This window comes from Microbacterium sp. K41, assembly GCF_004794395.1.
In the GTDB taxonomy this organism is placed as follows: domain Bacteria; phylum Actinomycetota; class Actinomycetes; order Actinomycetales; family Microbacteriaceae; genus Microbacterium; species Microbacterium sufflavum.
This window is the reverse complement of the sequence record NZ_SSDO01000301.1, coordinates 1-48,931: the sequence shown is the minus strand read 5'-3', so window position 1 is coordinate 48,931 and position 48,931 is coordinate 1. Positions and strand designations below refer to the sequence as shown.

Here is a 48,931-nt window from a genome sequence, read left to right as displayed (position 1 = left end):
GAATCCGGGTCGGACGGGACCGGGTCACCGCCGGGCTCCGTCCCCGTGGCGGTAGCGGTATTCGCGACCTCGCCCGCCGCCTCATCCTCGGCCGTGACCGTGTAGGTCGCCGCCGAGCAGCTCGCGACGGCCCCGGGCGCCAGGTTTGTGACATCGCAGGTGACGGTCCCCGCCTTCGGGTCACTCACGGTGATGTCGGTCAGGGTCACGTTGCCGGTGTTGGTCACCGTGAACGTGTAGTCGATCGTGTCGCCCGCATCCGTGATGCCGTTCGCGTTCACGTCCACCGGAGCACCCGCGGTCTTCTCGAACGACAGCGCCGGCGCGGCCGGGACGGCCGGGGTGGTGGTGCTGTCGTCGTCGGTGGGTGCCGGGTCGCCCGCGGGGTCTGTCGCCGAGGCGGTCGCGGTGTTCGCGACCTCGCCGGCGGCCTCGTCGTCCGTGGTGACGGTGTACGCCGGGGCGGTGCAGGTGGCGACCGCGCCCGGTGCCAGGGTCGTCACATCGCAGGTCACCGTGCCGACCTTCGGATCAGCGACCGCGACATCGGTCAGGGTCACGTTGCCGGTGTTGGTCACGGTGAAGGTGTAGTCGATCGTGTCCCCGGCGTTGGTGAGGCCGTCCCCGTTCACGTCGACCGGCGTGCCCGCCACCTTGTCCAGCTCGAGCGCCGGGGTCTGGTCGGTGGGGGTGGTCGTCGTGTCGGGCTCAGACGGAACCGGGTCCTCTCCGGGTGGGGTGCCCGTGGCCGTGGCCGAGTTGTCGACGGAGCCGTTGTCCACGTCGGCCTGCGTGATCACATACGGTGCCGCCGTGCAGTTCGCGACTCCACCGGGGGCGAGCGTGGTGACATCACACGTCACGGCGCCGACCTTCGGGTCGTTCACCGTCACATCGGCGAGCGGGACGTTGCCGGTATTGGTCACTGTGAACGTGTACGCGATCGTGTCGCCCACATCGGTCACCCCGTTGCCATTCACATCCACCGGGGCACCCGCGGTCTTCTCGATCGTCGAACTCGGAGCCGACGCCTCCGACGGCGTCGTCGTCGAATCCGGGTCGGACGGAACAGGGTCACCGTTCGGAGCCGTCCCCGACGCCGTCGCCGTGTTCGCCACCTCACCCGCAGCCTCATCCGCCGCCGTCACCGTATACGGCGCCGACGCACACGAAGCGACCTCACCCGGCGCGAGCGTCGTCACATCACACGTCACCGCACCCACCTTCGGGTCATCCACAGCGACATCCGTCACCGTCACGTTGCCGGTGTTCGTCACCGTGAACGTGTACCCGATCGTGTCACCCTCATCCGTGATGCCGTTCGCATTCACATCCACCGGCGTCCCCGCCGTCTTCTCAAACGACAGCGCCGGCGCCGGCGTGACGACCGGAGTGGTCGTGCTGTCGGGGTCGGAGGCGACCGAGTCGCCGTCCGGGTCCGTGCCCGCGGCGGTCGCGGTGTTCGCGACCTCGCCCGCGGTCTCATCGGCAGCGGTGATCACGTACGGCGCCGCGGTGCAGTTCGCGACCGCACCGGGGGCCAGGGTGGTCACATCACACGTCACCGCGCCGACCTTCGGGTCGTCCACCGTGATCTCCGACACCGCCACATTGCCGGTGTTGGTCACCATGAACGTGTACGCGATCGTGTCACCGGCGTTCGTGATGCCGTTGCCGTCGACGTCCACCGGGGCGCCCGCGACCTTGTCGATCGTGAGAGCCGCGGCCGAGGCGACGACCGGGGTCGTGGTGCTGTCGTCGGCGGTGGGGGCGGGGTCGCCGCCGGGGTCGGTGGCCGCGGCGGTCGCGGTGTTCGCCACCTCGCCCGCGGTCTCGTCCGCTGCGGTGATCGTGTAGGGCGCTGCCGTGCAGGTGGCCACGGCCCCGGGAGCGAGAGTCGTGACATCACACGTGACGGTGCCCACCTTCGGGTCGTCGACGGCTACGTCGGTCAGTGTGACGGTGCCGGTGTTCGTGACGGTGAACGTGTACGCGATGGTGTCGCCCTCGTCGGTCAGGCCGTCCGCATTCACGTCGACCGGTGTGCCCGCGGTCTTGTCCAGCACGAGCGACGCGGTCTGGTCGGTCGGGGTGCTCGTGGTGTCGGGGTCGGAGGTGATCGCGGGTTCTCCGGGCGGGGTACCCGTGGCGGTGGCGGAGTTGTCGACCGAGCCGTTGTCGACGTCGGCCTGCGTGATCGTGTACGTCGCGGCGGTGCAGCTCGCGACCGCACCGGGAGCGAGGGTGGTCGCATCACAGGTGACCGCGCCGGCCTTCGGGTCGTCCACCGCGACATCGGCGAGCGGCACGTTGCCGGTGTTGGTCACGGTGAAGGTGTAGGCGATCGTGTCGCCGGCGTCGGTCACCCCGTTGCCGTTGACGTCGACCGGAGCACCCGCTGCCTTGTCGATCGTGAGACTCGGTGCCGAGGCGACGACCGGCGTCGTCGTCGTGTCGGTGTTCGACGGGACGGCGTCACCGCCCGGGTCCGTGCCTGCGGCCGAGGCGCTGTTCGCCACCTCACCCGCCGTCTCGTCCGCGGCGGTGATCGTGTACGGTGCCGCGGTGCAGCTCGCCACCGCTCCGGGAGCCAGCGTGGTGACGTCACACGTGACGGCGCCGACGAGGGCATCCGTGACCGCGATGCCCGCCACCGTGACGTTGCCGGTGTTGGTGACGGTGAAGGTGTACGCGATGGTGTCGCCCTCGTCCGTGATGCCGTTGGCGTTCACATCCACGGGGGTGCCTGCGGTCTTGTCGAACGACAGCGCCGGCGCCTGGTCGGTGGGGGTGGTCGTGGTGTCGGGGGTGGTCACGACCGGGCCTCCCGTCGGGTCCGTGCCGTTCGCGGTGGCGGAGTTGTCCACCGAGCCGTTGTCCATGTCGGCCTGGGTGATCACGTACGGGGCGGCCGTGCAGGTCGCGACTCCCGTCGGCCCGAGCGCCGTGACATCACAGGTCACCGTGCCGACCTTGGGGTCGTTCACGGCGATGTCCGACACGGTGACGTTGCCGGTGTTGGTCACCGTGAACGTGTACGCGATGGTGTCGCCGACGTCCGTCGAGCCGTTCCCGTTGACGTCCACGGGCGTTCCCGCGGTCTTGTCGATCTCGAGGGCCGGTGCGGGTGCGACCACCGGAGTGGTGGTGCTGTCGTCGTTCGACGGGACGGTGGTGCCGCCGGGATCGGTGCCGGTGGCACTCGCGGTGTTCGCGACCTCGCCCGCGTCCTGGTCCGCGGCAGTGATCGTGTAAGCGGGCGCGGTGCAGCTCGCGACCTCACCGGGAGCCAGGGTGGTCACGTCGCAGGTCACCGCGCCGATCTTCGGGTCGGTGACGGTGATGCCACTCATCGTGACGTTGCCCGTGTTGGCGACGCTGAACGTGTAGGCGATGGTGTCGCCCGCGTCGGTGATGCCGTTCGCATTCACATCCACCGGGGCGGCGGCCGTCTTGTCGAACAGCAGTGCCGGGGCCTGGTCGGTGGGTGTCGAGGTGGTCGACTCGTTCGAGGCGATGGGGTCGCCGCTGGGGTCTGTGCCCGCCGCGGTGGCGCTGTTGTCGACGGCGCCGGCATCGGTCTCCGCCTGGGTGATGACGTAGGGCGGCGCGGTACAGGTGGCCACGGCGTCGGGCGCCAGGGTCGTGGCGTCGCACGTGATCGCGCCGAGCTTCGGGTCGGTGACGGCGATGTTCGCGATGGTGGTGTTACCGGTGTTCGTGACGGTGAAGGTGTAGGCGATGGTGTCGCCGGTGTCGGTGGTCCCGTTGCCGTTGACGTCGACCGGGGTGCCCGCGGACTTCACGAGATCGAGGGTGGACAGGGCCTGCACGGTGTCGGTCGTGCTGATCGGCGTCGGCTCCTGGGCGGAGCTGGCGCTGGCGGTGTTGGCGTACGAGTCGATCGTCTCCGGCGCGGGGGTGTCCACGGTCACCTGGTAGGTGACCACGAGCGATTCACCCGGAGGGATCGTGAACGGATCCGTCGGTCCGACGAGCGACCCGGCGACGGGATCGCCGCCGACGAGGTCGGGGTTGGTCCCGCCCGGCGCATTGTCGCGCACAGTGGTGCCCTGCGTGGCGACGGTGGACCCGGGCACATAGGTGACGCCCGCGGGGAGCACGTCGTCGACGGTGACGCCCGTCTGCGGGATCGTCCCGGCGTTGGTCAGCGTGAGCGAGTAGGTCAGCGTCTGTCCGCCGTCGACGATCCCGTCGGCGTCGTCGTTCGACTTCGCGATCTGCATCGCCGGGGGAAGCACCTCGATCGGTGCGGAGAACGAGTTCGCCGTCTCGCCCACGATGTTCGCGGAGAGAGCCCCCGGCTCGATCGTGTTGGTCTGGGCGCCGGGTGTGACGCCGATCACCGGCACGGTGATGGTGCAGCTTCCCGGCACGATCGCCCCGTTCGGCCCGGTGGCCGCGGGGATCGAAGCACCGCTCAGGCTGACGGTCGTCCGGCCGGGAGGCGCCGTGAGTGTTGCGGCGGTACACGTCGTCGTCGCCGTGCCCGTCGGTGCGATGCGGATGTTGGAGGGCAGGTTGTCGGTCAGCGCCGCCCCGGTGATGCCGGTGGTGGGGGCGAGGTTGGTGTTGTTGATCGTGATCGTCAGGGTGGTCGTCTCGCCCTGAGCGATCGGCGACTTGGCGAAGGACTTGGAACCCGAGAGCGGCGGCAGGCAGGAGAACGCGGGGGTGTGGCCGTCGGGAGCGTTCTGCAGGGCCGTCTGATTGGCGGTGTAGGTCCAGGTGGCCGGAGCCCCGGTGGTCACGAGCCGGTCCAGCGTGCCCGTGGGCGTGGAGTATCCGGCGATGTAGACCTCGTTGCTGATCGGCGAGGCCACGGGCACGCGCATGTTCGAGCCGCCCGCGGTGAACGTCCGCAGCAGCGCCCCGGTCGACGCGTCGTACACGAAGGTGTGTCCGGCCTCGCCACTGGCCACGAGGTAGTTGGTGTTGGGGACGAACGTGAGTCCGTGGATCTGCTCGGTGGTCGTGATGGTGCGCACGAGGGCCGATGGCGCGGTCCTGTTGCGGATCGGGATCGACAGGACGGTCTCGCTGGCGGCGGCGATGTACGTGGCGTTGACGGCGACCGTGTGCGCCGGAGCCGCTCCCGCGATGACGCGGGACGTCGTCGTGGAGGTGCTGCTCATGTCGATCACGGAGATCCCGCCGTTGGTGCCGTCGTCCTTGGCGACGAACAGCTCGTTTCCGTAGGCATCGACCCATCCCGGACGAGAACCGGCGGCGCCGACCGTGATCACGCGGGACACGGTGTTGGTCGCGGTGTCGATCACGCTGACGGTGTTGGACCCGATGTTCGAGATGAACACCTGCGAGCCGTCGGCGGAGCTCCACGCGCCGACCGACGCGGAGAACGACGGGTGGTTGATCGTCGTGACCGCGAGGGTCGCGGTGTCGATCACCTGCACGGACCCGTTGCCGTTCGCCACGTAGACCCGCGATCCGTCCGGGAGCGACGTCACACCGTAGGGGGTGCCGCCGACGGGGATGTTCCGGATGTTCGTGTCGGTGCCGGTGTAGATCATCGAGACAGAGCCGGAGCCCGTGTTGACGAAGTACCCGACGCCCTCCGTACTCGTACAGGAGAACTGGAACTGGGCTTCGGCCGGCTTGGGCGGCGCGACGACCGTCACGAGGAGGCTGGCGAGCAGCGCGAGCAGGGCGATGATCGCCCATCGGCGTCTCGTCTCGTTCGGTCCTGCAGTCGGCGCGATGAAATTGTGGTGTTCTGAGGCGAACATCCGACCCTCCGGCAACCCCCGCCAGATGGAATCAGCAATCGCCGGAGCACGGGGCTCCAGCACTCAGCAGGCTAGCCCCGCCGGAAATGCGACGATAGGTGACTTTAGGAATTCACCGTGATGACTTTAGGTATTCGCTGATAGCCGAAGGTCACTGCCGAACGGCGGAGACGAGCGCGTGCGGGGCCAGGTTCACCCGCTCCGCTCCGGTGTCCGTCACGATCACGATGTCCTCGATCCGGGCGCCCCACCGAGCGGGGAAGTAGATGCCCGGCTCGATGCTGAACGCCATCCCCGGCCGCAGCACGAGGCCGTTGCCGGGAGCGATGTAGGGCTCCTCGTGCACCGAGACACCGATCCCGTGGCCCGTGCGGTGCAGGAACGCCTCGCCCAGTCCGGCCTCGGCGAGCACCGTGCGCGCGGCGGCATCGACCTCGGCGGCCGTCGCCCCGGGACGCACGGCATCGACCGCGGCCTGCTGCGCCCGCACGAGCACGGCGATGCGTTCGGCCTCCTCCGCGCCGGGGTCGCCGACGACGTAGGTGCGTGTGCTGTCGGAGTTGTAGCCGCTGGGCACCGCACCGCCGATGTCGACCACGACGATGTCGCCCTCCTCGATCACCCGGTCGGAGACCTCATGATGCGGGTCGGCCCCGTTCGGACCGGATCCGACGATCACGAACTCGACCGTGCGGTGGCCCTCCTCGACGATCGCGGCGGCGATGTCGCCCGCCACCTCGCGTTCCGTCCGTCCGGCGCGCAGCCACTCGGGCACGCGGCGGTGCACGGCATCGATGGCGGCACCCGCACGCCGGAGCTCCGCGATCTCCGCGTCGTCCTTGATCATCCGCCCCTCGCGCAGCACCGGGGTCGCGAGCTCCACCCGCACCCCCAGGCGTTCCGCGATCGGCACCACGTGGAGCGCGGGCAGCGCGTCGGAGACCCCGGCCCGCTGGACCTCCCCCGCCGCCGCGAGCACCAGGGCATACGGATCCTCCCCGTCCACCCAGTCGGCGATGGTCAGACCGAGTTCGCCGGCCGCGGTGCTGCGGATCTTCGCCAGCTCCATGCGCGGCACCACGATGGTCGCGCGCGCGTCCGGGGTGAGCACCAGCGCCGTGAGCCGTTCGATCGTGTCCCCCTCGACCCCGAGCAGGTACTGGAGGTCGGGCCCCGGTCCGACGACCACGGCGTCGAGTCCGGCGTCCGCGGCGAGCGCGGCTGCACGGGTGAGTCTGGAGGCGTAGACGGAGGCGGGGAACGGGGGAGTGCTCACGGTTCCACGGTAGTGCCGGGGTGCCGTCGCTGTCTCGGCTTCGGAGCGCTTCAGCTGATGGCCTGGCGCAGCCGGTCCGCGAGGAACTCCCGGTCCTTCGGCGTCAGGTCGATCACAGCGTACGCCGTGGGCCACACGGTGCCGTCGTCGAGGTTCGAGATCGGCTCGAACCCGAACGTCCCGTAGCGCACCTTGAACTTGCTCGCGGGCTGGAAGAAGCACAGCACCTTCCCGTCTAGACCCCACGCGGGCATGCCGTAGTACGTGCGCGGCACCAGGTCGGGGGCGACTTCGGAGACCAGGTCGTGCAGCTTCCGCGCCAGCGTCCTGTCGTGCTCGTCGAGCTTGTCGATGGCCTCCGTGATGTCGGCTTCGCCGGCCGCCCTCAGCTCCTCGGGCGACTTCTTGGCACGCGACCGTCGGGTGCGGGCCTCCTTCGCGGCGGCCTGCATGGCCTCGCGCTCCTCGGCGGTGAAGTTCTTCTCGTTGTCGGCGGCCATGGTTTCCGTCCTCTCGGTGTGGCTGATCTCCACAGAATAGGAACCATCCGAGCGCCGTCGCTTCTCGATTCGTGATCGATGTGCGTCGGCCGACACGTGGTCGGAGCGTGGCGCGCCCGGCGGATAGGGTGTGAGCCATGGACCTGCGCGTCGCCGCATACGGGGTCGTCACCGATGAGGGTGGCCGGCTCCTCCTGGCGCGCTGGATCGAGGGGCGTCGCACGGCGTGGACCATGCCGGGCGGCGGGCTCGAGCCGGGCGAGGCCCCGGAGGACGCGGTCCGCCGGGAGTTGCGCGAGGAGACCGGGTACACCGTGCGGGTCGGCGCGCTGCTCGGTATCCATTCGCGGGTGATCCCGGCAGGGCGGCGGGTGCACAAGGCGGCGGAACCACTCCACACACTGCGCATCGTCTACCGCGCCGAGGTCACCGGCGGACGGCTGCGCTTCGAGACCGAGGGCTCGACCGACAGGGCCGAGTGGTTTCCGCTCGCGGCCGTCGCGGGGCTGCAGCGGGTCAAGCTGGTCGACATCGCCATCCGGATGGCGGGACTCGCCTGAGCGCTGGCGGTCAGCGCTCCTCGGGAATGGAGATGTCGGCGACGGTGGCGCCGTAGGCGGCGATCAGGTCGTCGGCGTCCACGAACAGGCTGTAACCGTGCGCACCCGCTCCCATGGCGATCCGCTGCCCGACGATGGACTCGTCGGCGTACACGGGCCAATCGGTCGTGCTGCCGATCGGGACGATCGTGCCCCGCTCATACCCCGTGGCCGCGAGGGCGAGCTCGGGTTCGGGCAGTCGCAGCTTGTTGACGCCGACCACGGCGCGCAGCTTGGGCCACGAGATCGACCGACCGCCGGGGACCAGGGCGAACAGATAGGTGTCGTCGGAGCGCTTCACCACGAGGGTCTTCACGATGCCGGACGGCGGGATGCCCAGGATCTCCGCGGCCTCGTGCAGGCTGCGCGCCTGCGGCCGCTCGCGGATCTCGATGTCGAGTCCGCGGGCGGCCGCAGCATCCCGCACCCGCGCGTGCGGGTCGGGGGTGGTCACGCGTCGGGAGCCGACAGCGGGTCGTCGGCGACCCAGAGCTCGTCGTCGGCGCGGAGGGCCTGCCAGGCGGCGTAGAGCACTCCGACGGCCGCAGCCGCACCCAGCACGATCGCGATGACCGAGCCGAGGCCGGGGCCCTTCTTCGGAGCGACGGCCTTGCGGGCCTTGTATTCGATGCCCTGACGCTTCGCGTTGGCGACGTCCCACGCGGTGAGCGCGGTGCCGACGACGCCGCCGACGATCGGCACGACCTTGTCGTCGACGACGTGCCTGCCGACCTTCACGCCGCGGTCGACCACGGGGGCGACACGACGGTTGTAGGTGTCCTGGACGGCGGGGACTAGCTGTTCCCGATTGAAGTTGCCGAGCTGACGGCCGGCCTCTCGGGCGACGTCGGCGGCGTGGCCGACGAGCACCTGCTGGTCCTCCCACAGCTGGTTGGCGTCCTTCTGAAGACGACGAAGCTGCTTCTTCCGCTTGCGGCTGAGGCTCACGATGCTCTCCTGTCCATTGGAGTACGGGTTCCCCATCTTGCCACGACACCCTGGATGGGGGGAGGGAATCGCCCGCCCCTTGCATCATCCGCCGAGGGGATGTACAGACCCGGGCCACTCATCGGAAGCTCTGCGAGAATGAGGGCATGGTTCATGCTTCCCACGTCGCAACTCTGCACACCAACCACGGTGACATCGTCATCAACCTCTTCGGCGACCACGCTCCCAAGACGGTCAAGAACTTCGTCGGCCTGGCCGACGGCACCCAGGAGTGGACGCACCCCGCCACCGGCAAGCCGGGCGAGGGTCCTCTCTACAAGGACGTCATCTTCCACCGCATCATCCCCAACTTCATGATCCAGGGCGGCGACCCGCTCGGTCAGGGTGTGGGCGGCCCCGGCTACAACTTCGATGACGAGATCAACGGGGAGCTCGACTTCAACGAGCCCTACATCCTCGCGATGGCCAACGCCGGCCTGCGCCGCAACGCCATCACCGGCAAGGTCGAGGGCACGAACGGCTCGCAGTTCTTCATCACGACCGACCCGACCCCGTGGCTGCAGGGCAAGCACACCATCTTCGGCGCCGTCGCCGACGACGCCTCGAAGAAGGTCGTCGACGCCATCGCCGCCGTGCCCACCGCGGCCGGCGACCGCCCGGTCGAGCCGGTCGTGCTGCAGTCGATCGACATCGTCGCCGCCTGACGGAAGCCACGGCCGATCCGGATGTCGACGCCCGAGTTCACGAGCAATCGCGACAACTTCTGCTACCGGCATCCGGATCGGCAGAGCTTCGTGCTCTGCCAGCGGTGTCTGCGCACCATCTGCCCCGAGTGCCAGACCCAGGCCGCCGTCGGCGTGATCTGCCCGGAGTGCATGGCGGCCGAGCGCAAGAACCGCACTCCCGCCCAGAAGAAGGCCGCCCGACGCTGGGGGAACCGCGGCGGTGCGCTGGCGATGACCCGCGGCGGCAAGCCCGTCGTCACCTACGTGCTGCTGGCGATCACGTCGTTCATCGGCCTCGTGCAGCTCATCCCCGGGCTCAACCAGCCGATCACACAGGCGCTGGGCTTCTACGCACCGTTCCTCTACCCCAACCTGTTCGCGGTGCCGTTCGAGCCGTGGCGACTGCTGACGGTGCTGTTCGTGCACGGCGGCTTCGTGCACCTCGCGCTCAACATGCTGGCGCTGTGGATGCTCGGCCAGAGCCTCGAACCCATGCTGGGGCGGGCGCGCTACCTGGCGCTGTACCTGATCAGCGGACTCGGTGGATCGGTCATGGTTGCGATCCTCGCGCCGGGCTCATGGACGGTCGGAGCCTCCGGCGCCATCTTCGGTCTCCTCGCGTCGCTGCTGATCATCGGCCGCCACATCGGGGCGAACGTGACCGGGATCCTCGTCATCCTCGCGATCAACTTCGCCTTCGGGTTCTTCGCCGGGGGGATCTCCTGGCAGGCGCATCTGGGCGGGGCGATCGTGGGCGCGATCGTGGCCTTCATCTATACGCGCACGAAACGCCGTGAGCAGCGCGTGTGGCAGATCGTCTTCCTCTCGGCCCTGGTGGTTCTCCTGCTCGTGATCGTGGCGTTCGTTCCGCCGCTGCTCCTTTTGGCCTGATCCCGAGTTGTTAACAGAGTTGTTAACGCCTGTGAATAACATCGGTGTAATTCTCCCCATGCTGTGGAGAGAACTGTGGATAACTTCGCCGACGCCGTGAGCGACGGCGCCGAGGGGCCGGCACTCTCCGAGTACCGGCCCCTCCGTGCTCCCGCGGCTCAGCGCCCGGGTCGGATCGTCACGTTCCCCGCCGCGAGGGAGACGTCGATCGTGTGTCGCGCGTTCGACCCCTGATCGACGGTGGCATCGAGCGAGCCGGCGCTCACGTCCTGGGTGAGGCTGTACTCCACGTCGGGCAGCGTGAGGTCGACCGATCCCGCGCTCGCATCGACCGATGTGCGCGCGGGCGCCGAGCTCGTGAGCTCCACCGTGAGATCGCCCGCCGAGATGCCCAGGTCGGCCTCGGTCACGGAGTCCAGCACGATGTCGGCGCGCCCGGCGTTCATCTGCACGTCGAGCGTCTCCGCCGCGCCCTCGACATCGAGCGACCCCGCGTTCACGTCGAGCTCGAGGTCACCGAAGTCACCCGTCACATCCAGGCTGCCCGCGTTGAGCGTGAGGTTCGCATCCAGACCGGCGTCGCGCAGGCTCTCGGGCAACGTCAGCACCGCGACCTCCTCGTCGCCGAACCAGTTTCCGAACCACCAGCCGAACACACCCCGCGGGCTCTTCACGACGAGTTCGTCGCCCTCCCGCTCGAACGTCCAGGCCTGCCCGCGGCCGTTCGTGACCGCCAGTTCGGCGTCGTCCACGTCACCGAACTCCACCCGCACACTGCTCGCGTCGGCATCGAGGTCGACGCCGTCGATCCCGTCCACGCCGACGGTCTGGACCGAGTCGGGTCGGCTCGATGACATCACGGAGCCCGCGGCTGCGGCCGCCGCCGTGCCTCCGGCGCCGAGCAGGGCGAGGCCGCCCACCACCGCGGTGATCACGAGGATCGCCGTGGCGCCCGAGGAACGTCCGGGCTCGGTACCGGAGCCGCCCGACACCATCGGTGCGGGCTCGGCCGGGGCGTGAGGTGCCGTCGCAGGGGGAGGGGTGAGCGGCGTGTGGCCGCCCTGGGGGCCCTGATCTTCGGTGGTCATCGTGCCATTCCTGTCTGTCCGGTCGGCGGCGTGGGGCCGCCCGTGTTCTCGATGTGCGCCAGGGCCGCCAGCACGCGACGGTTTCCCGACTCGTCCTGCTCGAACCCCAGCTTCTGGAAGATGGAGGTGATGTGCTTCTCGACACTCGCCTCGGAGACGAACAGCAGTCCGGCGATCGCCTGGTTCGACTTGCCCTCCGCGATCAGTGCCAGCACGGTGCGTTCACGTTCCGTGAGGCGCAGCATCCGGTCGTCGCGGTTGCGTCGCGTGAGCAGCTGCGCCACGACCTCCGGGTCGAGCACGGTCGCTCCGTCCGCGATCCGCTGCACGGACTCGATGAACTCCGCGACGTCGGCGACCCGGTCCTTCAGCAGGTAACCCAGGGGCCCGCCCTGCGCCGCGATCAGGTCAGACGCGTAGCGCTCCTCCACGTACTGCGACAGCACGAGGATCGGAAGGGACGGATGCGTCGCCCGCAGCGCCAGCGCCGCACGGATCCCCTCGTCGGTGAACGTCGGAGGAAGCCGCACGTCCAGGATGCAGAGCTCCGGGTCGGCGGATGCCACGGCCTCCGCCACACCGTCGGTGTCGGTGAGCGCGGCCACCACCTGGTGACCCGCGTCTTCCAGCAGACGCACGAGCCCCTCCCGCAGCAGGACCGAGTCCTCGCAGATCAAGATGCGCATGGCACGTTCACCTCCAGGCTGGTCGGACCACCGAGCGGGCTGTCCAGGCGGAACGTTCCGCCGGCGGCGAGGATCCGGTTCGCGATGCCGTCGAGGCCGCCGCCGGGGAGCACCTGCGCGCCGCCCATGCCGTTGTCCTCCACGCGGGCCCACAGCACGTTGCCCTCGCGCAGTCGCACGGTGACCCGGGCCTCGCTCGCGCGGGAGTGCTTGGCGGCGTTGGTGAGGGATTCCGCGATCGAGAAGTACACCGCGGCCTCGGCCTCACGACTGCACCGCCCGTCCATCCGCACGTCGAGGTGCACGGGGATGTGCGAACGGCCGGCGAGTGCGGACAGCGCCGCGTCCAGCCCGCGGTCGTCGAGGACCGAGGCGTGGATCCCCCGCGCGAGCTGCCGCAGCTCGGTGATCGCCGCCTTCGTCGAGGTGTGCGCCTCCGAGATGAGGTCCTTGGCCGCGTCGGGATCGGTGTCGATCTTCTGCTGGGCCAGGCCCAGGGTCATGCCGACCGAGACGAGACGCGGCTGCACGCCGTCGTGGAGATCCCGCTCGATGCGGGTGCGCTCCACGTCGGCCGCACGCACGGCTCCCTCCCGCTGCGCCGTCGAGGCACGCACCCGCTCCGTGAGCTCGGTCTCCCGACTGCGGGCGACGATCGCCAGGGACAGGGTGCGGTGCAGGAACGCGAGTCCGATGATGCCGGCCGCCGATGCGGCGACGCCCAAGATCCCGATGAGCGGAGCCCAGGCGACGGGGATCCCGGCACCGCCGAAGGGGCCCATGATGCTGTCGGCAGAGGTCAGGGGGGCGAAGGAGATGATGATCGACCACACGAGGCTCCAGGCCAGGCGGAGCACGACCCAGCCCAGCACTGCCGAGATGGCGAAGTTCGCGACGGCACGCCACATGCGTCCGTCGACGGCCTGTCGCCCGAGGGCGCGGAGCCAGCCGGCGAAGCCGGGACGATCGCGCGGCTGCAGTCGCAGGGGCGCGAGCGGGGTGCGGTAGAGACCGGCGACGCGCGCGACCTCGAACCAGCCGAGGCCGTAGAGCGCGTAGACGAGACCGACGAGCAGGACGATGCCGATGCCGGCGACGAACACGAGGCCGATCCCCGTCCCGAGCAGTGCGCCGAGGGTGGCGAAGATCCCGCCACCGAGGACGCCGATGCCCGCCAGATGCAGGACCGTGAGGAAGAGGCGCAGCGGTGGCTTCGCCGGAGCGGCGGCCGGAGGCGCAGGCTGAGTGGTCATGTTTCCACGGTACGGGGGAGGGTGGCACGCGGGCACCGAGGCAGCCGGACACTCCGGTTCGGGTTTTCCCTACCCGGGACCGCCCTCGCCACTGTCCTCGTCTGCTTCACTGGTGGCATGACAGCCCACGAGGGAGAACCGCACGGCACCGGAGTGGGTCAACGCCTCAACTGGCTGCGCGCCGGTGTCCTCGGAGCGAACGACGGGATCGTGTCGGTGGCATCGCTGGTCGTGGGCGTCGCCGGTGCCACCACGGATAACGCCGCGCTCCTCACCGCGGGCGTCGCCGGTCTGGTGGGTGGGGCGATCTCCATGGCTCTGGGCGAGTACGTCTCCGTGAGCAGCCAGCGCGACAGCGAGCGCGCGCTCATCGCCAAGGAGAAGGAAGAGCTGCGCACGATGCCGGAGGCGGAGCTCGCCGAGCTCACCTCCCTGTACCGCGACCGGGGGCTCACGGAGGACACCGCGCGCCGTGTGGCCGAGGAGCTCACCGCGCACGACGCTCTGTCGGCACACCTCGAGGTGGAGCTCGGCATCGATCAGGACGACCTGGTCAACCCGTGGCACGCGGCGCTATCCTCCGCGATCGCGTTCACGCTCGGCGCGCTGCTCCCCTTGCTGGCGATCCTGCTGCCCCCGCCCGACTGGCGAGTCCCGGTGACCTTCGTCGCGGTGTTGATCGCCCTGGCCGCGACGGGCACGATCTCGGCGAGGATCGGAGGATCCGCGCCGGGCCGAGCGGCACTGCGGCTCGTGATCGGCGGAGCGCTCGCGCTGCTCGCGACGTGGCTGATCGGCACGCTCCTCGGAACGACCGGGGTGGTCTGAGCCGCCGCGCCGTGCACACGACGAAGGGCGGGTGCCGCAGCACCCGCCCTTCGTCGTGACTCGCGTCAGTTCGACATGAAGCCGACGAGCAGGCCGCCCGTCACCTTCACGGCGAGGTTGTAGATGCCGGCGATCACGGCGCCGAGCACCGTGAAGACGATCAGGTTCAGGATCGCCACGACCGCGGCGAAGGCCATCACCTGCGGCAGGCCGACGACCTCGGACAGCACGAACGCGTTGTCCGTGATGCCCTGGAGGAACTCATCTGCGGTCGACATGATGCCCGTCGCCTGGAGCACCAGGAAGATGAGGAAGAAGGAGACCATCGTGACGACGGCGAGAGCCACGGCTCCCAGGAAGGAGAGCTTCACCGCTGACCAGAAGTCGACGTACACCAGGCGGAGGCGAACCTGCTTGCCACTGGTCTTGCGGGTCGACTTCTTCGCCAGCTTGTCGGCCACTGTGCTCATGCGTCTGTATCCTCGGGTGTCTCTGTCGTCTGGGGGGCCTCGGTGTCGACATCCGCTTCGGCCTCGTCTTCTGCGAGACCGCGCTCACCGTTACGGGCGATGGCGAGGATGCGGTCGGCCTCCGTCGTGCGGGCGAACACCACTCCCATGGTGTCTCGACCCTTCGCGGGGACCTCGGCCACGGCAGAGCGTACCACCTTGCCGCTGGACAGAACCACCAAGACCTCGTCGTCCTCCGCGACGATCAGACCACCCGCGAGAGTGCCCCGATCGTCGTTCAGTTTCGCGACCTTGATGCCCGTTCCGCCACGGCCCTGGACCCGGTATTCCTCGACCGCCGTGCGCTTCGCGTACCCGCCGTCGGTGACCACGAAGACGAACTTCCCGGCGGCCGCGACCGAGGCGGACAGCAGGCAGTCGCCGTCGATCTTGAACTTCATGCCGCGCACACCGGCGGTCGCGCGGCCCATGGGGCGCAGTGCCTCGTCGGTCGCCTCGAACCGCACCGACATGCCACGGCGGCTGATGAGGAGGATGTCGTCCTCGGCGTTGACGAGCAGCGCGCTGACGAGCTCGTCCTCCTCGTTGAGCCGGATCGCGATCACGCCGCCCTGACGGTTCGTGTCGTACGCGTCGAGTCGGGTCTTCTTCACCAGACCGTCGCGGGTCGCGAGGACGAGGTAGTCGGCGACCTCATAGTCGCGGATGTCGAGCACCTGGGCGATGCTCTCGTCGGGCTGCAGGGCGAGCAGGTTGGCGACGTGGGTGCCCTTCGCGTCGCGACCGGCCTCTGGCACCTCATACGTCTTGGCGCGGTAGACGCGGCCCTTGTCCGTGAAGAACAGCAGCCAGTGGTGCGTGGTGGTGACGAAGAAGTGCTCCACGATGTCGTCGGCGCGGAGCTGGGCGCCCTTGACGCCCTTGCCACCGCGGTGCTGCGAGCGGTAGTTGTCGCTGCGCGTGCGCTTGATGTAGCCCTCGCGCGTGACGGTGACGACCATCTCCTCTTCGGCGATGAGGTCTTCCATCGAGACGTCGCCGTCGAACCCGTGCAGGATGTGCGTGCGACGCTCGTCGCCGAAGCGGTCGACGATCGCGGTGAGCTCCTCGCGGATGATCGTGCGCTGCCGGCCCTCGTCGGCGAGGATCGCCTTGTACTCGGTGATCTGCGCCTCGAGCTCGGTGGCCTGGTCGATGATCTTCTGGCGCTCGAGGGCCGCGAGGCGACGCAGCTGCATCTGCAGGATCGCATCGGCCTGGATCTCGTCGATGTCGAGGAGCTTCTGCAGGCCCTCGTTCGCGTCGGCCGTGGTCTGCGATCGGCGGATGAGCGCGATCACCTCGTCGAGGGCATCGAGCGCCTTCAGGTAGCCGCGCAGGATGTGCATGCGCTTCTCGGCCTCGTTGAGGCGGAACTGGGTGCGCCGCACGATCACGTCGATCTGGTGCGCGATCCAGTTGGTGACGAAGCCGTCGATCGCGAGCGTGCGCGGAACACCGTCGACGATCGCGAGCATGTTCGCGCCGAAGTTCTCCTGCAGCTGCGTGTGCTTGTACAGGTTGTTGAGCACGACCTTCGCGACCGCGTCACGCTTGAGCACCACGACGAGGCGCTGACCGGTGCGGTCGGAGGACTCGTCACGGATGTCCGCGATGCCGGTGATCTTCCCGTCGCGCGCAAGGTCGCCGATCTTCACCGCGACGTTGTCGGGGTTCACCTGATACGGCAGCTCGGTGATCACGAGGCACGTGCGGCCCTGGATCTCCTCGACGTTCACGACCGCGCGCATCGTGATCGAGCCGCGACCCGTGCGATAGGCCTCGTGGATGCCCTTCGTGCCGAGGATCTGCGCGCCGGTGGGGAAGTCCGGCCCGGGGATCCGCTGGATCAGACCGTCGAGCAGCTCCTCGCGGGAGATGTCCGGGTTGTCGAGGGCCCACAGCGCCGCGTCCGACACCTCGCGCAGGTTGTGCGGCGGGATGTTCGTGGCCATGCCGACCGCGATGCCGACCGAACCGTTGACGAGCAGGTTCGGGAACCGGGCCGGCAGGACCGTCGGTTCCTGCGTCTGTCCGTCGTAGTTGTCGGTGAAGTCGACGGTCTCCTCTTCGATGTCGCGCACCATCTCGAGCGCGAGCGGAGCCATCTTCGTCTCGGTGTATCGCGGCGCCGCCGCGCCCATGTTGCCGGGGGAGCCGAAGTTCCCCTGGCCGAGCGCGAGCGGGTACCGCAGCGACCACGGCTGCACCAGGCGCACCAGAGCGTCGTAGATCGCGGAGTCACCGTGCGGGTGGTACTGCCCCATGACCTCGCCGACCACGCGGGCACACTTCGAGAACGACTTGTCCGGGCGGAATCCGCCGTCGTACATGCCGTAGATCACGCGGCGGTGCACGGGCTTGAGGCCGTCGCGCACGTCGGGGAGCGCGCGCCCGACGATCACGGCCATGGCGTAGTCGAGGTAGCTGCGCTGCATCTCCGACTGCAGGTCGACCTGGTCGATCTTGCCGTGGTCGTGGCCCTCGTTGATGTCGGGACGTTCTTCGTCAGTCATGTGTTCTCTTCAATTTCCGGTCGTTGAGCGAGCGAGGAGGCGAGCTCGCGCTCAGATGTCGAGGAAGCGGACGTCCTTGGCGTTGCGCTGGATGAAGCTGCGTCGCGACTCGACGTCCTCACCCATCAGCACGCTGAAGATCTCGTCGGCGGCCGCGGCGTCTTCGATGGTCACCTGACGCAGGGTGCGCGTGGTGTGGTCCATCGTGGTCTCCCACAGCTCCTTGGCGTTCATCTCGCCGAGACCCTTGTACCGCTGGATGCCGGCGTCCTTCGGGATGCGCTTGCCGTTGTCGAGCCCGTACTTCAGGAGGGCGTCGCGCTCGGCGTCGCTGAACACGTACTCGTGCGGGGCGTTCGACCACTTGAGGCGGTAGAGCGGCGGCATCGCGAGGTACACGAAGCCCGCCTCGATGAGCCCGCGCATGTAGCGGAACAGCAGCGTGAGCAGCAGCGTGGTGATGTGCTGACCGTCGACGTCGGCGTCGGCCATGAGCACGATCTTGTGGTACCGCGCCTTCTCGATGTCGAACTCCTCGCCGATGCCCGTGCCGAAGGCCTGGATCATCGCCTGGACTTCCTTGTTGCCGAGCGCCTTGTCGAGGCGCGCACGCTCGACGTTGAGGATCTTGCCGCGCAGCGCGAGGATCGCCTGCGTGTGCGGATCGCGGCCCTGCACGGCCGAGCCGCCGGCCGAGTCACCCTCCACGAGGAAGATCTCGCTGATCGACGGGTCCTTGCTCGTGCAGTCCTTGAGCTTGTCGGGCATGGCCGCAGACTCGAACACGCTCTTGCGGCGCGCGGTCTCGCGAGCCTTGCGGGCGGCGAGTCGGGCGGTCGCAGCGTCGATGGCCTTGCGGATCACGTTCTTCGCCTGGTTCGGGTTGCGCTCGAACCAGTCGCCGAGCTGGTCGCCGACGACCTTCTGCACGAAGGCCTTCGCCTCCGTGTTGCCGAGCTTGGTCTTGGTCTGGCCCTCGAACTGCGGCTCTCCGAGCTTGATGGAGATCACGGCCGTGAGGCCCTCGCGCACGTCGTCGCCGGAGAGGTTGTCGTCCTTCTCCTTGAGCAGGTTGTTGGCGCGGGCGTAGCGGTTGACCAGCGTGGTCAGTGCCGCGCGGAACCCCTCCTCGTGCGTGCCGCCCTCGTGGGTGTTGATCGTGTTCGCGTAGGTGAAGACGTTCTCGGTGTACGACGTGGTCCACTGCATCGCAACCTCGAGCGAGATCTTGCGCGCGGTGTCCTCCGACTCGAACGCGATGATCTCGTCGTTCACGACCTCGGCCTTGCGCACCTTGTTGAGGTACTCGACATAGTCGACGAGACCGCGCTCGTAGAAGAACACGTCGGACGGCTGCTTGGTGACGGCCTGCCCGTCCTCCTCCGTCTCGTACGCGGAGTCCGGGCGCTCGTCGGACAGCTCGATCCGCAGTCCCTTGTTGAGGAACGCCATCTGCTGGAAGCGCGTACGGAGCGTGTCGTAGTCGAACTCGACCGTCTCCTGGAAGATCTCCGCGTCCGGCCAGAAGGTGATGCTGGTGCCGGTCTCGTCGGTCGCGGCACCCTTCTCCAGCTTCTGCTGGGGGACACCGCCGTTCGCGAAGCTGTGGTTCCAGACGAAGCCCTTCTGCTTCACCTCGACGTCGAAGCGCGTGGAGAGCGCGTTCACCACCGACGAGCCGACGCCGTGCAGACCGCCGGAGACCGCGTACGCGCCGCCGCCGAACTTGCCACCGGCGTGGAGGATCGTGAGCACGACCTCGACCGTGGACTTCGACGGGTCGGACGAGTGCGGGTCCACGGGGATGCCGCGGCCGTTGTCGACGACGCGGACGCCCCCGTCGGCCAACAGGGTCACCAGGATCGTGTCGGCGTAGCCGGCGAGGGCCTCGTCGACCGAGTTGTCGACGATCTCGTAGACCAGGTGGTGCAGACCGCGCGGTCCCGTCGATCCGATGTACATGCCGGGGCGCTTGCGGACGGCCTCGAGGCCTTCGAGGATCTGGATCGAGTCGGCGCCGTACTCTCCCGGCTGCTGCTTCGGGCGGTTGGCGGACGACTCGGTGGTTCCCTCGGGTGCGGGGGTTCCCCCGGTGTTCGATTCCGTCTCGTCAGCAGGGGATTCAGGCGTCATCAGAGGGCATTCTCCAGATCGATAGCTCGAACTCCCATTCTAGCCGGGTTTCGAGTCGATATGCCGCTCAACGGCCGCGTGTGGCCCTCTGAGCGTGTCAGACCCCTTGCATGGTGCCCTACCCGTAGGTATCGCGCGGGCCCCGCCCTGGAACGACTCTGGGACCCCATTTCCAGGAGGGGACGTCCGGTCCGATGAAGCGGAGGTTCTCGACGCCCGCTTCCGGATACCGTCTCCCGATCTCCGTCAGGATCGTCGCGCGCATGAACTGCAGGTTCTTCGCCCAGGCAGTCGAGTCGCACTTCACCGTCAGCAGTCCACGCTCCAGCGACACCGGCTCGGAGTGCTTCGCGGTGTCGGCGCCGGCCAGGTCGGCCCATTGCCGGACGAGGTCCTCCCTGGCGAGCGTGGTCTCCCACCCTGCGTCGCGGCTGAGCCGGTCGAGCACATCGCCGAGCGTTCCGGGGTCGCGGCCCGGTGTGAAGGGGGCGTTGTCGTCGTCGACCGTGATCCGACGCTTGCGCTTCCAGTTCTTCGCACTCGGCGTCAGACCGCGCAGACGCAAGTAGGTGGCGACGGTCTCGGGAGCTTCGATCACGGCGTCGGCGGCCACGTCACTCATCCGGTGCCTCCCGCTCGTCGGTGATGGTGCCCGCCGTGATCCGCACCACGTGTGCGTGCAGCACCTCGGGGATATCCTCCTCCACCGCCGCGGTGACGACCACCTGTTCGTAGCCCGCGGTGAGGGACGCGAGGCGCTGGCGTCGATCCGCGTCGAGCTCGGCGAACACGTCGTCGAGGATCAGGACCGGATCACCCGCGGGTGACTCGCTGCGCAGCAGTTCGGCCGAGGCGAGCCTCAGCGCGAGGGCCACCGACCAGGACTCCCCGTGCGAGGCGTAACCCTTGACCGGGAGGTCCCGCACGCGCAGCACAAGGTCGTCGCGGTGCGGACCCGACAGCGTGAGCCCGCGGTCGAGCTCCTGGGTTCGCTTCGCTGTCAGGGACGCGCGGAACAGCTCGGCCGTGCGAGCGACGTCGATGCGCTGCTCGGCCGCGGGCGACGACACCTCCTGCTCCTCGGCGTCGGCATCGTCCTCCGGATCGGCACCGGCCACGGACAGCGCCCACTCCAACCGGGGCCGGTGGTCGGCGCCGGCGATCGCAGCGTAGGCCTCGGCCACGGGCTGCTGCAGATCCGCGGCGAGACGCTGGCGCGCGGTGATGATCTCGGCGCCGAGCGCGACCAGCTTGTCATCCCACACGTCGAGCGTGCTCAGGCCCTCGCCGCGGACGCCCCGCGCCCTGGCCGACTTCAACAGGGCGTTGCGCTGCTTGAGCACGCGGTCGTAGTCGCCGAGCACCGCAGCCATCCGGGGGGTGCGCTGGATCAGCAGCTGATCGACGAACCGTCGTCTGGCTGACGGATCACCACGGACGATCTGCAGGTCTTCCGGCGCGAAGAGGACCACGTGGGCGTAGCGTGGCAGCTCGTTCGCCTTCGATGGCGAGCCGTTGATGCGGGCTTTGTTGGATCCCTGCCGGTTCACCTGCACCTCGACCAGCACACGCCGTTCGCCATGGGAGAGCCGCGCGCGGATGACCGCGAAGTCCTGTCCGTCTCGCACCAGCGGCGCATCCGACGACACCCGGTGCGAGCCGAGCGTGGCCAGGAAGACGACGGCCTCCGCAAGGTTCGTCTTGCCCTGTCCGTTCCGTCCGACGAGGACGTTGGGGCCGCGATGAAGAGCCAGATCAGCGGTCGCGTAATTGCGGAAATCGACCAGGTTCAGGTGCTCCACAATCACGGAGCCAGCCTACCTTTCGGGTCGGACATCCTCCCCGCCGCCGGGGCGACGCGACGCGCTCAGCGCAGGAGCAGGTTCGGCTGCAGCAGGTACTTGAACGAGTCCAGGCCCGCCTGGTCCACCGACGTCTGGCTGGTGATCAGGACCGGGCTCAGCTTGTTGGCGTTGTCGCTCGACGTGAAGGTGACCCGCACGAACTCGCTCTTCACCGCGCCGAGCGCCTCGATCAGGTACTGCGGGTTGAGGCCGAGCGTGACCTCGTCACCGCCGGACAGGATGGCGTCGACCGATTCGGACGCGCGTGCGTGCTCGCTGCCGGACGCATCCATCGTGACGCCGTCGGCCGAGAAGGTGAAGCGCAGCGGGGCGGCGCGGTCGAGCACCAGGGACACGCGGCGGACGGCCTCGATCAGGTCGGCGGTGTTCACGACCGCGTAGTGATCCGTCTGCTCGGGGAACAGACGACGCACCGGCGGGAAGTTGCCCTTGATGAGCAGCGAGGTGACGGTCTTGTTGCCCGCGGTGAACGCGATGATCTCGCGGTCGCCCGCGCCGGAGAACGCGATCTGGATCGTGCCGGCGTGCCCGAACGTCTTCCCGACCTCGAGCAGGGTGCGGGCCGGGACCAGCGCGGTGGCCTCGACGGCTTCTCCGTCCCACGGCACATCCCGCAGCGAGACCCGGTAGCGGTCGGTGGCCACGAGGCTGAGCGTCTGCCCGGTCACCTCGAGCTGCACGCCGGTGAGGACCGGCGTGACGTCGTCACGCGAGGCCGCGAAGCCGACCTGGGCGATCGCGGTGCCGAACTCATCGGCGGGGACGACACCGGAGGATCCGGAGACCTCGGGGATCGAGGGGTATTCCTCGACCGGCATGGCCGCGAGCGTGAATCGCGCAGAGCCGCAGGTGACCGCGATGCCGCCGTCGTCCTCGACGGCGATCTCGATCGGTGCGTTCGGCAGACGGCTCGCGATGTCGGACAAGAGTCGGCCGTGCACCAGGATCGTCCCCGGGGTCTCGACCGTGGCCTCGATGGTCGTCCTGGCGGATGCCTCGTAGTCGAAGGCCGAAAGGGTGAGCCCTGAACCGTCTGCCTCGATCAGCACACCGGCCAGGATCGGCTGCGGGTTGCGCTGGGGGAGGAGCTTGACGACGAAGGACACAGCCTCGCTGAAGACATCGCGGTTGACCTGAAACCTCACGGGTGCTCCCTTGTCGTCGTCATGACGGGTCGTCGTCGGGTCCTGCCAGTGCAGGGCTTCCCATGCTAGCCCTACAGTCCGGCGGATCCCTACGCCGGAGCACCGGCGACGCACCGGTCGGGTTGTCCCCACTGTCTGGTGATCGGATCGCCCCTTGAATGACTTAACTCCTTAACGGTGTTAACCGCTGTGGATACTGTGGATAAGTCGGTGGAAAGCAGACGCGAGTAGGGAACTACACGACTGTCACTTGTGGAGACGCTGAGGAATCCGCGGGTTATCGAGGATGTGGAGACTCGAGGGCTCGTGACGGTTATCCACAGGTTTCCCCATTCGGCCCACATCCTGAGCGCCGCGATCCCGAATCATCCACAAGTTATCCACATGTGCATAGACGCATTTATCGGAGACGTCCGGCCGTTGTCAAGAACGACGAAGGGCGCCGTCCTCGACGGACGACGCCCTTCCTCCGGCTCCGTCAGCGACGGCCGAGTTGCGTGGTGATCTCCGTGACCTGGTTGTAGATCGAGCGGCGCTCCTTCATGAGCTCGCTGATCTTCTTGTACGCATACATGACCGTGGTGTGATCCCGGTTTCCGAACAGCTGCCCGATCTTCGGCAGAGAGAGGCTCGTGCGCTCACGGCACAGATACATGGCGATCTGCCGGGCGGTCGCGATCTGCTGCGACCGGCTGGAGCCATAGAGGTCGTCGACCGTGAGCTTGAAGTACTGGGCGGTCGCCGTGATGATGTCGGTCGGGGAGATGATGTTGTCTTCCGCCGTGTCGATGATGTCGCGAAGCACGGTCTGCGCCAGCGAGATGTCGAGCGCGGAACGGTTGAGGCTGGCGAACGCCGAGACACGGATCAGCGCACCCTCGAGCTCACGGATGTTGGACGACACCACGGTGGCGATGTACTCCAGCACCTCGTCGGGGATGTGGAGCGCCTCGCTCTGCGCCTTCTTGCGCAGGATCGCGATACGGGTCTCGAGGTCGGGCGCCTGGACGTCGGTGATCAGTCCCCACTCGAAGCGGCTCCGCATGCGATCTTCGAAACCGGTCAGGTGCTTCGGTGCCACGTCGCTCGTGATCACGACCTGCTTGTTGTGGTCGTGCAGCGTGTTGAACGTGTGGAAGAACGCCTCCTGCGTCTCGGCACGGCCCTGGAGGAACTGGATGTCGTCGATCAGGAGGATGTCGACATCGCGGTACCGGGCCTGGAAGGCGGCACCCCGGTTGTTCGCGATCGAGTTGATGAAATCGTTCGTGAACTCCTCGCTGGACACGTAGCGCACCTTCACGCCGGCGTAGAGGGACTGGGCGTAGTCGCCGATCGCGTGAAGGAGGTGGGTCTTGCCGAGTCCGGAGTCGCCGTAGATGAACAGAGGGTTGTATGCCTTGGCCGGTGCTTCGGCGACGGCGACCGCGGCGGCGTGGGCGAAGCGGTTGGACTGGCCGATGACGAAGTTGTCGAAGGTGTACTTCGGGTTCAGCCGTGACTCGTGGCGCAGCTGCGTCGGCTGCTCCATCGGCGACTCGCGCGGCTGCTCCTGGAGACCGAAGTCGGCGACGGCGATCGGCGCGGTCGGCTGATCGGCCAGTTCGTGGTTCACCACGACGCGGTACGACGTGACCTCGTCGCCGATGTGGGCGAGGGCTTCCATGATCGGCAGCCGGAGACGCTTGTTGATCTGCGCGGCGGTCAGATCGTTCGGCACCTCGAGATACAGCGTCGCGGCCATCACTCCCGCCGGGACGGCGAGGCTCAGGAATCCCTGCAGCTGAGGAGTGACGCGATCGTCGGCTTCCAGCAGCTCCTGCACCGTGGTCCAGATCGGGACGTCGGGCTGGGCTGGTGAGGACATGGTGCTCCGGACGACGGTTCGGGTCGCGGTCGACGTGCCGTGCCCCTGTGGATAACTTCGGATGCCACGGTAGTCACACCGGCCACGAACGGCAACCTGCCCTTGAAAACACGGGGCGTGTTGTGCGCATCGGGCGCGTCCGGGTTGTGGATAATGGCTGTGCGGTTCGCGAGAGGACTCGAGCGTCGCAGGGCGCTAATTTGCCCTGTGCGCCGCCAAGACGTACCCTTAGTCGGTTGACTTATGCCTTTTTGGGCAGTTCCCCATGTCTCCGGTCGAAGTGAATCCGGTGGCAGCATTCCCGGAGTGATCTCATGAGCAAGCGCACCTTCCAGCCCAACAACCGTCGTCGCGCCAAGAAGCACGGTTTCCGTGCTCGCATGCGTACCCGCGCCGGCCGTGCCATCCTGTCGGCACGCCGCGCGAAGGGCCGCACCGAGCTCTCTGCGTAAGCAGCCGTGCTCGCCCGCCCGTTCCGTCTGACCCGCGGGAGCGACTACCGGATGGTCGTTCGACGCGGATCGCGTTGTGGCGGGGCGCGCGTCATCACCTCGATCCTGTCGACGGGTGAGCGGCGTGAGCCGCGGTTCGGTTTCATCATCAGCAAGCAGGTGGGCACCGCTGTGGTGCGCAATACCGTGCGTCGGCGTCTGAAAGCCGTCTGCGCGGAGGCGCTCCCGCGTGTTCCTCAGGGCACGGATGTCGTCATCCGTGCCCTTCCTGCATCCTCCGTGGCGTCGTTCGCCGAGCTGCGCACCGACGTCGAGAGGTGCCTGCAGCGTCTGGCTCCGAGCGAGGTCTCCTCATGACCGCGCTTCCCGCCTCGTCGGTCGGGAACGGGGTGATGCGCGGACGCGACATCGTGCGCAGCATCCCGCTGCTCCCGCGGAACGCGGTCATCGCCTTCCTGTCCGGGTACCGCAAGGTCATCTCCCCGCTCTACGGCGATGTCTGTGCGTACTACCCTTCCTGTTCCGCCTACGCTGTAGGTGCGGTGCAGCAGCACGGTGCCGTGCGCGGAGCCCTGCTCTCCGCGTGGCGCATCCTCCGCTGCAATCCCTGGACCAGCGGAGGCGTCGACGACGTCACGCCGCACCAACACTTCCGCTACGACCTGACCTCCCATGGTTTCGTCGTTCCCTCCCGAAAGGACTGACCGGTGGGTCTTGACCTCCTGCTCGCCAGCACCACCCCCAGCCCCGAACCGGCTGCCGGCGGGTTCGACCTGCTCGGCACGATCCTCTGGCCGCTGAAGTGGGTCGTCGAGCTCATCCTGGTCGCCTGGCACTGGCTGCTGACCGCGGTCGGGCTTCCCGCCGCGTCCGGTATCACCTGGGTGCTGTCGATCGTCGGCCTCGTCGTGGTGGTGCGCGCGGCGCTGATCCCGCTCTTCGTGAAGCAGATCAAGAGCCAGCGAAAGATGATGGAAATTGCTCCTGAACTGCGAAAAGTTCAGGAGAAGTATCGCGGGAAGAAGGATCAGCTCTCTCGCGAGGCCATGAGCCGCGAGACGATGGCGCTGTACAAGAAGCACGGCACGACGCCGATGTCGAGCTGTCTGCCGCTCCTCGTGCAGATGCCGATCTTCTTCTCGCTCTACAGCGTGCTGAGCGATGTCAGCAAGCACGCGCGAGACAACATCGGCGGTGTCGGTCTCCTCAGCCCCGAGCTCACGAAGGAGTTCTACGACGCGAAGCTCTTCGGCGTCGCCTCGTTGCACGAGACGCTGGGCAACGCGATCGATGCGCAGAACACGACGGCCATCATCATCCTGGTCACGCTCGTGGTGCTCATGATCGGGTCGCAGTTCTTCACGCAGCTGCAGATCATCTCCAAGAACCTGTCGCCCGAGGCCAAGACCGGCCAGGCGTACCAGATGCAGAAGATCATGCTCTACGTGCTGCCGCTGGGCTTCATCTTCTCGGGCGTCTTCTTCCCGCTCGGCGTCGTCGTGTACTGGTTCATCTCCAACCTGTGGACCATGGGGCAGCAGTTCCTCGTGATCCGTGAGATGCCGACCCCGGGTTCTGAGGCGGCGAAGGCCCGCGAGGAACGCCTGGCGCGCAAGGGCAAGGCCATCGATTCGTCGGGCAAGGTGGTCCCGATGTCGGTGTACGAGGCCGAGCAGCAGCGTCTGCTCGAGGAGGCCGAGAAGGCCAAGGCAGAGGCACCGAAGCGTCAGCAGCCCGTGGGTAAGAAGCGGGCGAAGAAGAAGGGAAGCGGTTCATGAGCGAGGTCGTGACCGGGAGCACGGAGCCGACGGTGGCGCAGCTGGAGCTCGAGGGCGACGTCGCCGCCGACTACCTCGAAGAGCTGCTCGACATCGCCGACATCGACGGCGATCTGAACCTCGATGTGCGTCAGGGCCGCGCCTATGTGTCGGTGGAGGCCGAGGGCGATGGACTGTCCGTGCTCTCTGCACCTGACACGGTCCAGGCGCTGCAGGAGCTCACTCGACTGGCGGTGCAGAACAAGACCGGTTCGTTCTCCCGGCTGATCCTCGACATCGGTGGTTCGCGCGACACCCGGCGTCGGCAGCTCGAAACGCTGGTCGACGCCGCCGCCGCGAAGCTCGACGAGGGGTCGTCGCAGGCGTCGCTTCCCTCGATGTCGAGCTACGAGCGGAAGCTGGTGCACGACATCGCTGCCGACCGCGGCCTCGTCTCCGAGTCGTACGGTGAGGGCGCCGACCGCCACACTGTGTTGCGTCGTCGGTGATGTCGGACTCGTCCACCGAACCCGGCGCACCCGAAACCGGTGTGGTCGAAGCAGAGCCGGCCGTCGCCGCTGAACTCTTCGGCGACCGTATCGACATCGCGCGACAGTTCACGGCCGCTCTTGCTCGTGAGGGTGAGGAGCGCGGCCTGATCGGACCCCTCGAACTCCCGCGGTTGTGGACCCGTCACATTCTGAACAGCGCGATCGCCGCGCCCCTCTTCCACGGCACCGTGGCGGACATCGGGTCGGGCGCCGGGCTCCCTGGTCTGGTCCTGGCGATCGCGCGACCGGATGTCACCTGGACACTGGTCGAGCCGATGGAACGCCGGATCACCTGGTTGAACGAGCAGGTCGCGGCTCTGGAACTCGACAACGTCACGGTGCTGCGGTCGCGCGCGGAAGACGTGAAGGCGGGCGATGGATTCGACGTCGTGACCGCTCGCGCCGTGAGCGCGCTTCGGACTCTCCTTCCCCTCACAGCTCCGCTGGTCCGTGACGGAGGGGAACTCGCCCTGCTCAAGGGTGCGAACGCGGCGAACGAGATCGAGGCTGCGCAGAAGCAGATCAAGAAGTACCGCCTTTCCGACGTGCGGGTAGAAGTCCTCGGCGAGGGAGTGCTTCCCGAGACGACTCGCGTCGTGCGTGCGCGCGTGCGGTGACGTCGCCGTTTCACGTGAAACATCCGGCCTGACGAGGCGTACTCGGCACGGCTATGCCGCGGAAGTTTCGGCGGTTGCTGGGGGGTGCGGGCTGCATCCGATGTGCGGGAGCGGACGACTCTCGCCGCAGGGGAGGACTTGGCGCCGCCGTGTCTTCGTCACGCGCCGAGCGGCGTGTCTGACCGAGCGCGTCCAACACGGACAGCACGGCGACGGTCGGTCCGGTCGGGCGAGCGTGACGTCGGCGACTCGCGGTCGCGCGATGCGATGCCTGCGATGGGTCCCGCCCGGTTTGGGGTGAGACCCCACCTGGCCACGTGTCCTCCCCTCGCGGTTAGAACGTGGTGCCCGACATGCGAACAGATCCCTGACCGCCGACGGAGCGTCAGCCGTTGGTGAGGGATGTGACGGCGGCATTCCTAGACACACACGTCCAGAGCAGTTGCACGGCATCGACATCGTGTGCGGTGCAGCTGGCGATTGACCGGGCGCGGGCTCGCGAGGTGGGGTTGTGGTTGACCGTGCCACCAGCCGGAGGTTGCAGGCCCGCGCCCTTCCGGTGCCCGACGTCCTTACAGGTTCGATGCGCGCCGGCAGCCCGTTTCACGTGAAACATCGAAGTCAGTACCTCAGGCGGAGGCTATGTTTCACGTGAAACACGGCGAGGTCGGGCAGGTGACGGTGACGTGGCTTGCATCGCGACTGAGTGGTCCTAGTGCGGCCTTTGATTGAGATCGATGGTCAGCTCGGTCCCGGCGGATTGAAGAGCAGATCCCAGGGCGTACAGGGGATGAGCGCCGCAGTTCATTCGTTGCGGACGAACTCCGGTCCGGTGGGTCGCAATCGTAGGGAAGGACTGGCCGCGGGTGTCGACGGGGGCCCGCGGGGTGGTGCGCAGCCTGTGCCCGCGGCGAGTCGTGTGAGAGTTTCCGCGGCCGCGGATTCACTGGGTGTCCCCAGAAGGAGCGGTGTCGGGGGAACGCAGGTTTACGTCAGCGCCCTGTATGTCGGGTGGTGCGGGCCTGACCGCGGTAAGACACTGCAACCGATGATCCGAGCGGATACGACGAGGAGCCCGAGTGCGCGAGTCATCGACGCGGGAGATGACCACGCTACATGAGCTTCATGGTGGTCAGCTCCCGGGAGGGGAGGAGGCTTCGGGGTGGCGGGAGATCGGATGCGCCGGGCACGGCGCGGTGGCGCGCTTGTAAACACAGCGGCACGGGCGGGGACTCGAGATGTGTGGGCGATCGGTGACGCAGTCGGTAGGGCGTGAGGGAGTGTTCGGCTGCATACGTCGCGCAGCGTCAGGGACTCCGGTAGTCGGGGCACTACAGATGAGGGAGATGAGGCGCCTCAGAAAGGGGCTGTCACGGGCCGAGGAGTTGAGGCGTCCCTGTATCGAACGGGAAGGTCGAACGGGAAGGTCTGACGGGCGCCGGGGGTGACGGCGTCGCGCCGACGAGGGGAAGACGATGGGGGGTTGCACCGCTGGTACTGAGGGTTCGCTGAGCTGGGGTCGGCAGCGACCCGTGTGGTGAGGCTTCGATGAGCTGATGTCCACAGGGCTCCGTGTACTGAGGCTTCGATGAGCCGGGGGTCCACAGTTCCCCGGTTGGGGGTGGGGAAGGGCAGGGACGAGCGCGAGGTGCGGCGGCCGGGTGGGACGACGTGGTGCGGGCGTGCAGGGTCGGGGCACGCCGCGCGTGCGGTTGCTCAGGTGAAAGGAGTGGGCAGGGCGCGGATGACGATGGAGTCGGGGACGTGGGGGTGCGGTGCGGGGGTCGTGTGGGGTGTCCTCTGGGTGGGGAGAAGCATGAGAGTCGGTCGGAGAGGGACGCCGGGCTCAGCTGGGGATGTCGTGCGGGCCTTGCTTGCGTGAGGGGTGGGCGCGCGGTGCGGATGACGATGGCGTGGGGGAGTGGAGGGCATGTGGCACGCGGCGGCACGGTGTCGGCGGAGTGCCCGGGTGTGGCGAGAGACATCAGGGGCCAGCTGCACGAGCCGTGAGTGCAGAGCATCTGCCCGAATCGGGCCGTTCCGCACCGGAAGCTGTGGGGCGAGGCACGGGGAGACGGGACTGCACGGCCATGAGCGGGCCTGCCGAGTCAGGAGCGGGGGCCTCCGACCGGCTGTCGCGGGCTGGTGGCGAGTCGTCGGTGAGCGCAAGACGCACGAGCGGGCGCGACCGCCGAAGGTGCGGTGTTCATGCGGGGGAAGATGTGGGCGTGGGGAGGAGGCGGGTCTGGGCCAGACGCGGGCGTGGGGCAAACGCCGGCGTGGGGCAGACGCGGGCGTGAGGAAGAGCCGCGCGTAGGGGAGGGGCGGCCGCAGGGAAGAAGCGGCCCGGGGGAAGAGGTGCGCGTAGGGGGGAGGTGGCCGTAGGGGATGAGGCGGGCGTAGGGGGGAGGTGGCCGTAGGGGATGAGGCGGGCGTAGGGAGGAGGTGGCCGTAGGGGATGAGGCGGGCGTAGGGAGGAGGCGGCCGTAGGGGAAGAAGCGGGCGTAGGGAAGAAGCGGGGTGGGGAAGAAGCGGGGTGGGGAAGAAGCGGGGTGGGGACGAAGCGGGGCGGGGAAGAGCGGCTACCGAGGGTGGAGGCATGCGGGCCCCGACAACACGGAGGTCCGTCGGCTCACGAGACGCAGTGGACGACCGACCGCACCAGGGAAATGCGCGGACGTGCGGTGTTGGCCCGATGGGGGGCAAGCCCGGACGGAGACGGGACCGCGTGTGCTGGATCGCGGGGAGGGCTGGGTGAGCCGCGAGGTCGGGGCCATGAGGGGCGAGGCGACGCGGTCGCTGACGGACCGAACACGCCGCGGAACAGGCGCGGTGTTTCACGTGAAACGGTGGAAGGCGCCAATGGGGGGCGGCGTTCGCCGGGGCAGGTCGGGGCTTCTTCCAGAACCGTCGCGGGCGGGGGAGGAGGTGTCGAGGGGGCAGCTCACGCGGCGGTTCATATGGACCTGAGCGTGGATGCGCCTGGTCGGGGATCTCCAGCGCGAGCGAGGAGGCCCGGGAGCTGTTTCAGACAACCGATAGCGGTCATCGTTGCGGCACCGGGAGCGCGCGCGGCGCTCGCTGCGACGAGGAACTCCCGGAATCGATGCGGCTGCCGGTCGTGGGCCGGTACGAGCCGCGGACGGAAGTGCGCTCAGCGTCGATGCTGACGGGCCTGCGCGGTTCGAGGTCCGTCCCTGCGGTTAGAGTGGGATGCGGCCCCGAAAGGAGTGGATGTTTCACGTGAAACAGTCCGAAAAGACACCGGCAAACGTCTCGTTCGGGATGGATACCCCACTTGCTCGCGAGCTCGCCGACCTCTCCGCGCGCCGCAGGGCCCTCGAAGCCGTTCACGTGGAGTTCACCGGGGAGACCCGGGTGCTTACCGTGTCGAACCAGAAAGGCGGCGTCGGCAAGACCACGAGTGCGGTGAACATCGCCTCCGCGCTGGCCGGACTCGGTGCCTCGGTTCTCGTGATCGACCTCGACCCCCAGGGGAATGCGTCCACGGCACTCGGGGTTCCGCACAACGCGGACACGCCGAGCGTGTATGACGTGCTGATCGATGAGTTCCCGCTCGCGGAGATCGTGCAGCCCAGCCCGGAGAACCCACGACTGTTCTGTGCTCCGAGCACCATCCACCTGGCGGGCGCCGAGATCGAACTGGTGGCACAGGTCGCGCGGGAACATCGGCTCCGACGCGCTCTGCAGGACTACCTCGTCGACCACCCGGTGGACTTCGTGATCATCGATTGCCCGCCCTCGCTCGGGCTTCTGACGATCAACGCCTTCACCGCAGCCTCCGAGGTCTTCATCCCCATCCAGTGCGAGTACTACGCGCTGGAGGGTCTGAGCCAGCTTCTGGGAAGCATCCAGATGATCCAGAAGCACCTCAACCCGTCCCTGCACCTCTCCACCATCCTGCTGACGATGTTCGATGGCCGTACCCGGCTGGCGCAGCAGGTTGCGGAAGAGGTTCGGACGCATTTCCCCACCCAGGTGCTGAACACCGTCATCCCTCGGTCGGTCCGCGTGTCCGAGGCCCCCAGTTTCGGCCAGACGGTCATCGCGTACGACGGGCAGTCCGCCGGCGCGATCGCCTACCGCGAGGCCGCTGTCGAGATCGCGTCCCGTGTGACGCAGAGCAAGGAGAAGTAATGGCGAAGCGCACTGGACTCGGCCGGGGCATCGGTGCCCTCATTCCGACCGCGGATCAGGCGGAGCGACCCGTCGACGTGTTCTTCCCCGGCGCGAGCCTGCGCCCGGACACGACCGACTCCGGCGCAGCCGCGGTTGCGGAAGCTACCCTCGAGGCGGTCCCCGGCATCCACCTGGTGCAGGTCGACCCGCACGCGATCGTGCCGAACCCGCGTCAGCCGCGGACGCACTTCGACCCGGAGGACCTGGCCGAACTCGTGCACAGCGTGCGGGAGTTCGGGGTGCTCCAGCCGGTGGTCGTGCGCAAGAACGGCGACGGCGACTACGAACTCATCATGGGGGAGCGTCGGACGCGGGCTGCACGCGAAGCCGGGCTCGACGCGATCCCGGCCATTGTGCGCGACACCGCCGACGAGGACCTCCTGCGCGATGCGCTCCTCGAGAACCTGCACCGCTCCGAGCTGAACCCGCTGGAAGAGGCATCGGCGTACCAGCAGCTGCTCGAGGATTTCGGCATCACCCAGGAAGAGCTCGCAACCCGCATCGGCCGGTCTCGTCCGCAGATCAGCAACACCATCCGCCTGCTCAAACTGCCCGTCCCCGTGCAGCAGCGCGTCGCAGCCGGAGTGCTGTCGGCCGGTCACGCCCGCGCGATCCTGAGCCTCGACACCCCGGAGGCGATGCAGCGCCTTGCCGATAAGGTCGTGAACGAAGACCTGTCGGTGCGCGCGACGGAGGTCGCCGCCAAGGCGCAGCCGAGCGCGGGGAAGACCCCGAAGGCCACGCCGGGAGCGCGACGGGCCTATCTGGACGAGGTGGCGGGCAAGCTCGGCGATCGCCTGAACACGCGGGTGAAGATCTCGCTCGGGACGCGAAAGGGCCAGGTCACGATCGATTTCGCGTCGATCCAGGACCTCAACCGCATCCTCGAGGAGCTGGGCGAAGAAGGGTACGGCTCCGCGCGCTGACCCCGCACGGTGTCAGGGAGGGCCTAGACTCGCGTCATCTTGACGATGCGGGGGTAGGTCATGAGCAGAGCAGCTGACGCGGCGAGCATCAAGCGCCGTGTGATCGCGGTCAGTATCGCCGCGGCATTGGGTGGCTTCCTCTTCGGCTTCGACACCGCGGTGATCAACGGTGCCGTCGACGCTCTCGCGGGCGATGTGTCCGGGTTCGACCTCGGTACCGGCCTCAAGGGCTTCGCCGTGTCGTCCGCGCTGATCGGTTGCGCGGTCGGCGCCTGGTTCGCCGGACCGATCTCGAACAAGTTCGGGCGCATCCCGGTCATGGTCGTCGCAGCCGCCATGTTCTTCGTCTCCGCGATCGGCTCCGGTCTGGCCTTCAGCGTGGTCGACCTCATCATCTGGCGCGTGATCGGCGGACTGGGCGTGGGGGCAGCCTCGGTCATCGCTCCGGCGTACATCGCCGAGGTGTCGCCGGCCGCCATCCGCGGAAGACTCGGCTCGCTGCAGCAGCTCGCGATCGTCACGGGTATCTTCGCCGCCCTCCTCTCCGACGCGCTGCTCGCGGGAATCGCAGGCGAGGCGGATCAGCCGCTGTGGGGGCTCACCGCCTGGCGCTGGATGTTCATGGTCGCGGCCATCCCCGCGCTCGTCTACGGGCTCGTCTCGCTCCGGCTGCCGGAGTCGCCGCGTTACCTGGTGCGCAAGGGCGAGACGAAACGCGCCGCAGAAGTGCTCCAGACCGTCACGGGCACGATCGACACCGAGGCGAAGATCAAGGAGATCACCGGGACGATCGACACCGAGCGCGCCGAGTCGCTGCGTGACCTGCGAGGGAATCGCCTCGGGCTCAAGCCGATCGTCTGGATCGGCATCCTGCTGTCGGTGTTCCAACAGTTCGTCGGCATCAATGTCATCTTCTACTACTCCACCACGCTCTGGCAGTCGGTCGGGTTCGACGAGTCCAGCGCCCTGCTGACCTCGGTGATCACCTCCGTGACGAATATCGTGGTGACGATCGTGGCGATCCTCCTGGTCGACAAGGTGGGCCGGCGGATCATGCTGCTCGTCGGTTCGGTCGGCATGACCGTCACCCTCGGACTGATGGCGGTCGCGTTCTCCTTCGGCACGCTGGACGCACAGGGCACCGCGACGCTGCCCGACCCCTGGGCCACCGTCGCCCTCGTCTGCGCCAACGGATTCGTGGTGTTCTTCGGCGCCAGCTGGGGACCCCTCGTCTGGGTGCTCCTCGGCGAGATCTTCCCGAACTCGATCCGTGCTGGCGCACTCGCCGTCGCGGCCGCCGCGCAGTGGGTCGCGAACTTCTTCATCTCCACGACGTTCCCGGCCTTCGCAGAGATCGGACTCACCTTCGCGTACGGGTTCTACGCGTTCTTCGCCCTGCTGTCGTTCTTCTTCGTGTTCTTCAAGGTGCCCGAGACCAAGGGCCGGGAGCTCGAGGACATGACCGAGGACGCGAAGGTCGAGCGCCGACGGGGTCGCGCACGCGCGTAGGCTGGACGGATGACCGAGTCCGTCCCGCGCCGCGCCAGCCTGGAAGTGCTGCGCGCCGAAGCGGCCGACGAACTCGCGGTGCTGATCCAGGAGCGGCTGCTGGGCGGGGAAGACCCGTGGGAGTTCATGGAGGAGCTGCCGAGCGTCGACGAGCTCGTGGTGTACCTGCTCCGCGCTGACAACATCGCCGCGAACGACGGCGTGCGACCCAACGCCGCGCGGCACTACCGCGTGCTGCGCCAGATCGCCCTGGAGTACCCGGAGCTCACGCCGGCGGTGTGGGGACTGCTCGACGAGCAGCAGCGCCATCGCCGGTGGGATCCGCGCATCGCTGACGCCTCCTGACGTCTTTGTCTGTCCCTCCGCGGGGCGTCCGCACGCACCGGCGGGTGAGGCTCGACACGCGTGGATGCGTGGGGCGATGCAACGGCGTAGGCGCGCGATGCGGCAGCGTAGGGAAGGGATGGGCCCGGGCGCGCGACGCGGCGGAACGGGAAATGCGTGGGCTGGGCAGGCGAGGGGACGGCATCGGGCGATGCAAGGGCGTGGGGGCGCGACGCGGCGGCGCGGGGAATGCGTGGGGCGGGGGCATGCTGCGGCGCGGGTGGCGGTGTGGGGGCGAGGGAGATGTGGAGGTGGGGGCTCGACCGGCGCCGACGCGACGGAGGCGGATGATCAGGGACGGGTGCGACGCACAAGACTTCTGAACATGATTTTCATAAATCGCTTCATGCTGGTAAAAAGGTGACAGCAACGCGGCGGGGCGGGCACTGACCGGCACTTCCGTGTGTTCATGAAAGACAAGGGAGTTCGCCATGACGTCACGCCTACGCATCGGAGCGGAGCGTGCAGCAGACCGGGCCGACCTGATCCCCGGGAGCAGGATCGGCCTGCTCACCAACTTCACCGGGACCATGCCCGACCTGTCCCGGAACATCGATGCGTTCACGGCCGCGGGTGTGCGACTGCATCACCTGTTCGGCCCCGAGCACGGTCTCGACGGCTCGGTGCAGGCGGGGGAGAGCACCGCGATCGAGCGCGACGAACGCTCCGGGCTCCCGTTCAGCGACACCTACCTCACCGAGGGTGCGGCGCTGGACGACATGATCGCCGCGTCCGGCGTGGATGCCCTCGCCTTCGACATGCAGGACATCGGGGTGCGCTTCTACACCTACATCTGGACCATGTACGACGCGATGCGCAGCGCCGCGCGCCTCGGGCTGCCGTTCACCGTGCTCGACCGACCGAATCCGCTGGGCGGCGCCGTGCTCGCGGGCCCCGGGATCGAGGGCGAGCGCTTCACGAGCTTCGTGGGGCGCAGCGACATCCACCAGCGCCACGGCCTCACCGCCGGGGAACTGGCACGCCTCTTCGCGCGCCGCGACCTCGCCGCGGAGGGCCTCGAGCTCGACCTGCACGTGGTGACGCTGACGGACTGGGACCCCACGCGGGACTGGACCGCCACCGGACTGCCGTGGGTGCCGCCGTCGCCCAACATCCCCACGCTCGACTCGGTGTACGCGTTCGCCGGCACCGGGCTCGTCGAGGGCACGACCCTGAGTGAGGGGCGCGGCACCACGCGGCCGTTCGAGAGCATCGGCGCTCCGTTCCTGACGGCCGCGTTCGCGGAGGACCTGCGCGGGCGCGACCTGCCGGGTGTGCTGTTCCGCGACATCGCCTTCCAGCCGACGTTCCACAAGCACGTGGGGAAGACCGCTCGGGGCGTGCAACTGCACATCACCGACCACCGGGCGTATGACCCGGTGGGGACCGCCCTGGCGGTACTGGAGGCCGCCCGTACGTCGGCGCCGGATGACGTGCACAGCCTGGATGCGGGACAGCGGCTCGATCCAGGCGACTCCGGCTACGCGCTCGACCGCCTGTGGGGGTCCACCAGCCTCCGTGAGGCGCTGAACGCCGGGCGGGACCTGGCGGCGCTGTCCGCGGGGCCTCAGCGAGTCGCGGATGCGTACGGCGACGACGTGCTGCTCTACCCGCGCTGAAAACTATTTCCGTCATGTTAATCGTGACCAAAACTTATTGACATCGACGCGACGGTGAATGTACTTTCATTCCCATCGCGCTGCCGCACCCCCCTTCACCCGAGGAGATATCAATGGAGAGCATCGTCCGGACCTTCCGCGCGGGAGACGGCCCCGAGATCGCGCGAGCCTGGACCGAAGCGGCGCCCGCCGACGGCATCAGCTACGAGCGGTTCCGCGACCTGATCCTGCTCGACCGCAACTTCGACGCCGACGGACTCTTCCTCGCCGAGTCCGACGGCGACATCGTCGGCGCGGTCTACGCCGTCCGCCGCCAGATCGCGGCCGACGGCGACGACCTGGAGCCCACCTCCGGCTGGATCCCGTTCTTCTTCGTCGTCCCGTCCGCCCGACGCCACGGCATCGCCACCACCCTGATGGCCGCCGCGAAGGAGTGGCTGCGCGGGCACGGCGTCGAGACCGTCTACTTCTCGTCGTACACGCCCAACTACTTCCTCCCCGGGCTCGACGCCGACCGCTACCCCGAAGCCGACGCGTTCCTGCGCTCCGCCGGCTTCCAGACGCAGTACACCTCGGTCGCCATGGACCGCACGCTCAACGACTACGCCATGCCCGACGACGTGCGCGCCCGCATCGCCGAGCTCCGGGACCAGGGCTGGACGTTCTTCTCGCCGACGGGCGACGACCTGGTCGACCTGATCGAGATCGCCGGCACCTTCAACGCCGACTGGTCGCGCGGTATCCGCGAGGGCGTGCTCGGCGGACAGTCGCTCGAGCGCATCATGGTCTGCCGCAACCCCGAGGGCGCCATGCTCGGCTGGGCCATGCACGGCACGTACGAGAACGTGCTGGAGCGCTTCGGCCCGTTCGGGGTGCTGCCGGAGAGCCGCGGCACGGGACTCGGGAAGATCCTGCTGCACCTCACGCTCGAGCGCATGCGTGCCCTGGGCGCCCACAGCGCCTGGTTCCTGTGGACCGAGGAGACCTCCGCCGCCGGACACCTGTACCTGAACACCGGGTTCGAGATCACTCGCACCTTCACGATCCTGCACGCCCCCACCGCCGCCTGACGCGGCCCACCCGAGAGGAATCACATGAAGTCTGCAGCACAGCGTCACCGCCGACGCCTGGTGACCACCGTCGCGCTCACGGGCGCGGCCGCGCTCGCCCTCGCCGGATGCACCACCGGGGCGGAAGGGGGCGGAGACGACGGCGTCGTGAAGCTCACCTTCCTCAGCCACTACGGCAGCGACCCGTTCAAGACCGGGATCGGCGACCTCATCGACCAGTGGAACGAGGAGAACCCCGACATCCAGGTGACCTCGCAGGCCGTCAACTTCGACGAGCTGCTCACCACCCTCAACGTGCGCCAGACCGGCGGACGCGGCGCCGACATCGTCAGCTCGTACTCCCTGTGGGGCGGGCAGCTGCAGGCCAACGGCGTGCTCTCCGCTCCGCCCAAGGACGTCGCGGCCGACATCACCGACAACTACAGCCCCGCAGCGCTCGCCTCGGTCACGACCGGTGACGGCGAGATCCTCGGCTACCCGACCGAGTTCAACACGTACGCGCTGTTCTACAACAAGCAGCTCCTCGCCGACGCGGGCTACGACGCCCCGCCGGCGAACTGGGACGAGCTGGTCGAGGCCGCCAACGCCACCACGAAGAAGGACGGCTCGGGCAACACGATCGTGCAGGGCCTCTCCCTCATCCAGGACGGCGACAACCACACGGTGCACCCGTTCCTGTCGCTGCTCGACTCCGCCGGTGGCGAGTTCCTCGCGGCCGACGGGAAGTCCGCCATGGACGACAAGGCCGAGGACGTGATGCAGCTCGAGTCCGACCTGGCCGAGACCGGCGCCACCTCGACCTCGATCATGCCGACGAAGGCGTTCCCCACGGGCGGCGTGGCCATGGCCGTGCAGGCCGGCTGGTGGATCGGCAGCCTGAAGGCCTCGATGGGCGACGACTACGCCAACGTCGGCGTCGCCCCCGTGCCCGGCCCGGAGACCGGTGACGTGGGCTCCCTCGCCTACAGCTTCTTCACCGGCGTGAACTCCGGCAGCCAGCACCAGGAAGAGGCCTGGAAGTTCCTCAACTGGCTCAACTCGCACGAGAACGAGGACGGCGTCACCGCCCTCGGCGACTTCCTCGCCACGCAGGGCCTGATCCCGCCGCGCACCACGGACGCGGAGATCCTCGGCCCGAAGTACCTCGCCGAGGAGCCGAACCTCGAGGCGATCTACGCCGCCGCCGACTACGCGATGGCCGAGTCGAACGCGTCGAACGCCTACGAGGCGAAGACCGCCACCAACACGGCGCTCAACGACATCATCGTCAACGGCGCCGACGTGAAGACCACCTTCTCGAAGCTGGTCAAGGAGATCGACGCCCAGTAGCACCACCGGAGGGCGGGGACCACGCGCGTCCCCGCCCTCCACCCCGAGACCACCCACGGAGGGCCGATGGCCAACCCCACTCTCATGACGGCGGCGCAGGAAGCCGCGGAGGACACGATCGCGGTGACGACGGTCGGGAAGAAGGCCAAGCCGCGTTCGCGTCGCTTCCGCCGCGAAGCCCGCGCCGGCTACCTGTTCCTCGCGCCCTCCCTGCTGTTCTTCACCGTCTTCCTGATCCTGCCCACGTTCTTCGCGATCTTCCTGTCGCTGTCGACCTGGGGCGGATACGACCTCACGAAGATCGAGTTCACCGGGTTCCAGAACTACCTGGAGATCCTGCAGATCGACAGCACGTTCGTGCAGCCGATCCTCATCAACACGTTCCTGTTCGCGATCATCGCCGTGATCCTCGCGGTCGGCGGCTCGGTCGTCGTCGCCCAGCTCATCGAACGCCTCAAGTTCCAGGGATTCTGGCGGTTCCTGTACTTCCTCCCCGTCGTGGCCACCGTGGTCGCGATCGGCAACGTGTGGAAGATGCTCTACCAGCCGGCCGGGCTCATCAACGCCGTGCTCAACGCCCTCGGCGTGAACTCCATCGGCTTCCTGTCCGACCCGAACCTCGCCCTCCCCGCGGTCGCCGTGGTGCAGGCGTGGGCCTCGATCGGCGCGGCCGTGCTCATCCTCACGGCGGGCATCAAGGGCATCGACAAGACCATGTACGAGGCCGCGGAGATCGACGGCGCGAACTCCTGGCGCACGTTCTGGAGCATCACGCTGCCGCTGCTGCGGCCCTCCCTGGTGTTCGTCTTCATCACCCAGTGCATCGCCGGGCTGCAGTCGTTCGCGCTCATCATCGTGATGACCAAGGACGGCGGACCCGCGAACGCCACGAACGTCGCCGCGTTCGAGATGTACCAGCAGGCGTTCAAGTTCGGCGCCTGGGGCACCGCGAGCGCCATGGCCATGGTGCTCTTCCTGATCATCTTCATCATCACGCTGCTCCAGCTCTGGATCAGCCGTCGCACCGGAGGAGACGACTGATGGGCGTCCGTCAGCGCAAGCGCCACCCGTTCCCGTGGATCTCCTACCTCGTGGTCGCCATCGGTGGCGTGATGATGGTGGTCCCGTTCTTCGACACGGTCTTCAGCTCGCTGAAGGGCCCCGGTGAGTACGGCATCTTCCCGTACCGGTTCTTCCCGGAGAACTGGACCTGGGACAACTACACCGCCGCGTTCGAGCAGCTGCAGCTGGACAAGCTGTTCTTCAACAGCACGGTCGTGACGCTCGTGGTCACCGCGTCGGTGCTCATCACCTCCGCGATGGCGGGCTACGCGCTCGCGAAGCTGCGGTTCCGCGGTCGCGACGTGATCTTCCGGTTCGTGCTCGCGACCATGATGCTGCCGCCGTTCCTGCTGCTGATCCCCGACTTCCTGATCATGCTGAACTGGCCGCTGGTGGGCGGCAACAACATCCTCGGCCAGGGCGGGTTCGGCGGTATGACGAACAACATCGTCTCGCTCATGCTGCCGTTCCTCGTCAGCGGGTTCGGCATCTTCCTGATGCGCCAGTTCATGGTGGGCGTGCCCGACGAGATGCTCGAGGCCGCGCGCATCGACGGTGCGGGGGAGTGGCGGCTGTTCTTCAACATCGTGCTGCCGCAGGCGACGCCGGTGGCCATCACCCTCGGCGTGATCACGTTCGTCGGCCAGTGGAACGAGTACATCTGGTCGTCGCTGATCGCCTCCGCGAACCCCGACCTGATGACGCTGCCCGTCGGCATCCAGATGCTGCAGAGCTTCATCGACCCGAACCGCACCATGCCGATCGTGATGGCCGGCATCGTCATCAGCACCCTCCCGGTGCTGCTGATCTTCCTCTTCCTGCAGAAGTACTACGTCCGCGGCGTCATGCTCAGCGGAATGAAGTGACCCCCACGAAACGGAGTGATGACAATGGGTAGGACCGTACTCGCCATCGGCGGGCACATCGGCGACATGGACCTCACGGCGGGTCCGACCCTCGCCAAGATGGTGCAGGAGGGGGACCGGGCGATCATCCTCGCGTGCACCTACGGCGAGCGGGGCCACCCCACGATCGCGCCCGACGAGTACCGGAAGCAGAAGGTGGCGGAGGGCGAGGCCTTCGCGGCGGCGATCGGTGCCGAGTTCCGCGTGCTGGACTACTCCGACGGCTTCCTGCCCGACGACGACTCCGCCGCGGAGCAGATCGCTGACATCATCCGGCAGGAGAAGCCCGAGATCCTCATCACGCACTGGACCACGAGCATCCACCGCGACCACGAGCGCGCGGCGATCCTCGCGGAGCGCGGCCGGTTCCTCGCGTCTCTCCCCGTGGACAGCCCGTACGGACGCCACGGCATCTCGCAGTTCCTGCACGCGGACAACTGGGAAGACGCGGAGGGTTTCACGCCCGACCTGTACGTGGACATCCCCGACGCCGCGTTCGAGACCTGGCGGGCAGCCATCCAGGGCCAGGCCTTCGCCCGCGGAGAGACCTACGGGTTCCGGTACATCGACTACTACAGCGCGAACATGCTCGCGAAGGGCTGCCTGGCCGGCACCACCCGGGCGTGCGGCTTCAAGCGCGGCGACAAGGGCGCCGAGCTGGCAGGGCCGTGAGCCCCGAGCGCTCGACCGAAGGGCCGGAGGTGCGTCTGCGCCTCCGGCCCTTCCGCGTGGGCGACGAGGACGACCTCGCCGCCGTGTGCCTGCGCACGGGAGACTCGGGCGCCGACGCCACCGGCCTCTACCGCTCGCCACGGCTGCTGGGGGAGGTGTTCGCGCTGCCCTACGCGGCGTGGAGCCCCGAGACGTGTGTCGTGCTCGACGCCGGCGACCGCGTACTCGGGTACGTGGTGTGCGCGCCCGACACGACCGCATACGAGCAGTGGTTCCGGCACGCGTGGTGGCCTCCCCGCGAGGCGCGGCATCGGGGCGACCGCGCCGACGGGGGCAGGGATGCGACCATCGTCGCGTTCGCCCGGAGGATCAGCGAAGGTCGGGTGCCGTTCGTGGACCGCTACCCCGCACATCTGCACATCGACCTGCTGCCCGAGGCGCAGGGCCACGGGTGGGGGCGGCGGTTGATCGACACGCTCGCGACGCTGCTGCGCGACCGGGGCGTGCCGGGGATGCAGCTGACCGCCGGGACGCGCAACACCGGCGCCATCGCGTTCTACCGTCGCCTCGGCTTCGCGGAGCTGCGTCGGACGGACGACGGCGTGACGTTCGGGATGCTCCTCGACGACGTGACCCCGCGGCACTGAGGGGCGGGGACGCAGAAGGGGCCGCACCCCCGGGAGGTGCGGCCCCTTCTCGTCGTCCGGGAGGATCAGCCGATGAAGTCGGCGAGATCCTTCTCGAGGGCGAACTTCGGCTTGGCGCCGATGATGGTCGTCTTGACCTCGCCGCCGTGGAAGACCTTCATCGCCGGGATCGACGTGATCTGGTACTTCATGGCGAGCTCGGGGTTCTCGTCGACGTTGAGCTTGAGGATGGTGATCTTGTCGGGGTTGTCGGCCTGGATCTCGTCCAGCACCGGCGCGACCATACGACACGGACCGCACCACTCGGCCCAGAAGTCCACCAGCACGGGACCATCGGCCTGCAGCACGTCCTGCTCCCAGGTCGCCTGGCTCGTTGCCTTTGCACTCATCAGAGTTCTCCTTGTTCGAGGTTCGCCTGCTACAACAACGGGCGAGGGGAAAGTGTTCCCGGCGCTGATCAGGCCGTGATGACCTCGGCGGCCTCCGCGGCGGGGACCTCGACCGAGGCGTCCTCCAGATCGGCGAGGAAGTGCTCCGCGTCGAGCGCGGCGACCGTGCCGGTGCCGGCGGCGGTGATGGCCTGACGGTAGGTCGGGTCGATCACGTCGCCCGCCGCGAACACCCCGGGGACCGAGGTGCGGGAGGAGCGGCCGTCGACCCAGATCGTGCCCTCGGACGTGAGCTCGAGCTTGTCGTGCACGAGGTGCGTGCGAGGGTCGTTGCCGATCGCGATGAAGAGGCCGTCGAGGGGCAGGTCGCGCAGCGAGCCGTCGACCGTGGACCGCAGCTGCACACCGGTGACCGCGGTCTCGCCGAGGATCTCCGCGACCTCGCTGTTCCACACGAACTCGATCTTCTCGTTCGCGAACGCCCGCTCCTGCATGATCTTCGAGGCGCGCAGCGTGTCCTTGCGGTGGATCACGTACACCTTGTCGGCGAAGCGCGTGAGGAAGGTCGCCTCCTCCATCGCCGAGTCGCCGCCGCCGACGACCGCGATGGTCTTCTGGCGGAAGAAGAAGCCGTCGCACGTGGCGCACCAGGACACGCCGAAGCCCGACAGGCGCTCCTCGCCCTCGATGCCGAGCTTGCGATAGGCCGAGCCCGTCGCATAGATGATGGTCTTCGCCTCGTGCGTGGCACCGGAGCCGAGCGTGACCTTCTTGACCGGGCCGGCGACATCGAGCTCGGTGACGTCGTCGTACAGGACCTCGGTGCCGAACTTCTCGGCCTGCTCCTGGAACTTGGCCATCAGCTCGGGGCCCTGGATGCCCTCCGGGAAGCCCGGGTAGTTCTCGACCTCGGTGGTGTTCATCAGCTCACCGCCGACCTCGACCGAGCTCGCGATGAGCAGCGGCTCCAGGTTCGCGCGTGCGGCGTAGATGGCAGCCGTGAATCCGGCGGGGCCGGAGCCGATGATGATGACCTGACGCATGTGATCTCCGTTAGAAAGGCGGTGCCGTCGAAAGACGTCCGACTGCTTCAACCCATGGTAACCGCGGGGCATTCCCCACCGGCAGGCGTGCGCGGGCCTCAGCGACCAGGGAGGAAACGGCGCACCAGGCCGCCCGCCGCCTTCAGCTCGGGCGCCCGCATCGCCGCCAGCAGCGCGATGTACACCGCGACCACGACGAGGCCGATGATCGCCGTGCCCACGGCGCCCTGGATCTTGTCCGAGGCGGTCCAGCCGCCGGCGCCGCCCATCAGCTGGAACACGCCCCACCCGGCGAAGCCCGCGGGAATCGCCGCCACCGCGAAGCGGCCGATCGAGGTCGCCCACGTGCGCACGCCGAGACCGCCGAGGCGACGGTGCAGAAGCCAGGTCGCGACGATCGTCTGCAGGGTGCTCGCGACGGACTGGCCGAGGGCGACCGCGGCCGCGAGCATCGTGATCGGGATCACCCCGGCCTGGTACAGCCCGCCCGCGAGCAGCGCCGTCGCGACGATGAGGACGCACTGGAAGATCGTGAACCAGAACGGCGTGCGGGTGTCGTCGTAGGCGTAGAAGGTGCGCTGCACGATGAACAGGATCGTCAGTGGGATCAGGCTCACGAGATAGCAGAGCAGCACCAGCGCGGCGGCCTCGGCGTCGGGCGCGGAGCTCGTGAACACGCGCGACGCGGGGATCGCAGCGGCGGCCACGGCGGCGACGGCCGCCACGATGAAGAACAGCAGCGTGCGGATGCTGCGCGAGATGTCGGCGCGCACCTCGGGGTCGCGTCCGGCCGCGGCGTGCTCGCTGATCTGCGTGAAGTAGGGCGTCCCGATCGACAGCACGATCACGGAGTACGGCAGCATGAAGATCAGCCACGCGTTCGCGGTGACCGTCGCGGAGGCGCCCGAACCGGAGGCCTCGCTCACGATGTTGCCCTGGAGCACGCCGGCGGCCAGGCTCGCGAACGCCATCAGGAAGGTCCAGCCGGCGAGCTTGCCGACTGTGCCGAGGCCCACGCCGCGCCAGTGGAAGTCGGGCTTGAGGGCCAGCCCGGTGCGCCGCCAGAACACGAGCAGCACCAGCGCCTGCAGCGCGATGCCGAGCGTGGCCGTGCCGCCGAGCGTGGCGATCATCGCGGGCGTCCACTCCGCCGCCTTCGTCGGCACCGGGGCGAACAGCGCCCCCAAGATCAGGAAGCCGATGATCGAGACGATGTTGTTGACGACCGGTGCCCACGTGAACGGGCCGAAGATGCGTCGCGCGTTGAGGGCCTCGCCCAGCAGCGCGTACAGGCCGTAGAAGAGGATCTGCGGGAGGCACCAGTAGGCGAGCGCGGTCGCCAGGGCCTGCGCCTCCAGCGGCGCCCGGCCAGCGACGAGCACGACCAGCCACGGCGCGGCGATCGTCGCGACAGCGGTGGTCGCGACCAGCACGACCGTGCCGAGCGTGAACAGCTTCGAGATGAACGCGTTGCCGCCGTCGGCGTCGGCCGTGGCCTTCACGATCTGCGGCACGATCACCGCCGTCAGCACCCCGACCGAGATCAGCGAGAACACGCTGTTGGGCAGGGTGTTGGCGAAGGTGAAGGCGTCGGCGGCCTCCGAGCCCACGGCGCCCAGCACGCCCACCAGCACGATGCTGCGGAGCAGACCGGTGAGGCGTGACACCAGGGTGCCGGCACCGATGATGGCGCTCGCGCGTCCGAGGCTCGTCACGGGGTCTCCTTCGTCGGCGGGGCGTCGCGGTCGAGTGCGCGCTCCTGCGCCGCCGCCTCGGCCTCCTTCTCCTCGATCAGCTCGTCGACGGCCACCTCGACCGCGTGCTCCTCGATGGCCTCCCGGCGCTTGCGGCGCACCGTGCGCACCACGCCGAGGGCGATGAGCAGCACGGCGAGGCCGCCGAACACCACGAGCCCGATCGTCTCCCACTCGGCGCGCACCGCGACCCGCACCGACTGCTGGGACTGGATGGGCACGCCCGTGGGGCTGGACAGGCTGAGGCGGAGGTCGAGCTCGCCGCTGCCCACCCGCGCCGACACGGGCACCTTGACCCGCGTGCTCGACTGGGGCTGCACGACCGTCTCGATCATGGGCTTCACCTCGAGCCGCGGGTCGCTCGGCGAGGCGGACAGCCGCACGGTCACGGGCCACGGGAGGTCGTTGCGCACCGCGATGGGCAGGTCGGCGTTCGCGGTGAGGAGCTGGATGGTGCTCGACGGCGGGATGCTCACGCTCGACAGGGTCGTGGTCGTGCGGGCGCGGTGGGCGGCGACCTTCTCGGCGAACGCGGCGTCGGACGACCCCACCGCGATCGTGCGCAGGATGCGCATCCGCTCCGGCGCGAGCAGCACGTCGGGCTCGCTCAGGATCGACGAGAACGCGGTGAGCGACTGCTCGTCGGTGAGCAGGTTCACGAGGTCGGCCGAGCGGGGGGCGGCGGCCGCCTCCGGCAGCGTGACCGCGACGGGAGCGGCGGTGCGGACCGTCGACAGCTCGAACCCGATGGAGTCGGCGGCGGAGATCGCGTCGCGCAGCGCGTCGGCCGTGCGTGTCTCGTCGCGGTCGAGTCCGATCAGCAGCGGTGCGCCGCCCGTGGCGCCCTGCGCCAGGAACAGCTGCGCGGCGGCCTCCGCGAGCAGACGCTGCCGCACGACCGGATCCGACGCCCCGGCGGCGCCCGAGAGCGCAGCGGACGTCGCGGCGTCGGTCACCAGCAGGTCCTGTCCCCCCGCGGTGGCGTGTGCGGCGGTGGGTCCGCCGACCGTGTCGGACGACACGACCGTGGTCGTGCCCTGGCCGAGGTACCCCGCGAACGCCGTCACGTCGGCCTGGGTGAGGTCCTGCTCCGGCCACACGATGCGGGGGAGAGCGCCGTCGACCTCGGTGAGCGTCGCGTCGTCGGGCAGGGCGGGCGCGTTCGTGCTCCCCGGCGAGGGGCTCGGTGTCGACCCCGGCGCGGACGTGGGCTCGGCGGTGGCCTGCTGCTGCGGGAACGCGGCGGGGTCGAGGAGGGCCGCGAACGGCAGCGGGGACAGCAGCGCGCTCAGGCCCGTCTGCGCCTGCACCGTGACGTCGGCATCACCGAACTGCAGCGCAAACCGGGGGTTGGGGAGCTCGTCGAGCCGCGTCAGCCACTCCCTCGCCGACTCCGGTGCCGCGGTGCCGAGGGCGCGGATCGACGCGAGGATCGCGGGGTCGATCGCGAGTACGGCCGTGGTGCCGGAGACCCCGTCGAGCTGCGCCGTGAGCGCGCCCTCCGGTGCGGTCAGCGTCGTGAGCTCCTCCGCCGTCAGCAGGGCCCCGCCGGCCGGGGTCGCGGTGACGGGCACGAGGACGCCGACCGGGCTCGCCGAGGGCGCGTTGACCACCAGCACGCTCGTGGCCGTGGTGTCCCACGTGGCCGCGCGCTCGCCGCCGGTGTCGCCCGTGCGCGCCCCGGTCAGTGCCGCCCGCAGCGGGTAGACGCCGGGGGCCAGGGTCTCGATGGTCTCCTGCGGCACGAACACCGTGGTCGTGGCGATGCCGTCCGGGTCGGCGGCCTTCGACGCCTCGTCGCCGAGCGAGACGAAGGAGCCGTCCGTCTCACCGTCGTCGAGCCAGTCGCTCACGGCGTCGGAGGTGGTGAGGGGCGTGCTGCCGAGCTCGATCTCGACCCGTCCGGCGCTCAGCTCGGTCTCGGTGCCGTTGGTGATCGTGACGACCGCTGACGTGGAGGTGCCGGGGGCGACCACGCCGCGCAGCCCTGCGGAGACGTGCAGCTCGACCGTGCGGGTGTCGTCGTCGCTCTTCTGATCCGCGGCGGCCGCGACCGCGGGAACCGCGACCGCGGGAACCGCGACAGCGCACACGGAGGCGGCGATCACCGCGGCCGCCAGCCGTCGCAGGCGCACACGGAGGCCCGTGTGGGGGGTGATCGCGGTCATGAAGGTCTTCCTCGAACGCCGGGGAGGGGCGGATCGTGAGTACTGACCCTGCGATTCTAGGAGGCGCGAGGGAGGAGAACCCTGAAGACGCGTAGAGTGACGGCCGTGTCCGACGCCCCCGCACCCGTCCCCGACCCCGTCCGCAGCGCCCGCCTCGCCGCCGATCTCGACGCCGCCGACCTGCGGTCGGACCCGCTCCGGCAGCTGTGGGGCACGGAGGCCGACGACGCGCTCGGCCGCGGCATGCGCGAGCCGATCCTCCGCGCGATCGCCGACGACGACGGTGTGCTCGCGACCCTCGGCCGCCTGTTCGTGCTCGGGCTCCCGCAGCCGGAGGCCGCCGTCGCGTCGGCCCTCCCGACGCTCGGAGTGGATGGACTCGTGGCCCTGGGGCTCGCGCGCGTCGAGGGCGACACGGTCGCACCGTGCGCGCTGCTGCGCCCGCAGTCGTTCGTCGACGCCGACGGGGTGGGCGAGTGGTGGATCGCGAGCGACCTCGACGAGGTGGCGCTGGACGGCCCCTTGCCCGCCGACCACGTGCTGGGCGTGGGCGGGGCGTCGCGCACCCTCGCGGAGACCGTCGTGCCGGTGCAGGTGGAGCGCGCGCTCGACCTCGGCACGGGCTGCGGCATCCAGGCGCTGCTGGTCGCCCGGCGCGCGGGCACGGTGGTCGCGACCGACATCTCCCGCCGCGCCCTCGCCTACGCCGAGCTCAACGCGCAGCTCAACGGCGTGACGAACATCGACTTCCGCCACGGCAGCATGTTCGACCCGGTCGCGGGGGAGGCGTTCGACCTGATCGTGTCGAACCCGCCGTTCGTGATCACCCCGCGCACCGAGGGCGTGCCCGCGTACGAGTACCGCGACGGCGGGCTCGTCGGCGACGCGCTCGTGGAGACGTTCGTGCGCGCGGCCCCGGCGCACCTCACCCGCGGGGGCATCGCGCAGCTGCTCGGCAACTGGGAGTCGCGGCAGGGCGTCACCGGGCTCGCGCGGCTCGAGGCGTGGGTGCCCGCCGACCTCGACCTGTGGGTGATCGAGCGCGAGGAGCTGACGCCCCTGGCGTACGCAGAACTGTGGATCCGCGACGGAGGGACCACGCCCCGCGATGCCGCGTTCGTGCCGCTGCTCACCGCGTGGCTCGACGACTTCGCGGCCCGCGGCGTGACCGCGGTCGGGTTCGGGTACGTGCTGCTGCGCCGCGGCGACGGCGAGCCTCTGCGGCGGGTGGAACGGCTCGGACAGTCGGTGTCGAACGTGGGCGCGGCGCTCGCCGCGGG

General features: G+C 68.8%; 41 protein-coding genes. 22 read left to right on the top strand and 19 right to left on the bottom strand.

The genetic code is table 11. From position 1 onward, the window contains the following. The 3 genes from DW309_RS08920 to DW309_RS08910 all read right to left on the bottom strand — a co-directional run. Positions 1 to 5,768, bottom strand: a 5,768-nt coding sequence (locus tag DW309_RS08920; protein ID WP_136045164.1) for a CLIPPER-2 domain-containing protein, incomplete at its 3' end; no start/stop codon positions are given. 151 nt (positions 5,769 to 5,919) lie between these two features. Next, on the bottom strand, positions 5,920 to 7,044 hold the full coding sequence (locus DW309_RS08915; protein WP_136045163.1) for a M24 family metallopeptidase: 1,125 nt from the start codon (positions 7,042 to 7,044) through the stop codon (positions 5,920 to 5,922). Positions 7,045 to 7,094: 50 nt separating this feature from the next. Further along, complete coding sequence (locus DW309_RS08910; protein WP_136045162.1) at positions 7,095 to 7,544, bottom strand: iron chaperone; 450 nt, start codon at positions 7,542 to 7,544, stop codon at positions 7,095 to 7,097. 137 nt (positions 7,545 to 7,681) lie between these two features. On the opposite strand from DW309_RS08910, the gene DW309_RS08905 reads away from it, so the two are divergent. Next, positions 7,682 to 8,104: an NUDIX hydrolase gene (locus DW309_RS08905; protein WP_136036487.1), complete on the top strand. Its 423-nt coding sequence runs from the start codon at positions 7,682 to 7,684 to the stop codon at positions 8,102 to 8,104. 10 nt (positions 8,105 to 8,114) lie between these two features. Here DW309_RS08905 and DW309_RS08900 read toward each other — a convergent pair whose 3' ends face one another. Both DW309_RS08900 and DW309_RS08895 read right to left on the bottom strand, forming a co-directional pair. Then, positions 8,115 to 8,597: an aminoacyl-tRNA deacylase gene (locus DW309_RS08900; protein WP_206252146.1), complete on the bottom strand. Its 483-nt coding sequence runs from the start codon at positions 8,595 to 8,597 to the stop codon at positions 8,115 to 8,117. Then, complete coding sequence (locus tag DW309_RS08895; protein ID WP_136033719.1) at positions 8,594 to 9,091, bottom strand: DNA helicase; 498 nt, start codon at positions 9,089 to 9,091, stop codon at positions 8,594 to 8,596. The genes DW309_RS08900 and DW309_RS08895 overlap by 4 nt, the downstream gene beginning before the upstream one ends. 146 nt (positions 9,092 to 9,237) lie before the next feature. On the opposite strand from DW309_RS08895, the gene DW309_RS08890 reads away from it, so the two are divergent. Together DW309_RS08890 and DW309_RS08885 are read left to right on the top strand one after the other, a co-directional pair. Further along, on the top strand, positions 9,238 to 9,795 hold the full coding sequence (locus DW309_RS08890) for a peptidylprolyl isomerase (RefSeq protein ID WP_136033721.1): 558 nt from the start codon (positions 9,238 to 9,240) through the stop codon (positions 9,793 to 9,795). 21 nt (positions 9,796 to 9,816) lie between these two features. Then, positions 9,817 to 10,707: a rhomboid family intramembrane serine protease gene (locus DW309_RS08885; protein ID WP_136045161.1), complete on the top strand. Its 891-nt coding sequence runs from the start codon at positions 9,817 to 9,819 to the stop codon at positions 10,705 to 10,707. A gap of 158 nt (positions 10,708 to 10,865) precedes the next feature. On the opposite strand, the gene DW309_RS08880 is transcribed toward DW309_RS08885, so the two are convergent. From DW309_RS08880 to DW309_RS08870, 3 genes are read right to left on the bottom strand one after another with little or no spacing between them, the layout of a single operon-like run. Continuing rightward, the gene (locus DW309_RS08880) at positions 10,866 to 11,795 is read right to left on the bottom strand and encodes a DUF4097 family beta strand repeat-containing protein (protein ID WP_136045160.1); all 930 of its coding nucleotides are present in this window, start codon (positions 11,793 to 11,795) and stop codon (positions 10,866 to 10,868) included. Then, entirely contained in the window at positions 11,792 to 12,481 is a 690-nt protein-coding gene (locus tag DW309_RS08875) for a LuxR C-terminal-related transcriptional regulator (RefSeq protein WP_136033727.1), read from the bottom strand. Before DW309_RS08875 ends, DW309_RS08880 begins: the two co-directional genes overlap by 4 nt. After that, on the bottom strand, positions 12,469 to 13,734 hold the full coding sequence (locus DW309_RS08870) for a sensor histidine kinase (RefSeq protein WP_136036485.1): 1,266 nt from the start codon (positions 13,732 to 13,734) through the stop codon (positions 12,469 to 12,471). The genes DW309_RS08875 and DW309_RS08870 overlap by 13 nt, the downstream gene beginning before the upstream one ends. A gap of 117 nt (positions 13,735 to 13,851) precedes the next feature. On the opposite strand from DW309_RS08870, the gene DW309_RS08865 reads away from it, so the two are divergent. Then, positions 13,852 to 14,562 (top strand): VIT1/CCC1 transporter family protein, encoded by a 711-nt coding sequence (locus DW309_RS08865; protein ID WP_136036484.1) that lies wholly within the window; start codon positions 13,852 to 13,854, stop codon positions 14,560 to 14,562. 65 nt (positions 14,563 to 14,627) lie between these two features. Here the strand turns inward: DW309_RS08865 and DW309_RS08860 are convergent, their stop codons facing one another. From DW309_RS08860 to dnaA, 7 genes are all read right to left on the bottom strand, one after another. Further along, a complete protein-coding gene (locus DW309_RS08860) occupies positions 14,628 to 15,032 on the bottom strand; it encodes a DUF3566 domain-containing protein (RefSeq protein WP_136033734.1) in 405 nt (134 codons plus the stop codon). After that, positions 15,029 to 17,587: a DNA gyrase subunit A gene (gyrA, locus tag DW309_RS08855; RefSeq protein ID WP_136033736.1), complete on the bottom strand. Its 2,559-nt coding sequence runs from the start codon at positions 17,585 to 17,587 to the stop codon at positions 15,029 to 15,031. The genes DW309_RS08860 and gyrA overlap by 4 nt, the downstream gene beginning before the upstream one ends. Before the next feature lie 51 nt (positions 17,588 to 17,638). Continuing rightward, positions 17,639 to 19,720 (bottom strand): DNA topoisomerase (ATP-hydrolyzing) subunit B, encoded by a 2,082-nt coding sequence (gene gyrB, locus DW309_RS08850; protein ID WP_136045159.1) that lies wholly within the window; start codon positions 19,718 to 19,720, stop codon positions 17,639 to 17,641. A 118-nt stretch (positions 19,721 to 19,838) separates the two neighbouring features. Further along, entirely contained in the window at positions 19,839 to 20,342 is a 504-nt protein-coding gene (locus DW309_RS08845; protein ID WP_136033739.1) for a DciA family protein, read from the bottom strand. Then, complete coding sequence (recF, locus tag DW309_RS08840; RefSeq protein WP_136045158.1) at positions 20,335 to 21,528, bottom strand: DNA replication/repair protein RecF; 1,194 nt, start codon at positions 21,526 to 21,528, stop codon at positions 20,335 to 20,337. Before recF ends, DW309_RS08845 begins: the two co-directional genes overlap by 8 nt. Positions 21,529 to 21,587: 59 nt before the next feature. After that, positions 21,588 to 22,730, bottom strand: a complete 1,143-nt coding sequence (gene dnaN, locus DW309_RS08835; protein WP_136045157.1) for a DNA polymerase III subunit beta — start codon at positions 22,728 to 22,730, stop codon at positions 21,588 to 21,590. 478 nt (positions 22,731 to 23,208) lie between these two features. Beyond that, positions 23,209 to 24,597 carry a chromosomal replication initiator protein DnaA gene (dnaA, locus tag DW309_RS08830; RefSeq protein WP_136045156.1) on the bottom strand — a complete coding sequence of 463 codons (1,389 nt, stop codon included), beginning with the start codon at positions 24,595 to 24,597 and terminating at the stop codon, positions 23,209 to 23,211. A 314-nt stretch (positions 24,598 to 24,911) separates the two neighbouring features. Between dnaA and rpmH the strand changes: the two genes are divergently transcribed. The 17 genes from rpmH (at position 24,912) to DW309_RS08745 (ending at position 42,297) form a co-directional block, all read left to right on the top strand. Continuing rightward, positions 24,912 to 25,049 carry a 50S ribosomal protein L34 gene (rpmH, locus tag DW309_RS08825; protein WP_022879826.1) on the top strand — a complete coding sequence of 46 codons (138 nt, stop codon included), beginning with the start codon at positions 24,912 to 24,914 and terminating at the stop codon, positions 25,047 to 25,049. A gap of 6 nt (positions 25,050 to 25,055) precedes the next feature. Then, positions 25,056 to 25,406, top strand: coding sequence for a ribonuclease P protein component (gene rnpA / locus DW309_RS08820; RefSeq protein ID WP_136033747.1), 351 nt, complete (start codon positions 25,056 to 25,058; stop codon positions 25,404 to 25,406). Beyond that, complete coding sequence (yidD, locus tag DW309_RS08815; RefSeq protein WP_136045155.1) at positions 25,403 to 25,753, top strand: membrane protein insertion efficiency factor YidD; 351 nt, start codon at positions 25,403 to 25,405, stop codon at positions 25,751 to 25,753. The genes rnpA and yidD overlap by 4 nt, the downstream gene beginning before the upstream one ends. Positions 25,754 to 25,756: 3 nt before the next feature. Then, positions 25,757 to 26,827 (top strand): membrane protein insertase YidC, encoded by a 1,071-nt coding sequence (yidC, locus tag DW309_RS08810; protein ID WP_136033750.1) that lies wholly within the window; start codon positions 25,757 to 25,759, stop codon positions 26,825 to 26,827. Beyond that, entirely contained in the window at positions 26,824 to 27,315 is a 492-nt protein-coding gene (locus DW309_RS08805; RefSeq protein WP_136033753.1) for a Jag family protein, read from the top strand. The genes yidC and DW309_RS08805 overlap by 4 nt, the downstream gene beginning before the upstream one ends. After that, entirely contained in the window at positions 27,315 to 27,974 is a 660-nt protein-coding gene (rsmG, locus tag DW309_RS08800; protein ID WP_136045154.1) for a 16S rRNA (guanine(527)-N(7))-methyltransferase RsmG, read from the top strand. The genes DW309_RS08805 and rsmG overlap by 1 nt, the downstream gene beginning before the upstream one ends. Positions 27,975 to 31,208: 3,234 nt before the next feature. Continuing rightward, positions 31,209 to 32,132, top strand: a complete 924-nt coding sequence (locus DW309_RS08795; protein WP_136045166.1) for a ParA family protein — start codon at positions 31,209 to 31,211, stop codon at positions 32,130 to 32,132. Beyond that, entirely contained in the window at positions 32,132 to 33,100 is a 969-nt protein-coding gene (locus DW309_RS08790; RefSeq protein ID WP_136045153.1) for a ParB/RepB/Spo0J family partition protein, read from the top strand. Before DW309_RS08795 ends, DW309_RS08790 begins: the two co-directional genes overlap by 1 nt. Positions 33,101 to 33,160: 60 nt before the next feature. Next, positions 33,161 to 34,609 (top strand): sugar porter family MFS transporter, encoded by a 1,449-nt coding sequence (locus DW309_RS08785; protein ID WP_205812708.1) that lies wholly within the window; start codon positions 33,161 to 33,163, stop codon positions 34,607 to 34,609. A gap of 9 nt (positions 34,610 to 34,618) precedes the next feature. Further along, complete coding sequence (locus DW309_RS08780) at positions 34,619 to 34,954, top strand: tryptophan synthase subunit alpha (protein ID WP_136033761.1); 336 nt, start codon at positions 34,619 to 34,621, stop codon at positions 34,952 to 34,954. A 470-nt stretch (positions 34,955 to 35,424) separates the two neighbouring features. Next, a complete protein-coding gene (locus DW309_RS08775) occupies positions 35,425 to 36,612 on the top strand; it encodes an exo-beta-N-acetylmuramidase NamZ family protein (protein WP_136045152.1) in 1,188 nt (395 codons plus the stop codon). Positions 36,613 to 36,725: 113 nt separating this feature from the next. Next, positions 36,726 to 37,682 carry a GNAT family N-acetyltransferase gene (locus tag DW309_RS08770; RefSeq protein ID WP_136045151.1) on the top strand — a complete coding sequence of 319 codons (957 nt, stop codon included), beginning with the start codon at positions 36,726 to 36,728 and terminating at the stop codon, positions 37,680 to 37,682. A 24-nt stretch (positions 37,683 to 37,706) separates the two neighbouring features. After that, a complete protein-coding gene (locus DW309_RS08765) occupies positions 37,707 to 39,011 on the top strand; it encodes an extracellular solute-binding protein (protein WP_136045150.1) in 1,305 nt (434 codons plus the stop codon). 66 nt (positions 39,012 to 39,077) lie between these two features. Then, positions 39,078 to 40,052, top strand: coding sequence for a carbohydrate ABC transporter permease (locus DW309_RS08760; RefSeq protein ID WP_205812707.1), 975 nt, complete (start codon positions 39,078 to 39,080; stop codon positions 40,050 to 40,052). Continuing rightward, a complete protein-coding gene (locus DW309_RS08755; RefSeq protein WP_136033769.1) occupies positions 40,052 to 40,939 on the top strand; it encodes a carbohydrate ABC transporter permease in 888 nt (295 codons plus the stop codon). Before DW309_RS08760 ends, DW309_RS08755 begins: the two co-directional genes overlap by 1 nt. A gap of 24 nt (positions 40,940 to 40,963) precedes the next feature. After that, positions 40,964 to 41,650, top strand: a complete 687-nt coding sequence (locus tag DW309_RS08750; RefSeq protein WP_136033771.1) for a PIG-L deacetylase family protein — start codon at positions 40,964 to 40,966, stop codon at positions 41,648 to 41,650. Next, positions 41,647 to 42,297 (top strand): GNAT family N-acetyltransferase, encoded by a 651-nt coding sequence (locus DW309_RS08745; protein ID WP_240753169.1) that lies wholly within the window; start codon positions 41,647 to 41,649, stop codon positions 42,295 to 42,297. Before DW309_RS08750 ends, DW309_RS08745 begins: the two co-directional genes overlap by 4 nt. 65 nt (positions 42,298 to 42,362) lie before the next feature. Here DW309_RS08745 and trxA read toward each other — a convergent pair whose 3' ends face one another. The 4 genes from trxA to DW309_RS08725 all read right to left on the bottom strand — a co-directional run bounded on the left by trxA (position 42,363) and on the right by DW309_RS08725 (position 47,651). Continuing rightward, positions 42,363 to 42,686: a thioredoxin gene (trxA, locus tag DW309_RS08740; RefSeq protein ID WP_136033773.1), complete on the bottom strand. Its 324-nt coding sequence runs from the start codon at positions 42,684 to 42,686 to the stop codon at positions 42,363 to 42,365. 68 nt (positions 42,687 to 42,754) lie between these two features. After that, positions 42,755 to 43,729: a thioredoxin-disulfide reductase gene (gene trxB / locus DW309_RS08735; protein ID WP_136033775.1), complete on the bottom strand. Its 975-nt coding sequence runs from the start codon at positions 43,727 to 43,729 to the stop codon at positions 42,755 to 42,757. A 98-nt stretch (positions 43,730 to 43,827) separates the two neighbouring features. Next, positions 43,828 to 45,444: a murein biosynthesis integral membrane protein MurJ gene (gene murJ / locus DW309_RS08730; RefSeq protein WP_136037079.1), complete on the bottom strand. Its 1,617-nt coding sequence runs from the start codon at positions 45,442 to 45,444 to the stop codon at positions 43,828 to 43,830. Then, positions 45,441 to 47,651 (bottom strand): DUF6049 family protein, encoded by a 2,211-nt coding sequence (locus DW309_RS08725; RefSeq protein ID WP_205812705.1) that lies wholly within the window; start codon positions 47,649 to 47,651, stop codon positions 45,441 to 45,443. The genes murJ and DW309_RS08725 overlap by 4 nt, the downstream gene beginning before the upstream one ends. A 105-nt stretch (positions 47,652 to 47,756) precedes the next feature. Here DW309_RS08725 and DW309_RS08720 point away from each other — a divergent pair. Beyond that, the coding region (locus DW309_RS08720) for a class I SAM-dependent methyltransferase (protein ID WP_446724695.1) at positions 47,757 to 48,931 on the top strand (1,175 nt) is incomplete at its 3' end.

Excerpts from the sequence above, each read along its gene's own strand:
- DW309_RS08780 (WP_136033761.1), top strand. The coding sequence starts at position 34,619 with ATGACCGAGTCCGTCCCGCGCCGCGCCAGCCTGGAAGTGCTGCGCGCC.
- trxB (WP_136033775.1), bottom strand. The coding sequence starts at position 43,729 with ATGCGTCAGGTCATCATCATCGGCTCCGGCCCCGCCGGATTCACGGCT.
- DW309_RS08865 (WP_136036484.1), top strand. The coding sequence starts at position 13,852 with ATGACAGCCCACGAGGGAGAACCGCACGGCACCGGAGTGGGTCAACGC.
- DW309_RS08890 (WP_136033721.1), top strand. The coding sequence starts at position 9,238 with ATGGTTCATGCTTCCCACGTCGCAACTCTGCACACCAACCACGGTGAC.
- rpmH (WP_022879826.1), top strand. The coding sequence starts at position 24,912 with ATGAGCAAGCGCACCTTCCAGCCCAACAACCGTCGTCGCGCCAAGAAG.
- DW309_RS08770 (WP_136045151.1), top strand. The coding sequence starts at position 36,726 with ATGGAGAGCATCGTCCGGACCTTCCGCGCGGGAGACGGCCCCGAGATC.
- DW309_RS08765 (WP_136045150.1), top strand. The coding sequence starts at position 37,707 with ATGAAGTCTGCAGCACAGCGTCACCGCCGACGCCTGGTGACCACCGTC.
- rsmG (WP_136045154.1), top strand. The coding sequence starts at position 27,315 with ATGTCGGACTCGTCCACCGAACCCGGCGCACCCGAAACCGGTGTGGTC.
- DW309_RS08905 (WP_136036487.1), top strand. The coding sequence starts at position 7,682 with ATGGACCTGCGCGTCGCCGCATACGGGGTCGTCACCGATGAGGGTGGC.
- yidD (WP_136045155.1), top strand. The coding sequence starts at position 25,403 with ATGACCGCGCTTCCCGCCTCGTCGGTCGGGAACGGGGTGATGCGCGGA.
- trxA (WP_136033773.1), bottom strand. The coding sequence starts at position 42,686 with ATGAGTGCAAAGGCAACGAGCCAGGCGACCTGGGAGCAGGACGTGCTG.
- DW309_RS08760 (WP_205812707.1), top strand. The coding sequence starts at position 39,078 with ATGGCCAACCCCACTCTCATGACGGCGGCGCAGGAAGCCGCGGAGGAC.
- DW309_RS08845 (WP_136033739.1), bottom strand. The coding sequence starts at position 20,342 with ATGAGTGACGTGGCCGCCGACGCCGTGATCGAAGCTCCCGAGACCGTC.
- DW309_RS08755 (WP_136033769.1), top strand. The coding sequence starts at position 40,052 with ATGGGCGTCCGTCAGCGCAAGCGCCACCCGTTCCCGTGGATCTCCTAC.
- DW309_RS08870 (WP_136036485.1), bottom strand. The coding sequence starts at position 13,734 with ATGACCACTCAGCCTGCGCCTCCGGCCGCCGCTCCGGCGAAGCCACCG.
- DW309_RS08910 (WP_136045162.1), bottom strand. The coding sequence starts at position 7,544 with ATGGCCGCCGACAACGAGAAGAACTTCACCGCCGAGGAGCGCGAGGCC.
- DW309_RS08725 (WP_205812705.1), bottom strand. The coding sequence starts at position 47,651 with ATGACCGCGATCACCCCCCACACGGGCCTCCGTGTGCGCCTGCGACGG.
- DW309_RS08860 (WP_136033734.1), bottom strand. The coding sequence starts at position 15,032 with ATGAGCACAGTGGCCGACAAGCTGGCGAAGAAGTCGACCCGCAAGACC.
- gyrA (WP_136033736.1), bottom strand. The coding sequence starts at position 17,587 with ATGACTGACGAAGAACGTCCCGACATCAACGAGGGCCACGACCACGGC.
- DW309_RS08750 (WP_136033771.1), top strand. The coding sequence starts at position 40,964 with ATGGGTAGGACCGTACTCGCCATCGGCGGGCACATCGGCGACATGGAC.
- DW309_RS08785 (WP_205812708.1), top strand. The coding sequence starts at position 33,161 with ATGAGCAGAGCAGCTGACGCGGCGAGCATCAAGCGCCGTGTGATCGCG.
- DW309_RS08795 (WP_136045166.1), top strand. The coding sequence starts at position 31,209 with ATGTTTCACGTGAAACAGTCCGAAAAGACACCGGCAAACGTCTCGTTC.
- DW309_RS08885 (WP_136045161.1), top strand. The coding sequence starts at position 9,817 with ATGTCGACGCCCGAGTTCACGAGCAATCGCGACAACTTCTGCTACCGG.
- dnaA (WP_136045156.1), bottom strand. The coding sequence starts at position 24,597 with ATGTCCTCACCAGCCCAGCCCGACGTCCCGATCTGGACCACGGTGCAG.
- DW309_RS08880 (WP_136045160.1), bottom strand. The coding sequence starts at position 11,795 with ATGACCACCGAAGATCAGGGCCCCCAGGGCGGCCACACGCCGCTCACC.
- DW309_RS08775 (WP_136045152.1), top strand. The coding sequence starts at position 35,425 with ATGACGTCACGCCTACGCATCGGAGCGGAGCGTGCAGCAGACCGGGCC.
- DW309_RS08790 (WP_136045153.1), top strand. The coding sequence starts at position 32,132 with ATGGCGAAGCGCACTGGACTCGGCCGGGGCATCGGTGCCCTCATTCCG.
- DW309_RS08875 (WP_136033727.1), bottom strand. The coding sequence starts at position 12,481 with ATGCGCATCTTGATCTGCGAGGACTCGGTCCTGCTGCGGGAGGGGCTC.
- gyrB (WP_136045159.1), bottom strand. The coding sequence starts at position 19,720 with ATGACGCCTGAATCCCCTGCTGACGAGACGGAATCGAACACCGGGGGA.
- DW309_RS08805 (WP_136033753.1), top strand. The coding sequence starts at position 26,824 with ATGAGCGAGGTCGTGACCGGGAGCACGGAGCCGACGGTGGCGCAGCTG.